Annotated in this window: 55 protein-coding genes, 3 tRNA genes, 1 pseudogene and 1 riboswitch (1 of these 60 running past the window's edge); of the genes and pseudogenes, 40 read left to right on the top strand and 19 right to left on the bottom strand. The window is 37.8% G+C overall.

The annotated features are described in order from the left end of the window. The 8 genes from mfd to HT696_RS05380 form a co-directional block, all read right to left on the bottom strand. Positions 1–1,611 carry the beginning of a transcription-repair coupling factor gene (gene mfd, locus HT696_RS05415; protein WP_173218737.1) on the bottom strand. Its footprint begins 1,899 nt before the window's first position, so 1,611 of the gene's 3,510 nt are visible here — the first part of the coding sequence; the start codon lies at positions 1,609–1,611; the stop codon falls past the left edge of the window. Beyond that, complete coding sequence (pth, locus tag HT696_RS05410; RefSeq protein ID WP_173218739.1) at positions 1,612–2,181, bottom strand: aminoacyl-tRNA hydrolase; 570 nt, start codon at positions 2,179–2,181, stop codon at positions 1,612–1,614. Positions 2,182–2,252: 71 nt separating this feature from the next. Beyond that, positions 2,253–3,368 carry a redox-regulated ATPase YchF gene (gene ychF, locus HT696_RS05405; protein ID WP_001218700.1) on the bottom strand — a complete coding sequence of 372 codons (1,116 nt, stop codon included), beginning with the start codon at positions 3,366–3,368 and terminating at the stop codon, positions 2,253–2,255. A gap of 84 nt (positions 3,369–3,452) precedes the next feature. Further along, a complete protein-coding gene (locus tag HT696_RS05400; protein ID WP_000285186.1) occupies positions 3,453–3,647 on the bottom strand; it encodes a DUF951 family protein in 195 nt (64 codons plus the stop codon). Between the two features lie 64 nt (positions 3,648–3,711). Then, positions 3,712–4,848 carry a DNA polymerase III subunit beta gene (gene dnaN, locus HT696_RS05395; RefSeq protein WP_112445407.1) on the bottom strand — a complete coding sequence of 379 codons (1,137 nt, stop codon included), beginning with the start codon at positions 4,846–4,848 and terminating at the stop codon, positions 3,712–3,714. 158 nt (positions 4,849–5,006) lie between these two features. Continuing rightward, positions 5,007–6,368, bottom strand: coding sequence for a chromosomal replication initiator protein DnaA (dnaA, locus tag HT696_RS05390; protein WP_112445409.1), 1,362 nt, complete (start codon positions 6,366–6,368; stop codon positions 5,007–5,009). A 212-nt stretch (positions 6,369–6,580) separates the two neighbouring features. Then, positions 6,581–7,339: a ParB/RepB/Spo0J family partition protein gene (locus HT696_RS05385; protein ID WP_112445411.1), complete on the bottom strand. Its 759-nt coding sequence runs from the start codon at positions 7,337–7,339 to the stop codon at positions 6,581–6,583. 57 nt (positions 7,340–7,396) lie between these two features. Beyond that, the gene (locus tag HT696_RS05380; protein ID WP_112445413.1) at positions 7,397–8,578 is read right to left on the bottom strand and encodes a S1C family serine protease; all 1,182 of its coding nucleotides are present in this window, start codon (positions 8,576–8,578) and stop codon (positions 7,397–7,399) included. A gap of 183 nt (positions 8,579–8,761) precedes the next feature. On the opposite strand from HT696_RS05380, the gene rlmH reads away from it, so the two are divergent. The 7 genes from rlmH (at position 8,762) to HT696_RS05345 (ending at position 11,946) form a co-directional block, all read left to right on the top strand. Further along, positions 8,762–9,241, top strand: a complete 480-nt coding sequence (gene rlmH / locus HT696_RS05375) for a 23S rRNA (pseudouridine(1915)-N(3))-methyltransferase RlmH (protein ID WP_112445415.1) — start codon at positions 8,762–8,764, stop codon at positions 9,239–9,241. A gap of 43 nt (positions 9,242–9,284) precedes the next feature. Then, positions 9,285–9,358 (top strand) — tRNA-Arg (locus HT696_RS05370). Between the two features lie 165 nt (positions 9,359–9,523). Next, the gene (comC, locus tag HT696_RS05365) at positions 9,524–9,649 is read left to right on the top strand and encodes a competence-stimulating peptide ComC (RefSeq protein ID WP_112445417.1); all 126 of its coding nucleotides are present in this window, start codon (positions 9,524–9,526) and stop codon (positions 9,647–9,649) included. A gap of 20 nt (positions 9,650–9,669) precedes the next feature. After that, the gene (gene comD, locus HT696_RS05360; RefSeq protein WP_164226121.1) at positions 9,670–10,995 is read left to right on the top strand and encodes a competence system sensor histidine kinase ComD; all 1,326 of its coding nucleotides are present in this window, start codon (positions 9,670–9,672) and stop codon (positions 10,993–10,995) included. Further along, complete coding sequence (comE, locus tag HT696_RS05355; protein WP_000866064.1) at positions 10,992–11,744, top strand: competence system response regulator transcription factor ComE; 753 nt, start codon at positions 10,992–10,994, stop codon at positions 11,742–11,744. The genes comD and comE overlap by 4 nt, the downstream gene beginning before the upstream one ends. 51 nt (positions 11,745–11,795) lie before the next feature. Further along, positions 11,796–11,867 (top strand) — tRNA-Glu (locus HT696_RS05350). Between the two features lie 5 nt (positions 11,868–11,872). Then, a tRNA-Asn gene (locus HT696_RS05345) sits at positions 11,873–11,946 on the top strand. A 40-nt stretch (positions 11,947–11,986) separates the two neighbouring features. On the opposite strand, the gene HT696_RS05340 is transcribed toward HT696_RS05345, so the two are convergent. Then, complete coding sequence (locus HT696_RS05340; protein ID WP_119941849.1) at positions 11,987–12,529, bottom strand: TetR-like C-terminal domain-containing protein; 543 nt, start codon at positions 12,527–12,529, stop codon at positions 11,987–11,989. A gap of 127 nt (positions 12,530–12,656) precedes the next feature. Between HT696_RS05340 and HT696_RS05335 the strand changes: the two genes are divergently transcribed. Next, complete coding sequence (locus HT696_RS05335; RefSeq protein ID WP_173234348.1) at positions 12,657–15,299, top strand: YhgE/Pip domain-containing protein; 2,643 nt, start codon at positions 12,657–12,659, stop codon at positions 15,297–15,299. Positions 15,300–15,325: 26 nt separating this feature from the next. Here the strand turns inward: HT696_RS05335 and HT696_RS05330 are convergent, their stop codons facing one another. Together HT696_RS05330 and HT696_RS05325 are read right to left on the bottom strand one after the other, a co-directional pair. Beyond that, positions 15,326–17,869, bottom strand: coding sequence for a YfhO family protein (locus HT696_RS05330; RefSeq protein WP_173283416.1), 2,544 nt, complete (start codon positions 17,867–17,869; stop codon positions 15,326–15,328). A 59-nt stretch (positions 17,870–17,928) separates the two neighbouring features. Then, positions 17,929–19,551: an ATP-binding cassette domain-containing protein gene (locus HT696_RS05325; RefSeq protein WP_173283415.1), complete on the bottom strand. Its 1,623-nt coding sequence runs from the start codon at positions 19,549–19,551 to the stop codon at positions 17,929–17,931. A gap of 205 nt (positions 19,552–19,756) precedes the next feature. On the opposite strand from HT696_RS05325, the gene trpS reads away from it, so the two are divergent. Further along, positions 19,757–20,782 carry a tryptophan--tRNA ligase gene (gene trpS, locus HT696_RS05320; protein ID WP_138704651.1) on the top strand — a complete coding sequence of 342 codons (1,026 nt, stop codon included), beginning with the start codon at positions 19,757–19,759 and terminating at the stop codon, positions 20,780–20,782. A gap of 151 nt (positions 20,783–20,933) precedes the next feature. After that, positions 20,934–22,412, top strand: a complete 1,479-nt coding sequence (gene guaB, locus HT696_RS05315) for an IMP dehydrogenase (RefSeq protein ID WP_138704650.1) — start codon at positions 20,934–20,936, stop codon at positions 22,410–22,412. Between the two features lie 55 nt (positions 22,413–22,467). Here guaB and recF read toward each other — a convergent pair whose 3' ends face one another. Next, positions 22,468–23,559, bottom strand: a complete 1,092-nt coding sequence (gene recF / locus HT696_RS05310; protein WP_173283414.1) for a DNA replication/repair protein RecF — start codon at positions 23,557–23,559, stop codon at positions 22,468–22,470. 2 nt (positions 23,560–23,561) lie between these two features. Then, positions 23,562–23,930, bottom strand: a complete 369-nt coding sequence (gene yaaA, locus HT696_RS05305) for a S4 domain-containing protein YaaA (RefSeq protein WP_000455897.1) — start codon at positions 23,928–23,930, stop codon at positions 23,562–23,564. A gap of 158 nt (positions 23,931–24,088) precedes the next feature. On the opposite strand from yaaA, the gene HT696_RS05300 reads away from it, so the two are divergent. From HT696_RS05300 to tsf, 12 genes are all read left to right on the top strand, one after another. Next, positions 24,089–25,339, top strand: coding sequence for a pitrilysin family protein (locus HT696_RS05300; protein ID WP_138704648.1), 1,251 nt, complete (start codon positions 24,089–24,091; stop codon positions 25,337–25,339). Then, entirely contained in the window at positions 25,336–26,619 is a 1,284-nt protein-coding gene (locus HT696_RS05295) for a pitrilysin family protein (RefSeq protein WP_173283413.1), read from the top strand. Before HT696_RS05300 ends, HT696_RS05295 begins: the two co-directional genes overlap by 4 nt. 41 nt (positions 26,620–26,660) lie before the next feature. Further along, the gene (rodZ, locus tag HT696_RS05290; RefSeq protein WP_171035932.1) at positions 26,661–27,503 is read left to right on the top strand and encodes a cytoskeleton protein RodZ; all 843 of its coding nucleotides are present in this window, start codon (positions 26,661–26,663) and stop codon (positions 27,501–27,503) included. A gap of 10 nt (positions 27,504–27,513) precedes the next feature. Then, positions 27,514–28,059, top strand: coding sequence for a CDP-diacylglycerol--glycerol-3-phosphate 3-phosphatidyltransferase (gene pgsA, locus HT696_RS05285; protein ID WP_000712127.1), 546 nt, complete (start codon positions 27,514–27,516; stop codon positions 28,057–28,059). Then, complete coding sequence (locus HT696_RS05280; RefSeq protein WP_173283412.1) at positions 28,056–28,883, top strand: energy-coupling factor ABC transporter ATP-binding protein; 828 nt, start codon at positions 28,056–28,058, stop codon at positions 28,881–28,883. Before pgsA ends, HT696_RS05280 begins: the two co-directional genes overlap by 4 nt. After that, on the top strand, positions 28,868–29,707 hold the full coding sequence (locus tag HT696_RS05275) for an energy-coupling factor transporter ATPase (RefSeq protein ID WP_023940630.1): 840 nt from the start codon (positions 28,868–28,870) through the stop codon (positions 29,705–29,707). Before HT696_RS05280 ends, HT696_RS05275 begins: the two co-directional genes overlap by 16 nt. After that, entirely contained in the window at positions 29,700–30,494 is a 795-nt protein-coding gene (locus HT696_RS05270) for an energy-coupling factor transporter transmembrane protein EcfT (RefSeq protein WP_057488315.1), read from the top strand. The genes HT696_RS05275 and HT696_RS05270 overlap by 8 nt, the downstream gene beginning before the upstream one ends. Positions 30,495–30,553: 59 nt before the next feature. Further along, positions 30,554–31,372, top strand: coding sequence for a rod shape-determining protein MreC (gene mreC, locus HT696_RS05265; protein ID WP_173283411.1), 819 nt, complete (start codon positions 30,554–30,556; stop codon positions 31,370–31,372). After that, positions 31,372–31,866 carry a rod shape-determining protein MreD gene (gene mreD, locus HT696_RS05260; RefSeq protein ID WP_173283410.1) on the top strand — a complete coding sequence of 165 codons (495 nt, stop codon included), beginning with the start codon at positions 31,372–31,374 and terminating at the stop codon, positions 31,864–31,866. Before mreC ends, mreD begins: the two co-directional genes overlap by 1 nt. 93 nt (positions 31,867–31,959) lie before the next feature. Further along, complete coding sequence (locus HT696_RS05255) at positions 31,960–33,138, top strand: CHAP domain-containing protein (RefSeq protein WP_081530007.1); 1,179 nt, start codon at positions 31,960–31,962, stop codon at positions 33,136–33,138. A gap of 226 nt (positions 33,139–33,364) precedes the next feature. Then, positions 33,365–34,144, top strand: coding sequence for a 30S ribosomal protein S2 (gene rpsB / locus HT696_RS05250; RefSeq protein WP_000268466.1), 780 nt, complete (start codon positions 33,365–33,367; stop codon positions 34,142–34,144). Between the two features lie 79 nt (positions 34,145–34,223). Next, positions 34,224–35,264, top strand: coding sequence for a translation elongation factor Ts (gene tsf, locus HT696_RS05245; RefSeq protein ID WP_173283409.1), 1,041 nt, complete (start codon positions 34,224–34,226; stop codon positions 35,262–35,264). Between the two features lie 121 nt (positions 35,265–35,385). On the opposite strand, the gene cysK is transcribed toward tsf, so the two are convergent. From cysK to HT696_RS05235, 3 genes and pseudogenes are all read right to left on the bottom strand, one after another. Further along, complete coding sequence (cysK, locus tag HT696_RS05240) at positions 35,386–36,312, bottom strand: cysteine synthase A (RefSeq protein ID WP_000029881.1); 927 nt, start codon at positions 36,310–36,312, stop codon at positions 35,386–35,388. Positions 36,313–36,408: 96 nt separating this feature from the next. Continuing rightward, a pseudogene (locus HT696_RS10740) lies at positions 36,409–36,522 on the bottom strand (PH domain-containing protein); the annotation flags it as partial. A gap of 75 nt (positions 36,523–36,597) precedes the next feature. Beyond that, positions 36,598–37,233 (bottom strand): YigZ family protein, encoded by a 636-nt coding sequence (locus HT696_RS05235; protein ID WP_173283408.1) that lies wholly within the window; start codon positions 37,231–37,233, stop codon positions 36,598–36,600. Between the two features lie 56 nt (positions 37,234–37,289). Between HT696_RS05235 and HT696_RS05230 the strand changes: the two genes are divergently transcribed. The 17 genes from HT696_RS05230 to HT696_RS05150 all read left to right on the top strand — a co-directional run bounded on the left by HT696_RS05230 (position 37,290) and on the right by HT696_RS05150 (position 54,228). Further along, a complete protein-coding gene (locus HT696_RS05230) occupies positions 37,290–38,588 on the top strand; it encodes a DEAD/DEAH box helicase (protein WP_173283407.1) in 1,299 nt (432 codons plus the stop codon). Further along, on the top strand, positions 38,585–39,247 hold the full coding sequence (locus HT696_RS05225) for a ComF family protein (RefSeq protein ID WP_173283406.1): 663 nt from the start codon (positions 38,585–38,587) through the stop codon (positions 39,245–39,247). Before HT696_RS05230 ends, HT696_RS05225 begins: the two co-directional genes overlap by 4 nt. Positions 39,248–39,326: 79 nt before the next feature. After that, positions 39,327–39,875: a ribosome-associated translation inhibitor RaiA gene (gene raiA / locus HT696_RS05220; protein ID WP_050073478.1), complete on the top strand. Its 549-nt coding sequence runs from the start codon at positions 39,327–39,329 to the stop codon at positions 39,873–39,875. 135 nt (positions 39,876–40,010) lie between these two features. Continuing rightward, positions 40,011–41,984 carry a DHH family phosphoesterase gene (locus tag HT696_RS05215; protein ID WP_173283405.1) on the top strand — a complete coding sequence of 658 codons (1,974 nt, stop codon included), beginning with the start codon at positions 40,011–40,013 and terminating at the stop codon, positions 41,982–41,984. Continuing rightward, entirely contained in the window at positions 41,981–42,433 is a 453-nt protein-coding gene (rplI, locus tag HT696_RS05210) for a 50S ribosomal protein L9 (protein ID WP_000864214.1), read from the top strand. Before HT696_RS05215 ends, rplI begins: the two co-directional genes overlap by 4 nt. Before the next feature lie 43 nt (positions 42,434–42,476). Further along, entirely contained in the window at positions 42,477–43,829 is a 1,353-nt protein-coding gene (gene dnaB, locus HT696_RS05205) for a replicative DNA helicase (RefSeq protein ID WP_004263550.1), read from the top strand. A gap of 1 nt (position 43,830) precedes the next feature. Then, a complete protein-coding gene (locus tag HT696_RS05200; protein WP_001278169.1) occupies positions 43,831–44,097 on the top strand; it encodes a Veg family protein in 267 nt (88 codons plus the stop codon). A 192-nt stretch (positions 44,098–44,289) separates the two neighbouring features. Then, positions 44,290–45,408, top strand: a complete 1,119-nt coding sequence (cbpD, locus tag HT696_RS05195; RefSeq protein ID WP_173283404.1) for a choline binding-anchored murein hydrolase CbpD — start codon at positions 44,290–44,292, stop codon at positions 45,406–45,408. Positions 45,409–45,490: 82 nt separating this feature from the next. After that, positions 45,491–45,593, top strand: a riboswitch (TPP riboswitch). Positions 45,594–45,661: 68 nt separating this feature from the next. Continuing rightward, the gene (locus HT696_RS05190) at positions 45,662–45,952 is read left to right on the top strand and encodes a thiamine-binding protein (protein ID WP_000647665.1); all 291 of its coding nucleotides are present in this window, start codon (positions 45,662–45,664) and stop codon (positions 45,950–45,952) included. Continuing rightward, positions 45,915–46,673, top strand: a complete 759-nt coding sequence (locus HT696_RS05185; RefSeq protein WP_173283403.1) for an ABC transporter permease — start codon at positions 45,915–45,917, stop codon at positions 46,671–46,673. Before HT696_RS05190 ends, HT696_RS05185 begins: the two co-directional genes overlap by 38 nt. Before the next feature lie 38 nt (positions 46,674–46,711). Next, the gene (locus HT696_RS05180) at positions 46,712–47,719 is read left to right on the top strand and encodes an ABC transporter substrate-binding protein (protein ID WP_050391232.1); all 1,008 of its coding nucleotides are present in this window, start codon (positions 46,712–46,714) and stop codon (positions 47,717–47,719) included. Continuing rightward, positions 47,719–48,447, top strand: a complete 729-nt coding sequence (locus HT696_RS05175; protein WP_173283402.1) for an ABC transporter ATP-binding protein — start codon at positions 47,719–47,721, stop codon at positions 48,445–48,447. Before HT696_RS05180 ends, HT696_RS05175 begins: the two co-directional genes overlap by 1 nt. A 118-nt stretch (positions 48,448–48,565) precedes the next feature. Beyond that, complete coding sequence (locus tag HT696_RS05170; RefSeq protein ID WP_004261972.1) at positions 48,566–49,024, top strand: CtsR family transcriptional regulator; 459 nt, start codon at positions 48,566–48,568, stop codon at positions 49,022–49,024. A gap of 1 nt (position 49,025) precedes the next feature. Further along, entirely contained in the window at positions 49,026–51,458 is a 2,433-nt protein-coding gene (locus tag HT696_RS05165; protein WP_173283401.1) for an ATP-dependent Clp protease ATP-binding subunit, read from the top strand. A 147-nt stretch (positions 51,459–51,605) separates the two neighbouring features. After that, complete coding sequence (locus HT696_RS05160; protein WP_173283400.1) at positions 51,606–52,664, top strand: AAA family ATPase; 1,059 nt, start codon at positions 51,606–51,608, stop codon at positions 52,662–52,664. Between the two features lie 9 nt (positions 52,665–52,673). Beyond that, entirely contained in the window at positions 52,674–53,453 is a 780-nt protein-coding gene (gene pnuC / locus HT696_RS05155) for a nicotinamide riboside transporter PnuC (protein ID WP_173283399.1), read from the top strand. Position 53,454: 1 nt separating this feature from the next. Then, positions 53,455–54,228, top strand: coding sequence for an NUDIX hydrolase (locus HT696_RS05150; protein WP_173283398.1), 774 nt, complete (start codon positions 53,455–53,457; stop codon positions 54,226–54,228). 43 nt (positions 54,229–54,271) lie between these two features. On the opposite strand, the gene HT696_RS05145 is transcribed toward HT696_RS05150, so the two are convergent. Genes HT696_RS05145 through hslO form a run of 3 tightly spaced genes read right to left on the bottom strand, consistent with a single transcriptional unit; the run spans position 54,272 to position 56,658 of the window. Then, complete coding sequence (locus HT696_RS05145) at positions 54,272–54,817, bottom strand: cysteine hydrolase family protein (RefSeq protein ID WP_173283397.1); 546 nt, start codon at positions 54,815–54,817, stop codon at positions 54,272–54,274. A gap of 1 nt (position 54,818) precedes the next feature. Then, the gene (gene dusB, locus HT696_RS05140; protein ID WP_173234318.1) at positions 54,819–55,799 is read right to left on the bottom strand and encodes a tRNA dihydrouridine synthase DusB; all 981 of its coding nucleotides are present in this window, start codon (positions 55,797–55,799) and stop codon (positions 54,819–54,821) included. Further along, the gene (gene hslO, locus HT696_RS05135) at positions 55,786–56,658 is read right to left on the bottom strand and encodes an Hsp33 family molecular chaperone HslO (RefSeq protein WP_173283396.1); all 873 of its coding nucleotides are present in this window, start codon (positions 56,656–56,658) and stop codon (positions 55,786–55,788) included. The genes dusB and hslO overlap by 14 nt, the downstream gene beginning before the upstream one ends. Positions 56,659–56,842: 184 nt before the next feature. Between hslO and HT696_RS05130 the strand changes: the two genes are divergently transcribed. Then, a partial coding sequence (locus HT696_RS05130; protein ID WP_173283395.1) for a helix-turn-helix domain-containing protein occupies positions 56,843–57,671 on the top strand: 829 nt, incomplete at its 3' end.

The following is a 57,671-nucleotide window of genomic DNA, read 5'->3' as shown; positions in this document are numbered from 1 at the left end:
CTGTTCCACTGGGATAGAGATTTGATCCCCGTTTTGGTATTGAACACTAACATAATCACGGTGAATCCCTTTGATTTCAATTGTTTCAATCCCTAGATATTGACCAATTCCATGAATGTGGTGAACAACGTAATCTCCTTTTTCAAGTTCATTGTAATCTTTTAATCTCTCTGCGTTTGAAACATGTTGTCTTCGAAAACGACGTTTCAATTTCTTTTGAAAAATCTCATGTTCAGTTATCAATAAAATCTTTTCATCTACAAAATGAAAACCATGTCTGAGATTGCCCTCGATTAAGTTTACAGATTCTTTACAGATACTTGACTTATCTCTGGAATCCAATTTAATCTGGTATTCCTCTAACATATCCTCCAATGCCTTACTTCCCATTGAATTGCTAGATTGCAAGATAATAGTATAATTCATTTTTTTGTATCGTTCAATTTCTTCTTTTAGAAAAGAAAACTGATTGAAAAATTCCTGCATAGGATATTGATTGAATTGATAAATTTTGTCAAACTTGAGATTTCCTAACCCCTTTTGTAGATTAGAGAAAAAGGTAACCGGACTCTGTTTTTTATAGATTTGTTCTGTATCTGCAAAATACTGCATCTCAGAAAATGCTTTACCATTCTGTAATTCTTCTGTAAAGTATTGCGCTAGCTCCCTTTCAAAGACTTCATACTGATTCATCAATTTTTGATAATCATCAAAGAATATTGGAGTATCTTTTTCAATATAATCAAAGACAGTCCATGTCTTATCATAGCACAAAGATAAAAACTTCCGAGAATCAGAATGAATTTGTTTTTTGTGAAAACTTGAAAGAATTTCTTCTAAGTATGATTTTAAAATAGGTGATAAAGTCTTTGAAATTTGTTTTTCTAAAGCTGACTGACCTCTTTGATAATCATTTTCTCTCAAAAGTATGTCGCTAGCTGGAAAGATTGTGAGTTCTGTCTTATTTTCTTTCGATAATTGTGTTTCTACTTCAAATGACCTGATACCATCAATTTCATCACCAAAAAACTCAATTCGGCAAGGTTCTAACTGGGATATTTCAAAAATATCTAAAATATCTCCTCGTATACTAAACTCTCCCTGAGTTTGTACTTGTGTAACTTTTCGATAGCCTATTTCCTTTAACTGATGGATAAACGCATGTTGATCATATTCTTCACCAACTGAGATTTTTACAATACTATCTTTGAATACATTGGGAGACGGTAAAATTAATCGACTTGCTGCGATATTACATACTAAAATCCCTTTCTTAGACGGATCAGTCAAAAAACGCAAGGCTTCAACCCGTGAAATAATTTTTTCTTGTGAAGACATCAAAAACTCGACCATAGGGGAGTCATCTACCAAAAATGGATAGACAAGTTCCTCACCCAAGATAGAGATAAGATCACTAATAAGACCTTCTGCTTCTCCATAAGTTGATAGCAATAGAACAATCTTATCTTCTTTCTTCAAACTACTAGCGATTGCTAAAGCTTTTGTAGAAGTTGACAAACCTAACATTAATTGTCTTTTCTTATCTGTCAGATTTTGATGCCATTTTTGGATCTGATCATTTTCTGAGAATAAATCTAATAAGGTCGCCATTTATCCGTTATACCTCTGCATCGTTTTCTCAAAGTTTTTCTCTTGTAAATAGTAATTTACAGAATCGTCAACTTTGTCAATAGACTGTAAAATACCGATATAATCATCCTTGTCAAAGGTACTCAAAACATGGTTAACAACTGACATGCCATTTTTAGGTCTTCCGATTCCAATCTTAACACGGTTAAAGACCTGAGTTCCAATATGTTGAATAATAGACTTGATACCATTATGACCACCTGCTGAGCCTTTTGCTCTTAAACGAATCTTTCCAACTTCCATATCAAGATCATCGTAAATGATGAGTAAATCTTCAATATCTAAACCATAGTAAGTCAATAAAGCATGAACTGCTTTTCCACTTTCATTCATAAATGTCGTTGGTTTGACGAGATAAATTTTTTCTCCATTGAAGAAAAAAGATGCTAGATCAGCTTGAAATATCTTATCGTGTGTAAAAGTGACATTCTGCTTCTTCGCTAGTTGATCAATCAACATAAAACCAACATTGTGTTTTGTTTCAAAATATTTATCCCCTGGATTTCCCAAGCCTACAAGTAATTTGGTCATTTATTTTTCCTTTCAAAAGCCAAAAGGGTTGGAATTTTTTTCCAACCTAATTGACACTATTTATTAATTTTTTAGACATTAAAGCGGAATTCCATGATATCGCCGTCTTGGACGATATATTCTTTTCCTTCTTCACGCAAGCGTCCAGCTTCTTTTACGGCCTTTTCAGATCCATATTTCACTAAATCCTCATATGACATAGTTACTGCACGAATAAAACCTTTTTCAAAGTCTGAGTGGATAATACCAGCTGCTTGAGGAGCCTTCATACCACGTTTGAAAGTCCAAGCACGAACTTCTTTTTCACCAGCTGTGAAGTAAGTTCCAAGTCCAAGTAAGTGGTAAGCTGCACGAGTCAACTTGTCAACGCCTGATTCTGTCAACCCAAGAGCTTCAAGAAACTCTTGCTTGTCTTCATCGTCTAACTCAGAAATTTCTTCCTCAGCACGCGCAGAAATCACTACTACCTCTGCATTTTCTGTCGCTGCAAATTCGCGAATTTGTTTGACATAGTCGATAGAATCTGGATCTGAAACTACATCCTCATCTACATTAGCAACATAAAGAACTGGTTTAGTTGTCAAAAGGAAGAGACCTTTGACAACTTTTTGTTCTTCATCTGTAAATTCAATAGTTCGAGCTGATTTTCCATCTTCAAGAACTGGTTTAATCTTTTGAAGAACATTGAATTCTGCTACTGATTCTTTATCTTTTTGCGTACGTGCCATCTTTTCTACACGCGCATAGCGCTTATTAACTGATTCTAAGTCAGCAAGAATCAACTCCAAGTTAATGGTATCAATATCTGCAAGTGGATCCACAAAGGCATCTTCACGTCCTTGCTCGCGCATCACATTTTCATCATCAAAAGCACGAACTACATGAACAATCGCATCTACTTCACGGATATTAGCCAAGAATTTATTCCCTAGCCCTTCTCCTTTTGAAGCTCCTTTTACAATCCCTGCAATATCTGTAAATTCAAATGTTGTTGGAACTGTCTTTTTAGGAGTGATCATTTCAGTCAATTTTTGTAGACGTTCATCTGGAACTTCCACCATTCCAACGTTTGGATCAATAGTCGCAAATGGGTAGTTCGCTGCCTCTGCTCCTGCTTTTGTAATTGCATTAAATAGTGTTGATTTACCAACGTTTGGCAAACCAACGATACCTGCTGTTAAAGCCATATTTTCTCATTCTCCGTTTTCATTTCAATCCCTAATATTATAACACAAAAAGGGAAAACTTGCTAACCCTCTAACTAAGGCTTCCTAGTCAATAATTTTATTCATTTTTCGATCAAAATCATAGCGTCCCATCATGACAACATGGTCACAATTGCTACATTTGATTTTGATATCTGCTCCTACACGCGTAATTTCCCAACGATTAGCCTTTTTACCTGTTGACTTGATGGTGCAAGCGTGTGGTTTTTTCATTTCAACAAAATTTCCAACTTGATACATACTACTCTCCTTTTCTTTTTCGATTATATCATAAAAGAGGCGAGCTAAGCTCAACCTCTTTAACTTAATTTGTACGGACTGGGGTGATAAGCTGCATAAAGTCCTCATCAGTGTCTGCTGGCACAAGAGTAAATGGACGAACAGCTGAGATAAAGCTAATGGTCACCTTTTCGCTATTTAAAGCCTTGAGTGAATCAATCAAGTAAGTTGGGTTGAAACTAATAGTCAAATCTTCACCAGTAACCTGATCAGTATCGATTTCTTCGTTTACTTTACCAACTTCTGGAGAATGAACATGGGCGCTAACAACCCCATCTTTAATTTCAAGTTTCACAGTACCATTTTGAGTCGCACTTGATAAAAGACGAGCACGTTCCATTGACTGGCGTAAGTTTAGCACATCAAAAGTAATAGTAGTGTTAAAGTCTGTTGGAATCAAGCGATCTGTATCAGGATAGTTTCCTTCTAGGAGACGAGTATAGAAGCTAATATTTTCGCTTCTAAAGAGAATTTGGTTATTGGCAAAGAAAATCTCTACAGTTTCAATATCATCTGTAAATACCGCTGAAAATTCGCGTAGAGAACGGCTAGGAATGACAACATCAAAATCATCACTATTTTTCTCAAGCGTTAATTTTTTCTGGCTTAGACGATGAGAGTCTGTTGCAACTGTTTTTAACTCTTTGTGTTGACTCAATACAAAATGAACACCTGTCAAAATTGGACGACTCTCTTGTGTACTTGCAGCAAAAGCTGTTTCATTGATAATTTTCTTGAGTAATTTTGTTTCAAGAACCAAAGGAGTGCTTACTGAAATTTCTTGGATTCGTGGGTACTGTTCGCTATCTTTTCCTTTTAGGGTAATTTCTGATTTTCCACTGGTTAAAACAATTTGATTTTGTTCAATTTCTTTAAAATCAAGAGTCACATCAGGTAGACTAGATACTACATTGATAAAGAAAGAAGCTTCAAGAAGAATCGAACCTAAAGAAGTAATTAACAAACCAGCATCTTCATTTTTTTGAGAAATAAAATTTTCAATTGAAATCTGACCATTTGAACCAATTAAAGTAACACCTTCATTGGTCACGTCAATTTTTACGGTTGATAAAATAGGAATGGCATTTTTAGAACTAATAGCTCTCTTAGTAGTATTTAATGCTTGTAGAAATAAATTTTTATTAATTGAAAAATGAATCATGGATTCTCCTTTATTTATTTTTAGTATTAGAAGGATAATAGTAATAATAGAGTCTGTGAAATCTGTGGAAAACAGACTTTAAACAAGTCATATCAAGTTTTTTGGCTTGTTTAAAAAATGTGGATAAAAAAGATAATAAAGTAAAAGTTATCCACAACTTATTTGATTTTCTTTTTGATTGATTCAATTTCTAAGCGTAAATTATCGTCTTCATCAATCAAAGATTTAATTTTAGCATGGGCATGAATAACTGTTGTATGATCTTTTCCACCAAATTCCTTCCCAATTTTTGGAAGACTATTATCTGTTAGTTCTCTAGATAAATACATGGCTACTTGACGGGCTAACACAATGTTTTGAAGGCGTCTGCTTCCCTTCATTTCTTTGACACTAACTCCATAGAAGTTACCAACTTCATTTTGGATTTTGTCAATTGGGATGACGAGCATTTGGCTAACATCTTGTTTTCGAGCTCTAATAGCTTCTGCAGCAATATCAATAGTGATATCCTTGATGTTTTTTACTCTGGCAATTAAAGTGATGTCGTTGATAGCTCCCTCAAGATCTCGAACATTTGAATCAAATTGCCCAGCTAGGTATTCTAGAGTATCACTTTGGAAATTGTAGCCTAAATGTTCCGTTTTACTTTGTAAAATGGCAATGCGTGTTTCAAAGTCAGGGGGTGTGATAGTTTGTGTCAACCCCCAACTAAAGCGCGTGACAAGCCTCTCCTCGAGTCCTTCTAGATGTTTTGGACTACGATCACTGGTTAGGACAATCTGTTTTTGCTTGTCATGAAGGGCGTTAAAGGTATTGAAAAATTCTTCCTGAGTTGCGACTTTTTTTCCGCTGAGTGACTGGATATCATCGATTAACAAAAGATCAAGACTACGATAGGTTTTTTTAAATTTTTCCATTTCCCCAAGCCTTAAGTGATCAAGAAAGTCATTAATAAAGCTTTCAGCAGGTATGTATTTGACACGCGCATTTGGAATATTTTTTAGAATTTCATTTCCAATAGCGTTTAACAGGTGAGTCTTACCAAGCCCAGGTCCTCCATAGATAAAAAGAGGGTTATAGGTCAGAGCCAAATCTTCAGAGACAGCCAAAGCGGCTGATACTGCCCAAACATTTCCATCCCCTTGAATAAAATTATCAAAGGTATACTTTTCTTTTAACCCAGTATCCGAATACGGAATAGATGCTAACTTTGGACTATAGTCATAAAGAGTTGAATTTGTAGATTCTTCAACTTGTGAGATAGCCGTATCTTGAGGTTTGGTGAAAATATAGTGGGGAGTTATTTCAGCATCATAAATTTCAAATCCAGCTACTACAATAATATCTTTTAGTTGTTTTTCCCAGACCATTTCCATTTCAGATCGTGGTAAAAATATAGTGGCAACATTTTCTTCTACCTTGACGAGTTCAGCTTGAATAGCATAGAAATCATACATGGATCGAGTCAGTCTTTCTTGAGCAAATTCTAAGATACGATTCCAAAATTGTTTTTCTTTCAATCCTTTCTCCTCCTTTACTATTTAAAAGTTTAATACTAGACCTATTTTACCATAGATAGTAAGAATTTTCCACAAGCTGTGAAAAATAATCCACAATGTTATCAAGTTTTATCCACAGGTTGGGGATAAAGTTAGAAACTATTGATTTATTAAGCTTTTTATTGAAAAATATAGTGGATAACCTTGTGAGATAAAAAAATAAAAGAACAGCCTTATTTCAGGCTGTTGATAATTCTACTGTATTCTTCTTGATTTGAAAAAGCAATAATGATTTTTCCACTATCTTTTTTAGAAAGTTTGATTTCTACATCTAATCCGAGTAGTTTTCTTAACTGTTCTTCTTCATTCTGTATGAAATGATTCGTTTTTTGCTGTCTCTTTTGTTTTTTCTCTGTCAGAAGAGCTTCTAACTTCCTTACAGAAATATCTTCTTCTATAATCCGTTGAAAGAAATAGTCTTGTTGTTCCTTATTCAACCCAACTAGCGAACGAGCATGTGCTTGTGATAGTTTGCCATTTTCTACTTCTGAGAGAATCTGTTCTGGCAAGTAAAGCAAACGAATGGAGTTGCTGATATATGGACGAGACTTGCCCATTTTATCTGCAATTTCAGCATGGGTAAATCCTTTCTCTACGAGAGATTCATAGGCGCGTGCTTCTTCTATAGGATTTAAATTTTCTCTCTGCAAATTTTCAATAATGGACTGGATCATCATCTCTTGGTCTGAAAGCTGTTTAATAACAGCTGGGATAGACCTTAGACCAGCTAAAAGTGAAGCCCGATAGCGTCTCTCTCCTGCAAGGATTTCATAACCAATCACAGGAGATTGACGAACAATAATCGGTTGAATGAGTCCATTTTCTTTGATAGACTGTGCTAGTTCATCTAGTTTTTCTCCATCAAATTCTTTTCGAGGTTGATAGGGATTTTTTTGTATATCCGTGATAGAAATCATTTCAAATTTTTCCATGATTCTACACTAACATATCTTTTCTCTTATGTAAAGCTTTCTTTACATAGATGTCAATTAAGATTCTAAATCACCTGAACTCTTGTCAAGTTTAATAGATGTAGTTTCTTCTTTACCGTTACGATAGTAAGTGATCTTAATGGTGTCTCCGATAGAATGATTGTAAAGAGCACTTTGTAAGTCTGTTGATGAAGCAATCTCTTTGTCATCTACTTTTGTAATCACATCGTATTTTTCAAGGTGACCATTGGCAGGCATATTACTTTGTACAGAACGAACAACTACACCAGATGTAACATTACTTGGAATATTGAGTCTTCTGATGTCGCTTGTACTTATATTAGATAAATTAACCATCTGGATTCCCAAAGCTGGGCGTGTCACTTTTCCGTTCTTTTCTAACTGTTCAATAATATTGATAGCATCATTTGCAGGAATTGCAAAACCAAGGCCCTCTACAGATGTTCCTCCATTTGTGGCAATTTTACTTGAGGTAATTCCGATAACCTGTCCTTGAATATTGATCAGTGGGCCACCAGAGTTACCTGGGTTAATAGCAGTATCAGTTTGGATGGCTTTTGTAGAAATGGCTTGTCCATCTTCAGATTTTAAAGATACATTTCGATTAAGACTAGATACGATACCTTGAGTGACAGTATTTGCATATTCAGAACCTAACGGGCTACCAATGGCAATAGCAGTTTCTCCTACGGTTAACTTGCTAGAATCACCAAACTCAGCTACTGTTGTCACTTTTTCTGAAGAGATTTTGACGACAGCAATATCAGAGAAAGTGTCCGCTCCGACAATTTCTCCAGGTACTTTAGTCCCATCTGACAAACGAATATCTACTTTGCTGGCACCATTTATAACGTGATTATTGGTGACGATGTAAGCTTCTTTATCATTCTTTTTATAAATAACCCCAGATCCTTCACTAGAGATTTGTTGAGAATCTGTATCAGTCTCATCATTGCCAAATACGCTATTTTGTCTATTTGCTGAATAAGTAATAACGGATACAACGGCATCTTTTACTTTATTAACAGCCTGCGTTGTTGAATTTTCGTTTTTATAGGCAGTCTGTGTGATAGTGCTATTGTTGTTCGAGCTACTTACACCACTTTTTTGAGTTAGTTGAGCTATTGAAAAACTACCCAAGGCTCCACTAAAAAAGCTAATGACGATAACGACTAATAATTGAAACCCTTTTTTGTAAAATGTTTTTAAATGTTTCATATTTGCCTCCATATTTTTGAATTACTGAAAGTATAAACTGACTAGCTTAATTATAACTTAAACACAAAAAGTTTTACACAAACTGTGGATAACTCTTTTAAAACTGTGATTTTCTCAATTGAAATCTATTTTTTATTTTGTGAATAAGATGTGAAAAAATAGAGAATATGTTAGAATAGAGTCATGAAAATTAAAGTTGTAACAGTTGGGAAACTGAAAGAAAAGTATTTAAAAGATGGTATTGCAGAGTATTCAAAACGAATTTCTCGATTTGCTAAACTTGAAATGATTGAGTTAGCAGATGAAAAAACACCAGATAGGGCCAGTGAATCAGAAAATCAAAAGATTTTAGAAATAGAAGGTCAGAGAATTTTATCAAAAGTTGGTGACCGTGATTTTGTTATTGTGTTAGCCATTGAAGGGAAAACTTTCTCCTCGGAAGAATTTAGTAAGAATTTAGAAGAAGCTTCTATAAAAGGATTTTCTACTCTTACCTTTATCATTGGAGGGAGTTTAGGATTATCATCAGCTGTAAAAAAGAGAGCCAATCTTTCTGTCAGCTTTGGCCGTTTAACCTTGCCCCATCAGTTAATGAGACTAGTTCTTGTTGAACAAATCTATCGCGCTTTTACGATTCAGCAGGGATCACCCTATCATAAATAGAGAATTGACTTTTAATTGAATTTTTGGTAGAATAATTGTGTTAGGTCTCATAGCTCAGCTGGATAGAGCATTCGCCTTCTAAGCGAACGGTCGCAGGTTCGAATCCTGCTGGGATCAATATAGTAGCAAAGCTGGGAATTTTCCCGGCTTTTTTCTTAAAAAAGTACACTTGGGGAGAAAAAAATGACAGTTGAGAGAATTTTATCTAAAATGAAATTCCATTTTGTATAATGGTTTTTGTAAGTTAGCTTACAAGAAAAAAACATTTTAGGAGATTTTATTATGAAAAACACAGTTAAATTGGAACAGTTTGTAGCCTTGAAGGAAAAAGACTTGCAGGAGATTCGAGGTGGGGAAAGTAGGGTTTCAAGAATCATCCTTGATTTTCTTTTCCTACGAAAAAAGTAATAAAATAAGGAGAAAGAGTAATGGATTTACTTGGATTTGGGACAGTTATTGTTCATTTTTTAATTATTAGTCACAGTTACCGTTTAATTTGTAAAGGTCAAATAAATAGAAAAGAACTATATGTTTTTGGTATCTATACATTACTAGTAGAAGCAGTACTTGAACTTTCCTTTTATCTTCCATATTTAGATAAAATAGGGATTGAAAGATTTTTATTTCCTTTGGGCTTATATTCCTATTTTCGATGGATGAAACAGTATGAGAGGGATAGAGGACTATTCCTAAGTTTACTACTATCTCTTTTATATGAGAGCACTCATAACTTTCTGTCCGTAACTTTCTCCTCTATAACAGGAGACAATTTTGTTTCACAATATCATTTCCCATTCTTTTTCGTTGTAACGGTGTTGACTTATGTTGTTATATTAAAAATCATTCATTATTTCCACTTAGAACTAACCTATTTTGACAAGGACTACCTTTATCCTTTCTTGAAAAAAGTATTTTTTGCTTTACTATTGTTACATCTTTTATCTTTCGTTTCAGATATAGTAAGTACGATTAAACATTTGAATAGTTTTGGAAGTATCTTGTCATCTATTGTCTTTATTTCTCTCCTTTTGACCTTCTTTGCAATGAATTCGCATAAAGAACAAATGGAAAAAGAGATTGCTTTGAAGCAGAAGAAATTTGAACAGAAACATTTACAGAATTATACAGATGAAATTGTCGGACTGTATAATGAAATCCGTGGTTTTCGACATGACTATGCTGGAATGCTTGTCAGTATGCAGATGGCAATTGACAGTGGTGATTTACAGGAAATTGACAGAGTTTACAATGAAGTTTTGGTCAAAGCAAATCATAAATTGCGTTCAGATAAGTACACTTACTTTGATTTGAACAACATAGAAGATTCAGCTTTACGAAGTTTGGTTGCTCAGTCTATTGTCTATGCTCGAAATAATGGTGTAGAGTTTACACTGGAAGTAAAAGATACGATTACCAAGCTCCCAATTGAACTATTGGATTTGGTTCGTATCATGAGCGTTTTATTGAACAATGCTGTCGAAGGATCGGCTGATAGCTATAAAAAGCAGATGGAAGTAGCAGTTATTAAGATGGAAACTGAAACAGTTATTGTGATTCAGAATTCATGTAAAATGACGATGACTCCTTCAGGAGATCTATTTGCTTTAGGATTCTCCACTAAGGGAAGAAATCGCGGGGTAGGATTAAATAATGTGAAAGAACTACTAGATAAGTACAACAATATTATTTTAGAAACAGAGATGGAAGGCAGTACATTTAGACAAATTATTAGATTTAAGAGGGAATTTGAATGAAAGTTTTAATTTTAGAAGATGTTATTGAACATCAAGTGAGACTAGAGAGAATATTGGATGAAATTTCGAAAGAATCGAATATTCCAATATCATACAAGACAACAGGAAAAGTCCGTGAATTTGAAGAATACATTGAAAACGATGAAGTAAATCAGCTTTATTTCCTAGATATTGATATTCATGGAATTGAGAAAAAGGGATTTGAAGTGGCTCAGCTCATTCGTCATTACAATCCTTACGCTATTATCGTCTTTATCACCAGTCGATCAGAGTTTGCGACTCTAACCTATAAATACCAGGTATCAGCCCTAGATTTTGTTGATAAGGATATCAACGATGAGATGTTTAAGAAGAGAATTGAGCAAAATATCTTTTACACGAAGAGTATGTTACTTGAAAATGAAGATGTGGTGGATTATTTTGACTACAATTACAAGGGAAATGATTTAAAAATCCCTTACCATGATATTTTGTATATTGAAACGACAGGAGTCTCTCATAAATTACGTATTATTGGTAAGAATTTTGCCAAAGAGTTTTACGGTACCATGACAGATATTCAGGAAAAGGACAAACATACTCAGCGATTTTATTCTCCTCATAAGTCATTTTTGGTAAATATAGGCAATATTAGAGAGATTGATCGAAAAAACCTAGAAATTGTTTTCTATGAAGATCATCGTTGTCCTATTTCAAGATTAAAAATTAGAAAATTAAAAGATATTTTAGAGAAAAAATCTAAAAAGTGATTGACAATTAGTAAGAAATTGATATAATGGTTATATCTGCTACAGATAGAAGGTCCGTTGGTCAAGGGGTTAAGACACCGCCTTTTCACGGCGGTAACACGGGTTCGAATCCCGTACGGACTATTTTATCCGCCATAGCTCAGTTGGTAGTAGCGCATGACTGTTAATCATGATGTCGTAGGTTCGAGTCCTACTGGCGGAGTATAGATAAAAAGGAACACAACTGTGTTCCTCTTTTTGTATCAATTTGTATCACCAAGCATCTTCATAAGGAAATCTGTTATTTCTTGAGGACTTTCTTTTTTTCCATGTGCAATCCAAGTTTGACAGACACCAAAAAGTGCATGAGTTAGATAGATGCTACTGTATTCTAATTCAGTTGTATTGAGATTCAGTTGCATAAATCGCTTTTGTAAATCTGTACTGAGCATGATATGAAGTTTATTTCGTAAGAAATTTTGGATTTCTTTGGTTCCATTTTCAGAAAGAAGGGCAGCCAGAAGTGGTTCTGATTCCAAATATTCAAAGACTTCTAAAATAGCGTCTCTTTTGTGATGAGCATGTTTTTGAAAAATATATTCAAATGTATGAAATAGCTTGCTTTGATAATGCTCAATCATATCATACTTATCCTTATAGTGAGTATAGAAGCTGGAACGACTAATTCTGGCTTTTTCTGCTAACTTTACAGTAGAAATTTGATCAAATGGCTGTTCCATCAGTAATTGTACCATAGCATTTTCAATAGTTCGCTTTGTTTTTAAGCGTTTGTTACTTTCTTGCATATTTTCTCCTTATAAACAAATTAGACTATATGTCTAAAAATAGATTTTTTATCTTATAATTTAGATTTTTTAATGTATAATCTATTATATCAAAATTTTAGACAATATGTGTAAAAAAGGAGAAACTATGTTTAAAGAATGGAAAGCAATTTTTAAAAAACCAACCTTTATTATTGTCATGATAGGGATTTCTCTTATTCCAGCTCTGTACAATATTATATTTTTGTCCTCAATGTGGGATCCGTATGGTCAATTGTCTGACTTACCTGTGGCAGTTGTCAATAATGATAAAGAGGCTTCCTATAATGGTAATACTATGGCAATAGGAAAAGACATGGTGTCCAATTTAAAAGAAAATAAAACCTTGGATTTTCATTTCGTGGATGAAGATGAAGGAAAGAAGGGATTGGAAGATGGAGATTACTATATGGTAGTGACTTTACCCAGTGATTTATCTGAAAAAGCAGCTTCTATTTTAACGGATCATCCAGAGCAAATGCAAATTGATTATCAGACTTCAAGTGGTCATAGCTTTATTGCCAGCAAGATGAGCGATTCTGCGATGACACAATTGAAGCAGAATGTTTCTACAAATGTAACTGAGACCTATACTAAAGCCTTATTTAACAAAATGATTGATTTAAAGGATGGCATGAGTCAAGCAGCTTCTGGTAGTGAAAAATTAACTGATGGAGCGAATCAGTTAGTGACAGGAAGTCAAACATTAACTACTAACCTACACTCTTTAGCAGCTTCAAGTTTAACCTTTTCAAATGGAACGGAGCAGTTTACTAAAGGATTATCTGCTTATGTTTCTGGTGTCGAACAACTTCATCTTGGCTTAGGGAATTTTAATAGTGGTTTAGTTACATATACTGGTGCAGTGAGTCAATTAGATAGCGGATTAGGTCAATTATCTTCTAAAAGTCCTGAATTAGTAAGAGGAATCAATCAGTTATATACTGGTGTAGAATCCTATACTGGCGGTGTTTCTCAGCTTAATGCTGGTCTTAATCAATTTTCATCTGGTGTTAGTGCCTATACAAATGGTGTGGGAAATCTTGCAACAGGTGCTAATCAGTTATCTAATCAATCAGCTACACTTCGAATGGGTGTGGAGCAATTAAGTGAAGGAATTCAACAACTTTCTAGCAAGTTAGATGCTTCGTCTGAGCAAAAAGATCAAATTAATCAATTATCTTCTGGTTTGAATCAGTTAAATCAAGCTATTCAAAATATTGATGTTGGAGATACAAAACAATTAGATTCTGTTTTATCAAGTATAGTATCTCTTTCTAATCAAATGTTAGCACGTGCTCAGTCTGATAAAGCGACTACATTAGCTAATATTCAATCGACAGCAGCTTATCAATCATTGACAAGTGAGCAACAAGCTGAGATAAGTGCTTCTGTATCTCAAAATTCAACTGATAGTATTCAATCTGCTCAGTCAATTGTAACTTTAGTACAAGGTTTACAGGGAAGTTTAGAAAACTTACAAAATCAATCTTCTAATCTTTCGACTTTAAAAAATCAAGCTAATCAAGTATTACCGCTTGCTTCTACTTCTTTGACAGGATTGTCAAGTGGATTAACAGAGATACAAGGAGCTGTTACTAGTAAATTAGTTCCTGCTAGTCAGTCGATTGCATCAGGTGTAAATACATATACTACAGGTGTTGATAAAGTTTCTCAGGGCGCAAGTCAACTAAGTGAAAAAAATGCCACCTTGACAGGTAGTTTGGATCAACTAGTTTCAGGCTCAAACACCTTGACACAAAAATCTTCTAACTTGACAGCAGGAGTTGGTCAATTAGTTGAAAAAACTCCAGAATTAGTGTCTGGGATTGAAAAATTATCAACTGGCTCTAACCAATTGAATCAAAAGAGTCAAGAATTGATAGCAGGAGTTGATAAATTGCAGTCAGGCTCTAGCCAACTAGTTGACAAATCCAGTCAGTTACTTTCAGGTGCTTCTCAATTAGAAAGTGGAGCTAATAAATTGGCAGATGGAGCTGGGAAACTAGCAGAAGGTGGAACAAAGTTAACTTCTGGATTGGAAGGTTTACAGATAGGAGTTGCTTCTTTGGGACAAGGATTAGGTAATGCTAGTGATCAACTCAAGTCAGCATCAACAGAATCTAAAAATGCAGAGATTTTGTCAAATCCTCTCAGTCTATCCAAAACTGACAATGACCAAGTTCCTGTAAATGGAATTGCAATGGCTCCTTATATGATATCAGTTGCTCTCTTTGTTGCAGCAATATCAACGAATATGATCTTTGCGAAGTTGCCTTCAGGACGTCATCCAGAGAGCCGTTGGGCTTGGTTGAAATCTCGAGCAGAAATAAATGGTATTATAGCTGTTTTAGCAGGAATTTTGGTATATGGAGGAGTTCATCTTATTGGTTTAACTGCAAATCATGAGATGAGAACATTTATTCTCATTATCCTAACAAGTTTAGTATTCATGTCCATGGTGACCGCTTTAACAACATGGAATAGTCGTATAGGAGCTTTCTTTTCTCTTATCTTGCTTTTATTACAGTTAGCATCAAGTGCAGGTACTTATCCACTTGCCTTGACAAATGATTTCTTTAGAGCTATTAATCCCTGGTTACCAATGAGTTATTCAGTTTCGGGATTACGACAAACAATCTCTATGACAGGAAATATTCATCATCAAGTTATTTTCCTTGCCGTTATATTAGTACTATTTATTTGTTTAGGTATGCTAGCCTATCAACCTAAGAAAATGGAAGAAGATTAAAAAAATCGACCAACTGGTCGATTTTTTTATGTCTTAGATGATTTTCGTTTGTGATTATAGATTCCAAATAGTAAAAGAGAAGTAAAGGAACAGATTGCTCCAGTAATAAAACCATTGGGAATAAAGGAAAGTGTAATAGTTCCTTTTCCCTTAGGAACGTCAACTTTCATAAAGCCAGTTTGAGCTTGTTTCATTTCTATTTTCTTATCATCTTGGTAGGCAGACCAACCTTTGTCATAAGGAATAGTGAAAAAAATAGATGTATCTTGTTGGACATCATATGTAGCAAAAACATTGTTTTTAGAAGTTGATACTGTGACAGGTTGTTCTTTAATTTTTTGAATTGCCTCAGTTAAAGTTTGGGTATCTAAACGGTAGAAGGTAGGAGATTCAAATGATACTTGTGAATTTCCAGGGAAACTAACATGAATATTAAAAGTTTTTGTATCTTTTGTATAGCCTAGATTAAAGAAGGAGAAGACATTATCAGTTGTAAAAGTTTTCTTTTCTCCATTTACAAGAATGTCAACCTTTTTTTGTTTGTCATTAGAAAAGTGAAGGTTTGTGAAAGAAAGATAAACTTGACTGTTTTCGGGAACCTCAATTTGATACTGGATTGCTGCATCCTCATTTGAAGAACTTGTAACACTAATCAAATCATTAGTATTTTCTGTTTTGTCATAAGGAATTGGAGAAAAATAATCAAAATTGACGTTGGCAAGTTGATTTAAAAACGAGGCTTGATTATCCAAAGTGTGTTCATTGAACTTGACATCATTGTAAACAGACTGACTAGCAAAGGCAATCGGAAGAGAGAATTGATTTTCATATAGGGTAAGATTATCTTTTTGATAGATATCTTTAAAACCATACTTATCAATAGGACTGTCTGAGATATTATACTGGATACCAAATAAACTATCAGCCAAAATACTATTATTTGCATAGCGGAGATTGAGATTAGTCCCAGAGGATTTAAACCCAAGTTTATCCAAAGTAGAGCTTGCTGAACGATTTCGAACAGATGAAAATTGAGAGATTCCATTGTAGTTGAATTTCATACTGTCATTTCCTGTCTGAGTCTCTAGTTTCTCAGTACGAGTAAATTGATTTCCAATATATGTTGAGAAAGATTCCATAGCTGGGATATCTCGATTATATGCACTTCGAGAAGCAAATCCCCATTCCTTAGCAATTCCGTCTATTTGAGATGAAGCATTTAAACTTATTTCAACCATTATAAATAAAGAGATTAGAATGGCAAATAGATTTACAGAGATAAACTTTTTGATAACTGCAAGGAGTAAAAGAGAATAGACAACCAAAAATTCAAGAGTCAGTAGAATATTCAAATCTGTTAAAAAAGAATAATGTGATTTTAGATAGATGGTAGCTAAAAATCCTGTTACTATAAGAAAAAGCGAAACTAAAAAATTCCAGATTTTAATTTCTTTCAGACGATTTAAGACTTCCGCTGCTGTGTAAATTAACAAGGTAGAGAAAATCCAAGCATAGCGATGTAAAAACATGTTTGGAGTATGCATGCCTTGCCAAAATAAATCAAGAGATTCAATATAAAAGCTTGCAATTAGACATGCAAAGAAGATTGCATAGATAAGTTTCACGTGAAACTTAATGGATTTCAGCGTAAAAAATAAAATAGTCAAAATAAAGGGAAGTAGTCCAACAAAAATCATTGGAATAGCCCCATACTTGGTTGTATCAAAGGAACCGATGAATTGCTTAGCAAAGAGATCAAGATACCAGCTACTTTCAGTTTGAAACTTTGTAACTTCAGTCAATTTTTCCCCATGTGTCTGTAAATCAAACAGAGTAGGAAGAGTCAGAATCAAACTAGCCATACCAGCTAAAAAGGAGGTCACAACAAAATCAAGAACAGATGATTTTCGAGTTTTAAAGTCCCAAGAAATTTGACAGAGATACCAGAAAATAAGAAACAATACTGTCATATAGCCAAAATAATAATTTTGAATAAACAAAATTGACAGACTTGTAAAGTACAATAGGAATTTCTTTTCAGTGATAAGTAGCTGTAAACCAGTTATAATTAAAGGAATCAAGATAAAAACATCTATCCAGGTTTTTATCTCTAGTTGACTAACTGTGAAACTCATCAGAGCATAGGAACTAGATAAAGCTAGTTTTAAAGGCTTAGGAATCGATTGAAATAATTTATTTAAACTAAAGTAAGTTGACAGTCCAATCAATCCAAATTTTAAGAGAGTTGTCAGATAGACAGCATCTGGCATATTAGTTAGATCAAAAAAGTAAACTAGTGGTGAAAGGAAACTACCTAAGTAATAACTAGATAGGGCATAGAAATTCAATCCGAGGCCACTTGTAAAGGTGTAGAACAAACTACCATTTCCATGTAGGATATTTCTTAGAGCTATATCAAAAATAACGTATTGATGAAACCCATCTCCTAATAGTGGAGATGTATCGCTATTCCAGTAGATACCTTGAGATAGATACACTCCTATCATAATGATTATGGGAATGATGAAAGAAACAAAATAGGTCCAATATGTTTTAAAAAATAATTTCATGTTACCTCATAAAATGTTAGAAAACTCAGCTGGTTAACCCAACTGAGTTTTGAATTTTTTTAGTCTTTCCAAAGTTCTTTAACTTTTGCTTGTACTTCTTCATTTTCTAGGAATTCATCATAGGTTTCATCGATACGGTCAATGACGCCATTTTTAGACAAGACAATGATATGGTTAGCTAGAGTTTGAATAAACTCGTGGTCATGGCTGGCAAAGATGATTGATTCTTTAAAGTTTTTCAATCCATCGTTCAAGCTTGAGATAGATTCTAAGTCCAAGTGATTGGTTGGATCATCGAGGACAAGAACATTTGATTTTAAGAGCATGAGTTTTGAAAGCATGACACGAACTTTTTCCCCCCCTGACAAGACGTTGACAGGTTTGTTAACCTCATCTCCAGAGAAGAGCATACGGCCGAGGAAGCCACGTAGGAAAGTATTGTCATCATCTTCTTTACTTGCGAATTGACGCAACCAGTCAAGGATTGACTCTCCTCCTGCAAAATCTGCCGAGTTATCTTTTGGCAGGTAAGATTGACTAGTGGTCACTCCCCACTTGACAGTTCCTTCATAGTCAATGTCTCCCATGATTGCACGAATTAATGCAGTCGTTTGGATGTCATTTTGTCCAATAAGCGCTGTCTTATCACCTGGACGCAAGATAAAGCTGATATTATCTAAAATAGTCTCACCATCAATCTTTACAGTTAGATTTTCTACTGTCAAGAGATCATTACCAATCTCACGTTCCGCTTTAAAGTTGATAAATGGATATTTACGACTAGATGGTACAATTTCTTCAAGTTCAATCTTATCAAGCATTTTCTTACGTGATGTTGCCTGTCTTGATTTAGAAGCATTAGCAGAGAAACGAGCTACGAATTCTTGCAATTGCTTAATTTTTTCTTCTGCTTTGGCATTACGGTCTGCTAGCAATTTAGCAGCGAGTTCAGAAGATTCCTTCCAGAAGTCGTAGTTTCCGACATAGAGTTTGATTTTTCCAAAGTCAAGGTCGGCCATGTGAGTACATACTTTGTTTAAGAAGTGACGGTCGTGGGATACTACGATAACTGTGTTATCAAAGTCAATCAAGAAGTCTTCTAACCAAGTAATAGATTGGATGTCTAAACCGTTGGTAGGCTCGTCCAAGAGAAGAACATCTGGTTTACCAAAAAGTGCTTTGGCTAGGAGAACTTTTACTTTTTCACCGTTGGCCAATTCGCTCATGTTTTGATAGTGCAATTCTTCTGGAATGTTTAGGTTTTGAAGTAGTTGAGAGGCTTCACTTTCTGCTTCCCAGCCTCCAAGCTCGGCAAACTCTCCTTCAAGTTCGGCAGCACGCACTCCATCTTCGTCTGAGAAATCTTCCTTCATGTAGATGGCATCTTTCTCTTTCATGATGCTATAAAGTTTTTCATTTCCCATGATAACAACATCAATAGCACGTTCATCTTCATAGTCAAAGTGATTTTGACGAAGAACAGAGAGACGTTCATCTGGACCAAGAGAGATGTGACCAGTAGTAGGTTCGATATCTCCGGCTAAAATTTTTAAAAAGGTTGATTTTCCGGCACCATTAGCACCAATTAATCCATAAGTATTTCCTTCTGTAAATTTGATATTGACATCATCAAAAAGTTTGCGATCACTAAAACGTAGTGAAACATCAGATACTGTAAGCAATGTTTTTCTCCTATATGTGTAATATATTTATTCTACTAGAAAATACGGAAATATTCAAATTTTTATCTGTCAATTTTGTGTAAATTAAATTTACAGCATACTTTACGCAAATCCGTAAATAGCAAGGTTGATTTATTTTGATAAATTGCGGTTATTTCATTAAAAAAATGCTATAATTGAAGGGACCATATCGAAGGAGAATAAAATGACTAAACCCATTATTTTAACAGGAGACCGTCCAACAGGAAAATTGCATATTGGACATTATGTTGGAAGTCTCAAAAATCGAGTATTATTACAGGAAGAGGATAAGTATGATATGTTTGTGTTCTTGGCTGACCAACAAGCCTTGACAGATCATGCCAAAGATCCTCAAACCATTGTAGAGTCTATCGGAAATGTGGCTTTGGATTACCTTGCAGTTGGATTGGATCCAAGTAAATCAACTATCTTTATTCAAAGCCAGATTCCAGAGTTGGCTGAGTTGTCTATGTATTATATGAATCTGGTTTCATTAGCACGTCTGGAGCGTAATCCAACTGTCAAGACAGAAATTGCTCAGAAAGGATTTGGAGAAAGCATTCCGACAGGATTCTTGGTCTATCCAATAGCTCAAGCAGCTGACATCACAGCTTTCAAGGCTAACTATGTTCCTGTTGGGACAGATCAGAAACCAATGATTGAGCAAACTCGTGAAATTGTTCGTTCTTTTAACAATGCATATAACTGTGATGTCTTGGTAGAGCCGGAAGGTATTTATCCAGAAAATGAGAGAGCAGGGCGTTTGCCTGGTTTAGATGGAAATGCTAAAATGTCTAAATCACTCAATAATGGTATTTATTTAGCTGATGATGCGGATACTTTGCGTAAAAAAGTGATGAGTATGTATACAGATCCAGATCATATTCGGGTGGAAGATCCAGGTAAGATTGAGGGCAATATGGTTTTCCATTATCTAGATGTTTTTGGTCGCCCAGAAGATGCTCAAGAAATTGCTGACATGAAAGAACATTATCAACGAGGTGGTCTTGGTGATGTGAAGACCAAGCGTTATCTACTTGAAATATTAGAACGTGAACTGGGTCCTATTCGTGAGCGTCGTATCGAATTTGCTAAGGATATGGGAGAAGTTTATAATATGCTTCAAAAAGGTAGTGAAAGAGCGCGTAAAGTTGCGGGTCAAACCCTATCTGAGGTTAAAGGGGCAATGGGACTTCATTACTTTAACTAAGTTTATTTTACAAGAAACTATCATTTCTATCTCAAAGAAAAGATAGTTTTTTATTTACCCCTGTAACATTTGACAAATTTTTATAGAATGGTATGATAGATACAATATAAAAAGAGTCAAGCTCAAAAAGAAAGAAAAGAGGAAACTTCGAATGTCTAATTGGGACACTAAATTTTTGAAAAAAGGTTTTACCTTTGATGATGTATTGCTTATTCCAGCTGAAAGTCATGTGTTGCCTAACGATGCAGATTTAACAACTAAATTGGCAGATAATCTGACTTTAAATATCCCAATTATTACCGCTGCCATGGACACAGTTACAGAGAGTCAAATGGCTATTGCTATTGCTCGTGCAGGCGGTCTCGGAGTTATCCATAAAAACATGTCAATTGCTCAACAAGCAGACGAGGTTCGTAAGGTAAAACGTTCTGAAAATGGAGTTATTATTGATCCCTTCTTCTTGACGCCTGAACATACAATTGCTGAAGCAGATGAGCTTATGGGTCGTTACCGTATCAGTGGTGTTCCAGTTGTTGAAACACTTGAAAATCGTAAATTGGTTGGTATTTTGACAAACCGAGATCTTCGTTTTATTTCAGACTATAACCAACCAATCTCAAATCATATGACAAGTGAAAATCTTGTTACTGCTCCTGTGGGTACAGATCTTGCAACAGCTGAGAGTATTCTTCAAGAGCACCGTATTGAAAAACTTCCTTTGGTAGATGAAGAAGGTCGTCTTTCTGGCTTGATTACTATCAAAGATATTGAAAAAGTTATTGAGTTTCCAAATGCCGCTAAAGATGAGTTTGGTCGTCTTCTAGTTGCAGGCGCAGTAGGTGTTACTTCAGATACATTTGAACGTGCAGAGGCTCTTTTTGAGGCAGGAGCGGATGCGATTGTTATTGATACTGCACATGGTCATTCTGCAGGTGTCTTACGTAAAATTGCTGAGATTCGTGCTCACTTCCCAGATCGTACTTTGATTGCTGGAAATATTGCTACTGCTGAAGGTGCACGTGCCCTTTATGAAGCAGGCGTAGACGTTGTCAAGGTTGGTATTGGACCAGGTTCTATCTGTACTACTCGTGTGATTGCAGGTGTTGGTGTTCCACAAGTAACAGCTATCTATGATGCTGCAGCTGTTGCACGTGAATATGGTAAAACGATCATTGCTGACGGTGGAATCAAGTATTCTGGAGATATTGTAAAAGCACTTGCGTCTGGTGGAAATGCTGTTATGCTTGGATCTATGTTTGCTGGAACTGATGAAGCTCCAGGCGAAACTGAAATCTTCCAAGGACGTAAATTCAAGACTTACCGTGGTATGGGATCAATCGCTGCTATGAAGAAAGGTTCAAGCGATCGTTACTTCCAAGGTTCTGTCAATGAAGCAAATAAACTTGTTCCAGAAGGAATTGAAGGTCGTGTTGCTTATAAAGGAGCGGCAGCTGATATTGTTTTCCAAATGATTGGTGGTATTCGCTCTGGTATGGGTTACTGTGGTGCAGCTAACCTTAAAGAGTTGCATGATAATGCTCAATTTATTGAAATGTCTGGTGCTGGTTTGAAAGAAAGCCATCCTCATGATGTACAAATTACTAATGAAGCACCAAATTATTCTATGTAAAAACAATGGAAAGAACTCCCGTGGAAACAGGAGTTCTTTTACAATGTTGTCAATTTTAATTTACAAAAACTTTACCATCCTGAATAGTGAAGATACTTAGATTTTCTGGCAGATTTTGAAGATGATCTAAGCTTGTTGTTGTGATAAAGGTTTGGATTGAATGAGAAATCGTTTCTAATAATTTTAGTTGTCTAGTGTTGTCAAGTTCGCTCATAACATCGTCAAGCAGTAATATTGGAGATTCTGTAGTAATGCTTTCCATTAATTTGATTTCTGCTAATTTTATCGAGAGGACGAGACTACGATGTTGACCTTGACTTCCGAAACTAGCATCCATCCCATTTATATAAAAAGAAATGTCATCTCGATGAGGACCGACACCAGTATTCTTTTTAAATAAATCTCTGGATCTACTTTTTTCTAAAGCAATTTTGAAAGATTCTGATAAGTCTTCTTTGTCAGTTATCTTTACAGAAGATTGATAGGATATTGACAACTCTTCAATCTGATTAGAGAGTTCAAAATGTTTCTTGCGACCAAAATGCTCTAGTTTTTTTATGAAATCTAGGCGGTGATTCATCACACGACATCCATAATCAACTAGCTGATCATCTAGTACTGAAAGGAAGGTTTCATCTATTGTTTGAGCTGATTTTAGATAAGTGTTTCTTTGCTTAAGAATATGGTTATAATTGGTTAAATCTGATAAATAGATTGGCTTAATTTGCCCAAGCTCCATATCAATAAATTTTCGTCGAACCGAAGGTGCTCCCTTAATTAGTTGTAAATCTTCAGGAGCAAATAAGACAACATTCATGTGTCCTACATAATCTGAAAGTCGTGCCTGTTTTAAGTGATTAACTTTTGTCACACGTCCTTTTTGTGTTAGTTCGATTTCGAGGGGAATGGATTCATTTTTTTTCTGAACGAGACCTGAAAGATGAAGTTGTTCCTCATCAAAATGAATGAGATTTTTATCTGTTCGAGTTCGATGGCTACGTGTTAAGGCTAGAAAATAGATAGCCTCTAACATATTTGTTTTTCCTTGTGCATTGCGTCCTAAAAAGATATTTAATTTAGGATTAAAGTCTATTTTCGTCTCTTTGTAGTTACGAAAAGTTTTGAGAGATAGGTGTTGTAGCCACATGATTATCTACCAGGGAATCGTGGAGCTTGTTTGCTTTTGGGTGATGAAGTAGGTTTTGATTTGTCTTTTTTTACTCCTTTATTCATCTCTTTAACAAGTTTAGCGATTCGTTCTTTTTCAACTTTATCAGCTTGGTATTCATCTTGCTCCTCAGAAGTAGGTTGTGTCAACAAGATGTCAATATTCATGTCAGGGATGTCAACTTTATCACCAATACGAAGTTTTTTACCGCGACGACTCTCTAATTCCCCATTAAAGTAAACAGAATGTTCAGAGAGAAATGATTTGATAGCTCCTCCGCTATGTGTAATTCCAAGTTCTTTGAGTAGTGCTTGGAGGGTAATAAATTCTTCAAATAATTTGTATTCCATAATTCACCTCAATCTTTGGTATTATACCATATTTTCCTAAAAATAGTGAGAGAAACAGGGAAAAATGTAAGCGATTTTTATTTCAAAAGTGTTACAGAGAACAAGAAAATTTCAGGTTTTCGTGATATAATAGAAGTCTGTATATAAGGAGGTAAATCATGGAGTTAGTGCATGGAATTTCAACACATTTTATCCAATCAAAAAAGTTTAAAACAAACAAAATTACCGTGCGTTTTACCGCTCCATTATCCCTCGATACGATTGCAGGTCGCATGTTGAGTGCGAGTATGCTAGAGACTGCTAATCTGATGTACCCTACTTCTCAAGCTTTGAGGAGACACTTGGCCGGTCTATACGGTACAGATATGTCAACCAATTGTTTCAGAAGAGGGCAAAGCCACATTATAGAATTGACATTTACCTATGTTCGTGATGAGTTTTTAAGTAGGAAAAATGTGCTAACTTCTCAGGTTTTGGAACTTGTAAAAGAAACTCTTTTTTCACCCGTAGTAGTTGATAATGGGTTTGATCCGGCCTTATTTGAAATTGAGAAAAACCAATTGCTAGCAAGTTTAGCAGCTGATATGGATGATTCTTTTTATTTTTCACATAAAGAATTAGATAAATTATTTTTTCATGATGAACGTCTCCAATTGGAATATAGTGATTTACGAAATCGTATTTTAGCTGAAACTCCACAGAGTTCTTATTCTTGTTTCCAAGAATTTTTGGCCAGTGATCGAATAGATTTCTTTTTCCTAGGTGATTTTAATGAGGTTGAAATTCAAAATGTATTAGAAACATTTGGCTTTAAAGGTCGAAAAGGAGATGTGAAGGTTCAGTATTGTCAACCTTATTCTAATATCCTTCAGGAAGGTATGGTTCGGAAAAATGTGGGACAATCCATTTTGGAATTAGGTTATTATTGCCCTTCTGAATATGGTGATGAGCAACATTTAACCATGATTGTAATGAATGGTTTACTTGGTGGATTTGCTCACTCTAAGCTCTTTACAAATGTCCGTGAAAATGCTGGATTAGCTTATACCATTTTAAGTCAACTCGATTTGTTTAGTGGATTCTTGAGGATGTATGCTGGTATCAATCGAGAAAATCGTAACCAGGCTCGTAAAATGATGAATAATCAACTGCTTGATTTAAAAAAAGGTTATTTTACAGAGCTTGAGTTAGAGCAGACCAAGGAAATGATTCGTCGGTCTTTGTTACTTTCTCAAGATAATCAAGGTTCATTGATTGAACGTGCTTATCAAAATGCCTTACTTGGGAAATCTTCAGCAGACTTTAAAAGTTGGATTGCAAAACTCGAGCAAGTTGACAAAGATGCTATTTGTAGAGCAGCTAATAATGTGAAACTACAGGCGATTTACTTTATGGAAGGAATAGAATGACAAAGGTTGTTTTTGAAGAAAAATACTATCCAGCTGTAAAAGAAATGATTTATCGAACTCGTTTGGCCAACGGATTGACAGTTGCTCTTTTGCCTAAAAAGGAATTTAAAGAGGTTTATGGGAGTGTAACTGTACAATTTGGTTCGGTAGATACGCTTGTCACAGAAGTTGACGGAGATGTAAAAGAATATCCTGCAGGAATTGCTCATTTTCTTGAACATAAATTATTTGAGAGAGAAGATTCTAGCGATTTGATGTCGGCTTTTACGAGTCTAGGTGCAGATAGTAATGCCTTTACAAGCTTTACAAAAACAAGCTATCTTTTTTCAGCAACGGATCATTTTTTAGAAAATTTAGATTTACTTGATGAATTGGTAACATCAGCACATTTTACTGAAGATTCCATTTTAAGAGAGCAGGATATTATTCAGCAAGAACGAGAAATGTATCAAGATGATCCAGATTCGTGTTTATTCTTTTCAACCTTAGCGAATTTGTATCCAGGTACACCTTTAGCGACGGATATAGTTGGAAGTGAGGAGTCCATTTCCCAAATAAATCTAACTAATTTGCAAGAAAATTTTACAAGATTTTACAAACCTGTAAACATGTCTCTGTTTTTAGTTGGTGATTTTGATGTAGAGCAAGTACAGGACCATTTTGAAAGAAAAGAATTGAAAGATTTAGATGTTCAGGAAGTAGCAAGAGAAAAGTTGCTTTTACAAGATGTAAAACCAACAGATAGTATGAGAATGGAAGTATCTTCTCCCAAACTAGCGATTGGAGTTAGAGGTAAGCGAGGAGTTTCTGAGGCGGATTGCTATCGACATCATATTTTATTAAAATTATTGTTTGCAATGATGTTTGGTTGGACTTCGGATCGTTTTCAAAAGTTATATGAATCAGGTAAAATAGATGCGTCCCTATCTCTTGAAATTGAAGTAACAAGTCGCTTTCATTTTGTTATGTTGACAATGGATACGAAAGAGCCAGTTGCTTTATCTCATCAATTTAGGAAGGCCATTCGTAATTTTAAAAAGGATTTAGATATTACAGAGGAACATTTAGATATTATAAAAAGAGAGATGTTTGGAGAATTTTTCAGTAGCATGAACTCTCTTGAATTTATTGCAATGCAATATGATGCTTTTGAAAATGGTGAGACAATTTTTGATTTGCCGAAGATTTTACAGGAAATTACTTTAGAGGATGTCCTTGAAGCGGGGCATCACTTAATAGATGAAGGGGATATAGTTGATTTTACAATATTCCCATCGTAGTAACCTATCATAATAGATACTAGAAAGAAGGGATGACAAGTATGAGGAAAAAAACAATTGGAGAGGTTTTACGATTAGCTAGAATCAATCAGGGATTGAGTTTAGATGAATTGCAGAAAAAAACAGAAATCCAGTTAGATATGTTGGAAGCAATGGAAGCAGACGATTTTGATCAACTTCCAAGTCCTTTTTACACGCGTTCTTTCTTGAGAAAATATGCATGGGCTGTTGAGTTAGATGATCAAATTGTTTTGGATGCTTATGATTCTGGGAGTATGATTACTTATGAGGAAGTAGATGTTGATGAAGACGAGTTGACAGGTCGTAGACGTTCGAGTAAGAAAAAGAAGAAAAAAACATCATTTTTACCTTTATTTTATTTTATACTTTTTGCTTTATCGATTTTAATTTTTGTGACCTATTATGTTTGGAACTATATTCAAACTCAACCAGAGGGGCCTTCTCTTTCTAATTACAGTGTGGTTCAATCAACAAGTTCAATAAGTTCAACTAGCTCTGTTCCCCACTCTTCAAGTAGTAGTTCATCTAGCAGTTCTTCTAGTGTAGAATCAACTATAAGTGTATCAGGCGAAGGAAATCATGTAGAAATCGCTTATAAGACAAGTAAGGAAACAGTTAAATTGCAATTGGCAGTTTCAGATGTTACAAGTTGGGTCAGCGTTTCAGAAAGCGAACTTGAGGGCGGTGTAACCTTATCACCGGATAATAAAAGTGCAGAAGCAACCGTTTCAACTAAAAGTCCTGTAACCATTACGTTAGGTGTTGTAAAAGGTGTTACTTTGACAGTAGATAATCAGACTGTTGATTTATCGAAGTTAACAGCTCAAACTGGACAAATCACTGTAACCTTTACTAAAAATTAAGGAAAAACGAATGAAAAAAGAACAAATTCCCAATCTCTTAACAATAGGTCGAATTCTCTTTATACCTATTTTTATCTTTATTTTAACGATAGGAAATTCGATAGAGAGTCATATAGTGGCAGCTATTATCTTTGCTATTGCCAGTATTACAGATTATTTAGACGGATATTTAGCTCGTAAATGGAATGTAGTCAGTAATTTCGGTAAATTTGCAGATCCTATGGCGGATAAGTTACTAGTTATGTCGGCTTTTATTATGTTGATTGAGTTAGGTATGGCTCCAGCTTGGATTGTTGCAGTAATCATCTGTCGTGAGTTGGCTGTTACAGGTTTAAGACTATTACTGGTTGAAACTGGTGGGACAGTTTTAGCAGCAGCAATGCCTGGAAAAATTAAAACTTTCAGTCAGATGTTTGCCATTATTTTCTTGCTATTACATTGGACTTTGCTTGGTCAAGTTCTACTTTATGTAGCCTTATTTTTCACTATCTACTCTGGCTATGATTATTTCAAGGGTAGTGCCTATGTATTTAAAGGGACATTTGGTTCGAAATGAAATCAATAATTGATGTAAAAAATCTTTCTTTTCGTTATAAGGAAAGTCAAGAATACTATGATGTGAAGGATATTACGTTTCACGTGAAACGTGGAGAATGGCTTTCGATTGTAGGGCATAATGGTAGTGGTAAATCAACGACGGTTCGATTGATTGATGGCTTACTGGAAGCAGAATCTGGCGAGATTGTAATTGATGGTCAAAGGCTGACTGAGGGGAATGTTTGGAGTATACGTCGTCAAATCGGTATGGTTTTTCAAAATCCAGACAATCAATTTGTTGGAGCGACTGTTGAGGATGATGTAGCTTTTGGTTTGGAAAATCAGGGCCTTTCTCGTCAAGAAATGAAAAAGAGAGTGGAGGAAGCTCTGGATTTGGTTGGCATGTTGGACTTTAAAAAGAGAGAACCGGCGCGTCTATCAGGTGGTCAAAAGCAACGTGTGGCCATTGCAGGCGTTGTAGCCCTAAGACCAGCTATTTTAATCTTAGATGAAGCAACGAGTATGTTGGACCCTGAGGGTCGTAGAGAACTTATTGAGACAGTACAGGGAATTCGGAAAGACTATGATATGACGGTCATTTCTATTACCCATGATTTGGAAGAAGTTGCCATGAGTGACCGCGTATTGGTCATGAAAAAAGGGGAAATTGAATCAACTAGTAGCCCAAGAGAACTTTTCTCTCGAAATGATTTAGATCAAATTGGATTAGACGATCCTTTTGCTAATCAATTAAAACACTCTTTGAACCAGAATGGTTATGATTTACCTGAAAATTATTTGACAGAAAGTGAGCTAGAGGATAAACTATGGGAATTGCTCTAGAAAATGTGAGTTTTACATATCAAGAAGGGACTCCCTTAGCTTCAGCAGCTTTGTCGGATGTTTCTTTGACGATTGAAGATGGTTCTTATACAGCTTTAATTGGGCACACAGGTAGCGGTAAATCAACTATTTTACAACTCTTAAATGGTTTATTGGTTCCAAGTCAAGGGAGTGTGCGAGTTTTTGATACCTTAATCACCTCGACTTCTAAAAATAAAGATATTCGTCAAATTAGAAAACAAGTTGGCTTGGTATTTCAGTTTGCTGAAAATCAGATTTTTGAAGAAACGGTTTTGAAGGACGTTGCTTTTGGACCGCAAAATTTTGGAGTTTCTGAAGAAGATGCGGAGAAGATTGCGCGTGAGAAACTGGCTCTGGTTGGAATTGATGAATCACTTTTAAATCGTAGCCCGTTTGAGCTGTCAGGGGGACAAATGAGACGTGTGGCCATTGCAGGCATACTTGCCATGGAGCCAGCTGTATTAGTCTTAGATGAACCCACAGCAGGCCTGGATCCTCTGGGTAGAAAAGAGTTGATGAATTTGTTCAAAAAACTCCACCAGTCAGGGATGACCATTGTCTTGGTAACGCATTTGATGGATGATGTTGCTGAATATGCGAATCAAGTCTATGTGATGGAAAAGGGACGTCTAGTTAAGGGTGGTAAGCCAAGTGATGTCTTTCAAGATGTTGTCTTTATGGAAGAAGTGCAGTTGGGAGTACCTAAAATTACGGCCTTTTGTAAACGATTGGCTGATAGAGGTGTGTCATTTAAACGATTACCGATTAAGATAGAGGAGTTCAAGGAGTCGCTAAATGGATAGTATGATTTTGGGGCGTTATATCCCAGGGGATTCGATTGTTCACCGATTGGATCCACGTAGCAAATTGCTGGCTATGATGCTACTGATTTTAATCGTTTTTTGGGCTAATAATCCCTTGACGAATCTAATTCTTTTTATAGCGACAGGGATATTTATTGCTTTGTCAGGAGTATCTCTTTCATTTTTTATTCAGGGCTTGAAGTCTATGTTTTTCTTGATTGCCTTCACAACTATTTTTCAACTGTTTTTCATTTCTAATGGGAATGTTTTATTTGAATTTTCGTTTGTGAGAATCACGGATTATGCTTTGCAACAAGCTGGAATTATTTTTTGTCGCTTTGTATTGATTATTTTCTTTTCAACTTTGTTAACCTTAACAACCATGCCCTTAAGTTTGGCATCAGCTGTCGAAGCTTTGTTAGCGCCTTTAAAGCGTGTGAAAGTTCCAGTTCATGAAATTGGATTGATGCTGTCTATGAGTCTACGTTTTGTTCCAACCTTGATGGATGATACGACGCGGATTATGAATGCACAGAAAGCGCGTGGAGTGGATTTTGGTGAAGGAAGCATTGTTCAAAAGGTGAAGGCTATGATTCCCATTTTGATTCCTCTTTTTGCGACAAGTTTAAAACGTGCGGATTCCTTGGCTATCGCCATGGAAGCGCGTGGTTATCAGGGAGGAAAAGGTAGAAGTCAATACCGACAATTGAAATGGACGCGAAAGGATACGCTAGCAATTATTGTTATTCTCGTACTTGGTTGTTGTTTATTTTTCTTAAAATCTTAGTAGATTTCAGGAATTGATAAAAAAGTTACTGTAACAGTTTTTGATATAAAGGTAGGGATATGAACCGTTTTAAAAAATCAAAATATGTCATTATTGTTTTTGTCACTGTTCTGCTTGTGTCAGCTCTCTTAGCGACGACTTATTCAAGTACAATTGTGACAAAATTAGGAGATGGAGTTTCATTGGTTGATAGGGTTGTACAAAAACCTTTTCAGTGGTTTGATTCTGTCAAATCAGATTTGGCTCATTTGACACGAACATATAATGAAAATGAAAGTTTGAAGAAACAGCTTTACCAGTTAGAAGTCAAATCAAATGAGGCGGAAAGTTTAAAGACGGAAAATGAGCAACTGCGCCAATTGCTTGATATGAAGTCCAAATTGCAAGCTACACAGACTTTGGCAGCAGATGTTATTATGCGTTCTCCGGTATCTTGGAAACAGGAATTGACCTTAGATGTAGGTAAATCAAAAGGGGTTTCTGAGAACATGTTAGCTATTGCAAATGGTGGCTTGATTGGGAGTGTTTCAAAAGTAGAGGAGAACTCTACTATAGTCAACCTTCTGACAAATACGGAAAATGCAGATAAGATTTCTGTTAAAATTCAACACGGCACTACCACAATTTATGGAATTATTGTTGGCTACGACAAGGAAAATGAAGTTCTTAAAATTAGCCAATTAAATAGTAATAGCGATATTAGTACAGGCGATAAGGTGACAACGGGTGGATTAGGAAACTTTAATGTTGCAGATATTCCTGTTGGTGAAGTGGCTGCCACAACGCATAGTACAGACTATTTGACACGAGAAGTAACTGTTAAATTGAGTGCAGATACTCATAATGTAGATGTGATAGAATTAGTGGGGAATTCATAATGAGACAGTTGAAGTGGGTTGGAGTGTTTTTATTGCTCCCTTTCTTTGTTCTAATTGACGCCCATATTAGCCAGCTTCTGGGCTCATTTTTCCCCCATGTACATTTGGCTAGTCATTTTCTTTTTCTATTTCTCTTATTTGAGACAATAGAAGTATCAGAATATCTCTATCTAGTCTATTGTTTTATGGTGGGCTTGGTTTACGATGTTTACTTTTTCCATCTAATAGGGATTGCAACTCTCTTATTTATCTTATTGGGAGCCTTTCTTCATAAATTGAATAGTGTTATTTTGTTGAATCGTTGGACACGAATGCTCTCTATGATTGTCCTGACCTTCCTGTTTGAAATGGGTAGTTATCTTTTGGCTTTTATGGTAGGGCTGACAGTGGATAACATGTCGATTTTTATAGTCTATAGCTTGGTACCGACGATGATTTTAAATTTTTTATGGATTACTGTTTTTCAATTTATTTTTGAAAAATATTATCTATAAGAACGACATATAAATGTAACAAAGGCGTAATATTTATTGGAGTTTTTTTTGGTATACTAGTATTGTCTTAAACAGAAGGAGTATTTATTAACCATGAAGAAAAAAATCTTAGCCTCGCTTTTATTAAGTACAGTAATGGTTTCCCAGGCAGCAGTATTGACGACTGCTCATGCAGAAACGACTGATGACAAAATTGCTGCTCAAGATAATAAAATTAGTAACTTAACAGCACAACAACAAGAAGCACAAAAACAAGTTGATCAAATTCAGGAGCAAGTATCTGCTATTCAAGCAGAGCAATCTAACTTGCAATCTGAAAATGATAGATTACAAGCAGAATCTAAGAAACTCGAGGGTGAGATTACAGAACTTTCTAAAAACATTGTTTCTCGTAACCAATCTTTGGAAAAACAAGCTCGTAGTGCTCAAACAAATGGAGCCGCAACTAGCTACATCAATACAATCGTAAACTCAAAATCAATTACAGAAGCTATTTCACGTGTTGCTGCAATGAGTGAAATCGTATCTGCGAATAACAAAATGTTAGAACAACAAAAGGCAGATAAAAAAGCTATTTCTGAAAAACAAGTAGCAAATAATGATGCTATCAATACTGTAATTGCTAATCAACAAAAATTAGCTGATGATGCTCAAGCATTGACTACGAAACAGGCAGAACTAAAAGCTGCTGAATTGAGTCTTGCTGCTGAGAAAGCGACAGCTGAAGGGGAAAAGGCAAGTCTATTAGAGCAAAAAGCAGCAGCTGAGGCAGAGGCTCGTGCAGCTGCGGCAGCAGAAGCAGCTTATAAAGAAAAACAAGCTAGCCAACAACAATCAGTACTTGCTTCAGGTAATACAAACCTAACAGCACAGGTACAAGCAGTATCTGAATCTGCAGTAGCACCTGTTCAGGCTAAAGTACGTCCAACATATAACACGGATGCCTCAACTTACCCAATTGGAGAATGTACCTGGGGAGTTAAAACATTAGCACCTTGGGCTGGAGACTATTGGGGTAATGGAGCACAGTGGGCTACAAGTGCAGCTGCAGCAGGATTCCGTACAGGATCGACACCTCAAGTTGGAGCAATTGCATGTTGGAACGATGGTGGATATGGACACGTAGCGGTTGTTACAGCTGTTGAATCAACAACACGTATCCAAGTATCAGAATCAAACTATGCAGGTAATCGTACACTTGGAAATCACCGTGGATGGTTTAATCCAACAACGACTTCTGAAGGTTTTGTAACATATATTTATGCAGACTAATTAGAGAGAGGGACTCGAATAGAGCCCTCTTTTTCAGGTTTTACCAGAGACAATAACTATTAAAAATTATATCAAAATAGCTTGAAAATATTGGAAAAGTATGGTAAAATGAAAATTGTCGTGTGAACGATAATACTCATTCTTGATGAATTGTGAAGCAGTTGCTCTTGGGTCGTTTTGCGAGTTGAAGTCAAGAAGAGGAAAAAAACAAAAAGGAGAAATACTCATGGCAGTAATTTCAATGAAACAACTTCTTGAGGCTGGTGTACACTTTGGTCACCAAACTCGTCGCTGGAACCCTAAGATGGCTAAATACATCTTTACAGAGCGTAACGGAATCCACGTTATCGACTTGCAACAAACTGTAAAATACGCTGACCAAGCATACGACTTCATGCGTGATGCAGCAGCTAACGATGCAGTTGTATTGTTCGTTGGTACTAAGAAACAAGCAGCTGATGCAGTTGCTGAAGAAGCAGTACGTTCAGGTCAATACTTCATCAACCACCGTTGGTTGGGTGGAACTCTTACAAACTGGGGAACAATCCAAAAACGTATCGCTCGTTTGAAAGAAATCAAACGTATGGAAGAAGATGGAACTTTCGAAGTTCTTCCTAAGAAAGAAGTTGCACTTCTTAACAAACAACGTGCACGTCTTGAAAAATTCTTGGGTGGTATCGAAGATATGCCTCGTATCCCAGATGTGATGTACGTAGTTGACCCACATAAAGAGCAAATCGCTGTTAAAGAAGCTAAAAAATTGGGAATCCCAGTTGTAGCGATGGTTGACACAAACACTGATCCAGATGATATCGATGTAATCATCCCAGCTAACGATGATGCTATCCGAGCTGTTAAATTGATCACAGCTAAATTGGCTGACGCTATCATCGAAGGACGTCAAGGTGAGGATGCAGTAGCAGTTGAAGCAGAATTTGCAGCTTCAGAAACTCAAGCAGATTCAATTGAAGAAATCGTTGAAGTTGTAGAAGGCGACAACGCTTAATTCATAATAAATAGTAATTACCTAGGAGGGCGGGGCTTAGCCCGGCTCTCCTATTTTTAAAAAATATAGGAGAATCAAAATGGCAGAAATTACAGCTAAACTTGTTAAAGAGTTGCGTGAAAAATCTGGTGCTGGTGTTATGGACGCTAAAAAAGCATTGGTTGAAGTGGAAGGCGATATCGAAAAAGCGATTGAATTGCTTCGCGAAAAAGGTATGGCAAAAGCAGCTAAGAAAGCTGACCGTGTTGCTGCAGAAGGTTTGACTGGTGTTTATGTTGACGGTAACATTGCAGCAGTTGTTGAAGTAAATGCTGAAACTGACTTCGTTGCGAAAAACGCTCAATTTGTTGAGTTGGTAAACGCAACAGCTAAAGCAATCGTTGAAGGAAAACCAGCTAATAACGAAGAAGCTCTTGCTTTGACAATGCCTTCAGGTGAAACTCTTGAAGCTGCATACGTATCTGCAACAGCGACTATCGGAGAAAAAATCTCATTCCGTCGCTTTGCTTTGATTGAAAAAACAGATGCACAACACTTCGGAGCCTACCAACACAACGGTGGACGTATCGGTGTTATCTCTGTAATCGAAGGTGGAGACGAAGCACTTGCTAAACAATTGTCAATGCACATCGCAGCGATGAAACCAACAGTTCTTTCTTACAAAGAATTAGATGAACAATTCGTTAAAGATGAGTTGGCACAATTGAACCACGTTATCGACCAAGATAACGAAAGCCGTGCAATGGTTAACAAACCAGCTCTTCCACACTTGAAATATGGATCAAAAGCACAATTGAATGATGATGTTATTGCTCAAGCTGAAGCTGACATCAAAGCTGAATTGGCTGCAGAAGGCAAACCAGAAAAAATCTGGGACAAAATCATCCCAGGTAAAATGGATCGCTTCATGCTTGACAATACTAAAGTTGACCAAGCTTACACACTTCTTGCACAAGTTTACATCATGGATGACAGCAAGACAGTTGAAGCATATCTTGAATCAGTTAACGCTTCAGTAGTTGAGTTCGCTCGCTTTGAAGTTGGTGAAGGTATTGAGAAAGCTGCAAACGACTTTGAAGCTGAAGTTGCAGCTACAATGGCAGCAGCCTTGAATAACTAATTATAGAAAGGAAGTAAATTTGCTTCCTTTTTTCTATGCAGTCGATCCCTATAGGGAGAGCTTCCTATTTTCAAGGTAAAAATAAAAAGCCCTATAATAAGGGCTAAGTGCATTTAGGAGACTAAACTTCAAATTCATAGAGTGCTGTAGAGAGATAACGTTCACCGTTATCTGGTGCTAGAGCAAGGACTTTTTTACCTGTACCTAATTTTTTGGCAATCTCGATGGCTCCGTAGATAGCTGCAGCTGAAGAAATCCCTACAAGGAAGCCTTCTTTTCCACCAATTTCACGTCCGAGTGCAAGAGCATCATCTGATGTTACACGAACGATACCATCATAGGCTTTAGTATCAAGTGTATCAGGAATAAATCCAGCTGATATACCTTGAATTTTGTGAGGACCAGGTTTTTCACCAGATAGAATAGCAGATTCATCAGCTTCCACTGCATAAACTTGAATGTTTGAATTTGCTGATTTGAGTGCATGAGAAACACCAGAAATCGTTCCACCGGTACCCACTCCAGCAACAAAGGCATCTAGTCCATCTTTACCGAAAGCAGCTAGTATTTCAGCTCCTGTTGTTCTTTCGTGTACTTCTGGATTAGCTGGATTGTCAAATTGAAGAGGAAGGAAACCATCACGTTCAGCAGCGATTTCTTGAGCCTTAGCAATAGCACCTTTCATTCCTTCGCTACCAGGCGTAAGGACGAGTTCAGCACCATAGGCTTGGATAATCTTACGTCGTTCCACACTCATAGTTTCAGGCATAACGATAACAACTTTATACCCTTTAGCAGCCCCTACCCATGAAAGTCCAATACCAGTGTTTCCACTTGTTGCTTCAACAATAGTAGAACCAGGTTTCAGAATACCGTCTTGTTCAGCTTTTTCAATCATGCTAAGAGCAATACGGTCTTTTACAGAAGAACCAGGGTTAAATGCTTCAAGTTTTACATAGACATCTGCAGCACCTTCTGGAACAATGTTGTTGAGTTTAACAATCGGAGTTTGACCGATTAGTTCAGTAATGTTGTTATAAATAGACATATGAATACCTCTTTGTATAAGATATTTCTAGTATAACGCTAACTATACCATTTGTAAAATATAGAAATCCTATCGGAGCGATAGGATTTTTTTATATCACAGGTCTAAGCCATTAATTTTTAAGCGATTGTGATAAGTTAATTTTAGTAAATAGGTGTAAAGAAGAAAGTTATCAGTTTTCTTTTTGAATTGCTTCATTTTCTAGTAACTCTTGGCAAGAACCTTTTTATGTTGCTAATTAAAGTAGCGGTGAAAATATCAGTGAAACACTGTATTATCTATTGTTTACACTAGGTTTACAGGAACCTCAACTTCGCGTAAACCTTGATCAGTTAAAGTGACTTTTCCATTAAAAAACTCCACCAGTGCAGCTTTAATAGTTTCTTTTTCTTCTTTATCAACATAAATCATCGTATCGACTTGATCTGTAAAATTTGTATCTAGCTCCATGAGATTATGTTCTTTAAGGAAGTTACTGTACTCTTGGTACTGAGCGTAAGATATTTGAATAGCAATGCCAGCTTGTTCCTTTATTTCAATGATGCCAATTTCTTTGACGGCTAAGGCAACACTGCCTGCGTACGCACGAATTAGTCCTCCAGCGCCTAGTTTAATACCACCAAAGTAGCGTGTCACGACCACACAGACATTGGTGAGATTGTGATTTTCTAGTACCCCAAGCATGGGAACACCAGCAGTGCCACTAGGCTCGCCATCATCACTTGTACGTTTGATTTCACTACGTTCCCCAATAATAAATGCAGAGCAGTTATGCGTAGCTTTGTAGTGTTCTTTTTTGATAGCAGTAATGAAGTCACGAGCCTCTTCTTCGCTATAAACACGCTTGGCATGACAGATAAAGCGGGATTTTTTGATTTCTTCTTGGACTTGACAGTCCTCTTTAATTGTTCTAAATTCCATGATTTAATTGTACTAAAAAATCATCTAAAGTGCTAGGCTTTTACGAATAAAGAAGTATGAAAGTAAATCCAAACTATCTCGGTCGTTTGTTTACTGAGAATGAATTAACAGAAGAGGAGCGTCAGTTGGCGGAGAAACTTCCAGCAATGAGAAAGGAGAAGGGGAAACTTTTCTGTCAACGTTGTAATAGTACTATTCTAGAAGAATGGTATTTGCCCATCGGTGCTTACTATTGTCGGGAGTGCTTAATTATGAAGCGAGTCAGGAGTGATCAAGCTTTATACTATTTTCCACAGGAGGATTTTCCGAAGCAAGATGTTCTTAAATGGCGTGGTCAATTAACTCCTTTTCAAGAGAAGGTGTCAGAGGGACTGATTCAAGCAGTAGAGAAGCAAGAGCCAACTTTAGTTCATGCGGTGACAGGGGCTGGAAAGACAGAAATGATTTATCAAGTTGTGGCTAAGGTGATTAATAGGGGTGGTGCAGTGTGTTTGGCCAGTCCTCGCATAGATGTTTGTTTGGAGCTGTATAAACGCCTGCAACAGGATTTTGCTTGCGAGATAGCCCTCCTACATGGAGAATCAAAGCCGTATTTTCGAACACCACTAGTTGTTACGACGACCCATCAGTTATTGAAATTTTATCAAGCTTTTGATTTGCTGATAGTGGATGAAGTAGATGCTTTTCCTTATGTTGACAATTTCACGCTTTACCACGCTGTCAAGAATAGTGTAAAGGAGAATGGATTGAGAATCTTTTTAACAGCGACTTCGACCGATGAGTTGGATAAAAAGGTCCGTTTAGGAGAACTAAAAAGACTGAGTTTACCGAGACGGTTCCATGGAAATCCGTTGATTATTCCTAAGCCAGTTTGGTTATCGGATTTTAATCGCTACTTAGACAAGAATCGTTTGTCACCAAAGTTAAAGTCCTATATTGATAAGCAGAGAAAGACAGCTTATCCGTTACTCATTTTTGCTTCAGAAATTAAGAAAGGGGAGCAGTTAAAAGAAATCTTACAGGAGCAATTTCCAAATGAGAAAATTGGCTTTGTATCTTCTGTAACAGAAAATCGATTAGAGCAGGTGCAAGCATTTAGAGATGGGGTGCTGACTATACTCATCAGCACAACTATTCTAGAGCGTGGTGTGACGTTTCCTCGTGTAGATGTTTTTGTAGTAGAAGCGAATCATCGTCTTTTTACCAAGTCTAGTTTGATTCAGATTGGTGGACGAGTTGGACGAAGCATGGATAGACCGACAGGAGATTTGCTTTTCTTCCATGATGGATTAAATGATTCAATCAAGAGGGCGATTAAGGAAATTCAGATGATGAATAAGGAGGCTGGTCTATGAAGTGCTTGTTATGTGGGCAGACTATGAAGACTGTTTTAACTTTTAGTAGTCTCTTACTTCTGAAGAATGATGCCTCCTGTCTTTGTTTAGATTGTGATTCTACTTTTGAAAGAATTGGGGAAGAGAACTGTCCAAACTGTATGAAAATAGGATTGTCAACAAAGTGTCAAGATTGTCAATTTTGGTGTAAAGAAGGAGTTGAGGTCAGTCATAGAGCGATTTTCACTTACAATCAAGCTATGAAGGATTTTTTTAGTCGATATAAATTTGATGGAGACTTCCTTTTAAGAAAAGTTTTTTCTTCATTTTTAAGTGAGGAGTTGAAAAAGTACAAAGAGTACCAATTTGTAGTCATTCCCCTAAGCCCTGATAGATATGCTGATAGAGGATTTAATCAGGTTGAGGGCTTGGTAGATGCAGCAGGCTTTGCGTATCTGGATTTATTAGAAAAGAGAGAAGAGCGAGCTAGTTCTTCTAAAAGTCGCTCAGAGCGTTTGGAGACAGAATTTCCTTTCTTTATTAAAAGTGGAGTCCGCATTCCTAAGAAAATCCTACTTATAGATGATATTTATACTACAGGAACAACTATAAATCGTGTGAAGAAACTGCTGGAAGAAGCTGGTGCTGAGGATGTAAAAACATTTTCCCTTGTAAGATGAGGAAAAAATTTGCAAAAATAGAATGAAAGCGTTATAATAAAATCATAAAAACAAAAATGTTTAGAAAGAAGGTACTCATATGATTAAATATAGTATCCGTGGTGAAAACCTAGAAGTAACAGAAGCAATTCGTGATTATGTAGTTTCTAAACTCGAAAAGATCGAAAAGTACTTCCAGCCAGAGCAAGAGTTGGATGCCCGAATTAACTTAAAAGTTTATCGTGAAAAAACAGCTAAAGTGGAAGTAACGATTCCGCTTGGATCTATTACTCTCCGCGCAGAAGATGTGTCTCAAGATATGTATGGTTCAATTGACCTTGTAACTGATAAAATTGAACGTCAGATTCGTAAAAATAAAACAAAAATCGAGCGTAAAAATAAAAATAAGGTAGCAACTAGTCAATTATTTACAGATGCTTTGGTGGAAGATTCAAATGTTGTCCAGTCTAAAGTTGTTCGTTCAAAACAAATTGATTTAAAACCAATGGATTTGGAAGAAGCTATTCTACAGATGGATTTGTTGGGACATGATTTCTTTATCTATGTGGATGTTGAAGATCAAACAACTAATGTGATTTATCGTCGTGAGGATGGCGAAATTGGTTTGTTAGAGGTTAAAGAATCTTAATTTCAATATGTGTAAAGGTAGGTTTACTGAATTGTAAACCTCCTTTTTCTTATAATTGATAGAATTACTGATTACACTTTTAAAAAGTCGCTTTTTGAGGGGTATTATGGTATAATGGGTGCCAAGAGGTTTGGAATGAAAAAATTTTATGTAAGTCCAGTCTTTCCTATTCTAGTAGGATTGATTGCGTTTGGAGTCTTATCCACTTTCATTATTTTTGTTAATAATCATCTGTTGACGCTTTTAATTTTGTTTCTTTTTGTAGGAGGCTATGTTTTTTTATTTAAGAAACTGAGAGTGCATTATACAAGGAGTGATGTAGAACAGATACAGTATGTAAATCACCAAGCGGAAGAAAGTTTGACATCTCTATTGGAACAGATGCCTGTAGGTGTTATGAAATTGAATTTATCTTCTGGAGAGGTTGAGTGGTTTAATCCCTATGCTGAATTGATTTTGACCAAGGAAGATGGCGATTTTGATTTGGAAGCTGTTCAAACGATTATCAAGGCTTCAGTAGGAAATCCGTCTACTTATGCCAAGCTGGGTGAGAAGCGTTATGCTGTTCATATGGATGCTTCTTCCGGTGTTTTGTATTTTGTAGATGTATCCAGGGAGCAAGCCATAACAGATGAATTAGTAACGAGTCGACCAGTGATTGGAGTTGTGTCTGTGGATAATTATGATGATTTGGAGGATGCAACTTCTGAGTCAGATATTAGTCAAATCAATAGTTTTGTAGCTAATTTTATATCAGAGTTTTCAGAAAAATACATGATGTTCTCTCGTCGAGTGAGTATGGATCGCTTTTATCTATTTACGGACTACACGGTGCTTGAGGGATTGATGAACGATAAATTTTCTGTTATTGATTCTTTCAGAGAAGAGTCGAAACAGAGACAGTTGCCATTGACCTTAAGTATGGGATTTTCTTATGGTGATGGAAATCATGATGAAATCGGGAAAGTTGCATTGCTCAACTTAAACTTGGCTGAAGTGCGTGGTGGCGACCAGGTGGTTGTCAAGGAGAATGACGAAACGAAAAATCCCGTTTATTTTGGTGGTGGATCTGCGGCGTCAATCAAGCGTACAAGGACACGTACGCGCGCTATGATGACAGCTATTTCAGATAAAATTAGAAGTGTGGATCAGGTTTTTGTAGTTGGTCACAAAAACCTTGATATGGATGCTTTGGGTTCTGCTGTAGGTATGCAGTTATTTGCTAGCAATGTGACTGAAAATAGCTATGCTCTTTATGATGAAGATCAAATGTCTCCGGATATTGAACGTGCTATTTCATTCTTAGAAAAAGAAGGAGTTACGAAGTTGTTGTCTGTTAAGGACGCAATGGGGATGGTGACCAATCGTTCTTTGTTGATTCTTGTAGACCATTCAAAGACAGCTTTAACTTTATCAAAAGATTTTTATGATTTGTTTACACAGACCATCGTTATTGACCACCACAGAAGGGATCAGGATTTTCCAGATAATGCAGTTATTACTTATATCGAAAGTGGTGCAAGCAGTGCCAGTGAGTTAGTAACAGAATTGATTCAGTTTCAGAATTCTAAGAAAAATCGTTTGAGTCGTATGCAAGCAAGTGTTTTAATGGCTGGTATGATGTTGGATACTAAAAATTTCACCTCACGAGTGACTAGTCGGACATTTGATGTTGCTAGCTATCTCAGAACGAGAGGAAGTGATAGTATTGCTATCCAAGAAATTGCTGCGACAGATTTTGAAGAATATCGTGAGGTCAATGAACTGATTTTACAGGGGCGTAAATTAGGTTCAGATGTACTAATAGCAGAGGCTAAGGACTCGAAATGCTATGATATAGTTGTTATTAGTAAGGCAGCAGATGCCATGTTAGCTATGTCGGGTATTGAAGCGAGTTTTGTTCTTGCGAAGAATACACAAGGGTTTATCTCTATCTCAGCTCGCAGTCGTAGTAAACTGAATGTACAACGGATTATGGAAGAACTGGGAGGTGGAGGTCACTTTAATTTGGCAGCAGCTCAAATTAAAGATTTAACCTTGTCAGAAGCAGGTGAAAAACTGACAGAAATTGTATTAAATGAAATAAAGGAAAAGGAGAAAGAAGAATGAAAGTAATCTTTTTAGCAGATGTTAAAGGAAAAGGTAAAAAAGGCGAAATTAAGGAAGTACCAACAGGGTATGCACAAAACTTTCTTATCAAAAAGAATTTAGCAAAAGAAGCAACTGCTCAAGCTGTAGGTGAACTACGTGGTAAACAAAAATCGGAAGAAAAAGCTCATGCTGAGATGATTGCAGAAGCAAAAGCAATTAAAGCCCAACTTGAAGCTGAAGAAACTGTTGTAGAATTTGTTGAAAAAGTTGGTCCAGATGGTCGTACCTTTGGTTCAATTACGAATAAGAAAATTGCAGAAGAATTGCAAAAGCAATTTGGAATTAAGATTGATAAACGTCATATCCAAGTACAAGCTCCGATTCGAGCAGTTGGTTTGATTGATGTACCAGTGAAAATCTATCAAGATATCACAAGTGTAATCAATCTTCGTGTGAAAGAAGGATAAATTTACACCTTCTTGACAAGATTGTAAAAGGAAGGGAAGTCTGATGGCAGAAGTAGAAGAGTTACGAGTACAACCTCAAGATATCTTAGCTGAACAATCCGTTTTAGGGGCTATCTTTATTGATGAGAGTAAGCTTGTTTTTGTACGAGAATATATTGAGTCTCGGGACTTTTTTAAGTATGCCCATCGTTTGATTTTCCAAGCTATGGTCGATTTATCCGATCGTGGCGATGCCATAGATGCAACAACGGTTCGTACTATTCTTGATAATCAAGGTGATTTACAGAATATTGGTGGCTTGTCTTACTTGGTTGAGATTGTCAATTCTGTGCCAACTTCTGCTAATGCGGAGTATTATGCTAAAATCGTTGCAGAAAAAGCTATGTTACGGCGATTAATCTCCAAGTTGACAGAGTCTGTCAATCAAGCTTACGAGGCTTCGCAACCAGCTGATGAAATCATTGCTCAGGCAGAAAAAGGCCTGATTGATGTCAGCGAAAATGCTAATCGAAGTGGATTTAAGAACATTCGAGATGTGTTGAATATCAACTTTGGAAATCTGGAAGCTCGCTCGCAACAAACGACCGATATTACAGGTATTGCGACAGGCTATCGTGACTTGGATCATATGACGACTGGTCTGCATGAGGAGGAGTTGATTATCCTAGCAGCCCGTCCGGCGGTTGGTAAGACAGCCTTTGCCTTGAATATTGCTCAGAATATTGGGACTAAGTTGGACAAAACTGTTGCTATTTTTTCACTCGAAATGGGTGCGGAAAGTCTAGTGGATCGTATGTTGGCGGCAGAAGGTTTGGTAGAATCGCATTCTATCCGTACGGGTCAATTGACTGATGAGGAGTGGCAAAAATATACCATTGCTCAAGGGAATCTAGCTAATGCAAGTATCTATATCGATGATACGCCAGGAATTCGGATTACAGAGATTCGTTCTCGTTCTCGTAAATTGGCTCAAGAAACTGGAAATCTTGGTTTGATTTTGATAGACTATTTGCAGCTTATCACGGGAACTGGTCGAGAAAACCGCCAACAAGAAGTTTCAGAAATTTCACGTCAGTTGAAAATCCTAGCAAAAGAACTGAAGGTTCCAGTAATCGCTCTAAGTCAGCTTTCTCGTGGTGTAGAACAACGTCAGGATAAGAGACCGGTCTTGTCTGATATTCGTGAATCTGGGTCTATTGAGCAGGACGCTGATATCGTAGCCTTTCTTTATCGCGACGATTACTATGAGCGTGGTGGTGAAGAAGAGGAAGGCATACCGAATAATAAGGTAGAAGTTATTATCGAGAAAAACCGTAGTGGAGCTCGTGGAACGGTGGAATTAATTTTCCAAAAAGAATACAATAAATTTTCAAGTATCTCAAAGAGGGAGGCATAAGATGTCAGATGCATTTACAGATGTAGCCAAGATGAAAAAAATCAAAGAAGAAATCAAGGCACATGAGGGACAAGTCGTAGAAATGACTTTGGAGAATGGTCGTAAGCGCCAAAAAAATAGATTGGGTAAGCTAATTGAGGTTTATCCATCCCTATTTATTGTGGAATTTGGGAATGTGGAAGGAGATAAACAAGCTAATGTTTACGTTGAATCCTTTACTTACTCAGATATCCTTACTGAAAAGAATTTGATTCATTATCTGGACTAAAGTGAGAAATTTTCTCACTTTTTCTTTTTTCTCCGAATAGTTTAAGTGAAGGCAATCTTCGATTTATACTCTTCGAAAATCAAATTCAAACCACGTCAGCTTCGCCTTGCCGTACTCAAGTACAGCCTGCGCCTAGCTTCCTAGTTTGCTCTTTGATTTTCATTGAGTACTATACTATTTCAAGGAGGAAGAATGAAAAGTTCATCATTTAAAGTAATAGAGACAGGATTTTCTTTTAGAAAGTCGGTTAAAAAGGTTGTTCCTTTTTTAGTAGTAGGATTGATGCTAGCAGCGGGTGATAGTGTCTATGCCTATTCTGGCGGAAATGGATCGATTGCGCGTGGGGATGATTATCCTGTTTATTATAAAAATGGGAGCCAGGAGATTGATCAGTGGCGCATGTATTCTCGTCAGTGTACTTCTTTTGCAGCCTTTCGTTTGAGTAATGTCAATGGTTTTGAGATTCCAAGGGCTTATGGAAATGCGAATGAATGGGGCTATCGTGCTCGTCGTGAAGGCTATCGTGTAGATAATACACCGACGATTGGATCCATTGCTTGGTCTACTGCAGGAACTTATGGGCATGTTGCCTGGGTGTCAAATGTAATGGGAGATCAGATTGAGATCGAGGAATATAACTATGGTTATACAGAAGCCTATAATAAACGAATTATAAAAGCAAATACGATGACAGGATTTATTCATTTTAAAGATTTGGCTGGTGGCAGTGTTTGGAATAGTCAAACCTCAGTTTCAACAGAAGGAACACATTATTTCAAGTCTAAGTCTGCTATCAAAAATCAGCCATTAGTTAGCGCAACTGCGATTGATTACTATTATCCTGGGGAGAAGGTTCATTATGATCAAATTCTCGAAAAAGATGGATACAAGTGGTTGAGTTATACAGCTTATAACGGAAGTCGTCGTTATATCCAGCTAGAGGGAGTGACTTCTTCACAGAATTATCAGAACCAATCAGGGAATAGCTCTAATTATAGCTCAAATAATGGATCGACTGTCGGTTGGAAGAAAGTAAATAGTAGTTGGTATCATTTCAAATCAAATGGCTCTAAATCAACAGGCTGGTTGAAGGATGGTTCTAGTTGGTATTATTTGAAATCATCTGGTGAAATGCAGACAGGCTGGTTAAAGGAAAATGGCTCGTGGTATTATCTGGATAGTTCAGGGGCAATGAAAACAGGCTGGTATCAAGTTTCTGGTAAGTGGTATTATTCTTACTCTTCAGGTGTCTTAGCTGTTAATACGACGGTGGATGGCTACAGAGTAAACAGTGATGGAGAACGAGTATAGAAAATTGGAGTAGGAAATTTTTCCTGCTCTTTTCTGTAAGCAGTTTCCTTGACATTTTTCTTATTTTGCGCTATCATATATCTATATAATATATGGGAGTCTGTGTACAGTCTGAGAGGAAGTGTTAAACTTCGACCGCACCTGATCTGGGTAATGCCAGCGTAGGGAACGATACTTAGTCTATTCTTGACCTTTTCCATATATGGCAAAGGTTTTTCTTTTTGTCAAAGGAAAACGAGAAGAGGAGGTTTTTATGAAAGCAAGCATTGCCTTGCAAGTTTTACCCCTAGCGCAGGGAATTGATCGGATAGCTGTTATCGATCAGGTCATTGCTTATCTGCAAGTTCAAGAAGTGACCATGGTGGTGACACCATTTGAAACGGTCTTGGAAGGGGAGTTTGATGAGCTTATGCGCATTCTCAAAGAAGCGCTGGAAGTGGCAGGGCAGGAGGCAGATAATGTCTTTGCCAATGTCAAAATAAATGTAGGAGAGATTTTAAGTATTGATGAGAAACTTGAAAAGTATACTGAGACGACACATTAGTCTATTGGGCTTTCTGGGAGTCTTGTCAATCTGGCAGTTAGCAGGTTTTCTTAAACTGCTCCCCAAGTTTATCCTGCCGACACCTCTTGAGATCCTCCAGTCCTTTGTCCGAGATAGAGAATTTCTCTGGCACCATAGCTGGGCCACCTTGAGAGTGGCTTTACTGGGGTTGGTTCTAGGAGTCTTGATTGCCTGTCTCATGGCTGTACTTATGGATAGTTTGACTTGGCTCAATGACCTGATTTACCCTATGATGGTGGTTGTTCAGACCATTCCGACTATTGCCATAGCTCCTATCTTGGTCTTGTGGCTAGGTTATGGGATTTTGCCCAAGATTGTCTTGATTATCTTGACGACAACCTTTCCTATTATCGTCAGCATTTTGGACGGTTTTAGGCATTGTGACAAGGATATGCTGACCTTGTTTAGTCTGATGCGGGCCAACCCTTGGCAAATCCTGTGGCATTTTAAAATCCCAGTCAGCCTACCTTACTTTTATGCAGGTCTGAGGGTCAGTGTCTCCTACGCCTTCATCACAACAGTAGTATCTGAGTGGTTGGGAGGCTTTGAAGGACTAGGTGTCTACATGATTCAGTCCAAGAAACTGTTTCAGTATGATACCATGTTTGCTATTATTATTCTGGTATCGATTATCAGCCTTCTTGGTATGAAATTGGTCGATGTCAGTGAAAAATATGTTATTAAATGGAAACGTTCGTAGAATTAGAATGTTTCTGAAAAAGAAAAGAGGAAATCAAAATGAAAAAAACATGGAAAGTGTTTTTAACTGTTTTAACAGCTCTTGTAGCTGTTGTGCTTGTGGCCTGTGGTCAAGGAACTGCTTCTAAGGATAATAAGGAAGCAGAACTTAAGAAAATCGACTTTATCCTAGACTGGACACCAAATACCAACCACACAGGGCTTTATGTGGCTAAGGAAAAAGGTTATTTCAAAGAAGCTGGAGTGGATGTTGACTTGAAATTACCACCAGAAGAAAGTTCTTCTGACTTGGTTATCAATGGTAAGGCACCATTTGCAGTGTATTTCCAAGACTATATGGCTAAGAAATTGGAAAAAGGGGCAGGAATTACTGCCGTTGCAGCTATCGTAGAGCACAATACATCAGGAATCATCTCTCGTAAATCTGACAATGTAGCTAGTCCAAAGGACTTGGTTGGTAAGAAATACGGGACATGGAATGACCCAACTGAACTTGCTATGTTGAAAACCTTGGTAGAATCTCAAGGTGGAGACTTTGAGAAGGTTGAAAAAGTACCAAATAACGACTCAAACTCGATCACACCGATTGCCAATGGCGTCTTTGACGCTGCTTGGATTTACTACGGTTGGGATGGTATCCTTGCCAAATCTCAAGGTGTAGATGCTAATTTCATGTACTTGAAAGACTACGTTAAAGAATTTGACTACTATTCACCAGTCATCATCGCAAACAACGACTATTTGAAAGATAACAAAGAAGAAGCTCGTAAAGTCATCCAAGCTATCAAAAAAGGCTACCAATATGCTATGGAGCATCCAGAAGAAGCAGCTGATATCCTCATCAAAAATGCACCTGAACTCAAGGAAAAACGTGACTTTGTTATCGAATCTCAAAAATACTTGTCAAAAGAATACGCAAGCGACAAGGAAAAATGGGGTCAATTTGATGCAGCTCGCTGGAATGCCTTCTACAAATGGGATAAAGAAAATGGTATCCTTAAAGAAGACTTGACAGACAAAGGCTTCACCAACGAATTTGTGAAATAATGACAGAAATTAGACTAGAACACGTCAGTTATGCCTATGGTCAAGAGAGGATTTTAGAGGACATCAACCTGCAGATGACTTCAGGCGAAGTGGTTTCCATCCTAGGCCCAAGTGGTGTTGGTAAGACTACGCTTTTCAACTTAATTGCGGGGATTTTAGAAGTTCAGTCAGGGAGAATTGTCCTTGATGGTGAAGAAAATCCCAAGGGGCGCGTGAGTTATATGTTGCAAAAGGATCTGCTCTTGGAGCACAAGACGGTACTTGGTAATATCATTTTGCCCCTCTTGATTCAAAAAGTGGATAAGGCAGAAGCTATTGCCCGAGCGGATGACATTCTTGCGACCTTCCAGTTGACAGCTGTAAGAGATAAATACCCTCATGAACTCAGTGGTGGGATGCGCCAGCGTGTAGCCTTACTCCGGACTTACCTTTTCGGGCACAAGCTCTTTCTCTTAGATGAAGCCTTTAGCGCCTTGGATGAGATGACCAAGATGGAACTACACGCTTGGTATCTTGAGATTCACAAGCAGTTGCAGCTAACAACCCTGATCATCACGCATAGTATCGAGGAGGCCCTCAATCTCAGCGACCGCATCTATATCTTGAAAAATCGCCCTGGGCAAATTGTTTCAGAAATTAAACTAGATTGGTCTGAAGATGAGGACAAGGAAGTCCAAAAGATTGCCTACAAACGTCAAATTTTGGCAGAATTAGGCTTAGATAAATAGAAAAATAGGGAGTTGGTGAAGATTATCCTTTACCAGCGCCCTTTTTCTTTTAAAAATGAGAAAATTTCGGTATAATAGTCAAAGATAGTCAAGGTTCAAAGAGAGAGGTGGGTTTGTAATGAGATTTAAAAATACATCGGATCATATTGAGGCCTACATCAAGGCGATTTTAGATCAATCTGGTATCGTGGAGTTGCAACGTAGTCAGTTGGCCGATACTTTTCAGGTTGTTCCTAGTCAGATTAACTATGTGATCAAGACACGCTTTACGGAAAGTAGAGGCTACTTGGTTGAAAGTAAGCGTGGTGGCGGAGGCTACATTCGTATAGGACGGATTGAGTTTTCTAGTCATCATGAAATGCTCAGGGAGCTGCTTTACTCGATTGGTGAGCGGGTCAGTCAAGAAATTTATGAGGATATTCTACAGCTTTTGGTTGAGCAGGAATTGATGACCAAGCAGGAGATGAATTTGCTGGTGGCAGTAGCTTTGGATCGCGTTCTAGGAGAAGAAGCTCCAGTTGTTCGTGCTAATATGCTACGACAGGTCATACAAGAGGTAGATAGAAAAGGGAAGTAAGATGAACTATTCAAAAGCATTGAATGAATGTATCGAAAGTGCCTACATGGTGGCTGGCCATTTTGGAGCTCATTATCTAGAGTCTTGGCACTTGTTGATTGCCATGTCCAATCACAGTTATAGTGTGGCAGGGGCGACTTTAAATGATTATCCATATGAGATGGACCGTTTAGAAGAGGTCGCTTTGGAACTGACTGAAACGGACTATAGCCAGGATGAAACCTTTACGGAATTGCCGTTTTCTCATCGTTTGCAGGTTCTTTTTGACGAAGCAGAGTATGTAGCGTCAGTGGTCCATGCTAAGGTGCTAGGGACAGAGCACCTCCTTTATGCGATTTTGCATGATGGCAATGCCTTGGCGACTCGTATCTTGGAGAGGGCTGGTTTTTCATATGAAGACAAGAAAGATCAGGTCAAGATTGCTGCCCTTCGTCGAAATTTAGAAGAACGGGCAGGTTGGACTCGTGAAGATCTCAAGGCTTTACGCCAACGTCATCGTACAGTAGCTGACAAGCAAAATTCTATGGCTAATATGATGGGGATGCCCCAGACTCCGAGCGGTGGTCTTGAGGACTATACGCATGATTTGACAGAGCAAGCGCGTTCTGGCAAGTTGGAGCCAGTCATCGGTCGGGACAAGGAAATCTCGCGTATGATTCAAATCTTGAGTCGGAAGACAAAGAATAATCCTGTCTTGGTTGGAGATGCTGGTGTCGGGAAAACAGCTCTGGCGCTTGGTCTTGCCCAGCGTATTGCCAGTGGTGATGTACCTGCGGAAATGGCTAAGATGCGCGTGTTAGAGCTTGATTTGATGAATGTCGTTGCAGGGACACGTTTCCGTGGTGACTTTGAAGAACGTATGAATAATATCATCAAGGATATTGAGGAAGATGGCCAAGTTATCCTCTTTATCGATGAACTTCATACCATCATGGGTTCTGGGAGCGGGATTGACTCAACTCTAGATGCGGCCAATATCTTGAAGCCAGCCTTGGCGCGTGGAACTTTGAGAACAGTTGGTGCCACCACTCAGGAAGAATACCAAAAACACATCGAAAAAGATGCGGCCCTTTCTCGTCGTTTCGCCAAAGTGACGATTGAAGAGCCAAGTGTAGCCGACAGCATGACCATTTTGCAAGGTTTGAAGGCGACTTATGAGAAACATCATCGTGTGCAAATCACAGATGAAGCGGTTGAAACAGCCGTCAAGATGGCTCATCGTTACTTGACTAGTCGCCATTTGCCAGACTCTGCTATCGATCTCTTGGACGAAGCGGCAGCAACAGTGCAAAATAAGGCTAAGCATGTGAAACCAGACGATTCTGGCTTGAGTCCAGCTGACAAGGCCTTGATGGATGGCAAGTGGAAACAGGCAGCTCAGCTAATTGCAAAGGAAGAGGAAGTGCCTGTTTACAAAGACTTGGTGACAGAGGCTGATATTTTGACCACCTTGAGTCGTTTGTCAGGTATCCCTGTTCAAAAACTGACTCAGACTGATGCTAAGAAATACCTGAATCTGGAAGCTGAACTGCACAAACGTGTCATCGGTCAAGATCAAGCTGTTTCAAGTATTAGTCGTGCGATTCGCCGCAACCAGTCAGGGATTCGCAGTCACAAGCGTCCGATTGGTTCCTTTATGTTCCTAGGGCCTACAGGTGTCGGTAAGACCGAATTGGCCAAGGCTCTGGCAGAAGTTCTTTTTGACGACGAATCAGCCCTTATCCGCTTTGATATGAGTGAGTATATGGAGAAATTCGCAGCCAGCCGTCTCAATGGAGCTCCTCCGGGCTATGTAGGTTATGAAGAAGGTGGGGAGTTGACAGAGAAGGTTCGCAACAAACCCTATTCCGTTCTCCTCTTTGATGAGGTAGAAAAAGCCCACCCAGATATCTTTAATGTTCTCTTACAGGTTTTGGATGATGGTGTCTTGACCGATAGCAAGGGTCGCAAGGTTGACTTTTCAAATACCATTATCATCATGACGTCAAACCTTGGTGCGACAGCCCTTCGGGATGACAAGACTGTCGGATTTGGGGCTAAGGACATTCGTTTTGACCAGGAAAATATGGAAAAACGCATGTTTGAAGAGCTGAAAAAAGCTTATAGACCTGAGTTTATCAACCGTATTGATGAAAAAGTGGTCTTCCATAGCCTTTCTAGCGACCATATGCAGGAAGTAGTGAAGATTATGGTCAAACCTTTAGTGGCAAGTTTGGCTGAAAAAGGTATTGACTTGAAATTACAAACTTCCGCACTGAAATTGTTGGCCAATCAAGGATATGACCCAGAGATGGGAGCTCGTCCACTTCGCAGAACCCTACAAACAGAAGTGGAAGACAAGTTGGCAGAACTTCTTCTCAAGGGAGAATTGGTGGCAGGCAGTACACTTAAGATTGGTGTCAAAGCAGGCCAGTTAAAATTTGATATTGTATAAAAATGGAGAATCAGGAGCAATCTTGATTCTCTTTTTTGCTACTTTTTTATAAAAAACAATAAAAAACTATTGACAAAACAAAAATATAGTTTATAATAAAAACATATATAACAAAAATATCAAAAACTATAAAAAGGTAATGCGTTTATGAAAAAGAAAGCAGCAGTGGTATTTGGAACATTTGCTCCACTTCATCAAGGACATATCGATCTGATCCAGCGAGCGAAGCGGCAGTGTGACCAGGTCTGGGTTGTCGTTTCAGGCTATGAGGGAGACAGAGGGGAACAGGTAGGCTTAACGCTTCAAAAAAGATTCCGCTATATCCGAGAGGCCTTTGGTGATGACGAGTTGACCTCTGTCTGCAAGTTAGATGAAACCAATCTTCCTCGTTACCCTATGGGCTGGCAGGAGTGGTTGGACCAAATGTTAGCGGAGATTTCCTATGATGAAACCCAGCAAGAACTAATTTTCTTTGTGGGAGAGGCAGACTACCAGCAAGAATTATCAAATCGTGGCTTTGAGACTGTTTTGCAAGAAAGAAAATTTGGTATCTCAGCGACTATGATTCGAGAAAATCCAAGCAAATATTGGAAATATATCGCTCAACCCTTCCGACGTCAGTTTACAAAGAAAGTGTTGATTATGGGAAGTGCTAGCAATGGAAAGACCACTTTAGCCAAGGACTTGGCAAGGTATTACGATGCACCTGTCAGCTTGGAATACGCACGTGAGTACCAGATCAAAAACAATGTCCGCGATGATGAATTGACCCCAAAGGATTATTATTATCTCCTTTTGGGGCAGTATGACCAGACCTCTAAGTTAATTGACAGCAATGCCAATAGGGGACTGGTGATAGCAGACACCAACTCCTTAGTAACCAAGGGCTACTATGATTATTATATGGAGACTGAGGATCAAGGGGACTTATCGGGAGAGACTTTTGACAATCTTTTTGTCTCGATCTTGGCTAAGGAAAAATGGGACTTGATTCTCTTTGTGCAACCTGTCGGCTCCTATGTCAATGACGGATTTAGAGATATGACTATGGCAGAAGACCATATTCGTCATAGTTTTTCCCAGCATTTGGACCAGATGAGAGAGCGATATTTAACCACCATTCCACTAGTTTATCTAGCTGAGGATTACCTAGGCAATTATGAAGCAGCCAAGGCGGCTATTGATGCCATTTACCAAGCAGATTAGGAGAAAATTATGAAAAAACTAACTGAAAAAATCACACAATTTATCGAAAACTTTAAAAATGTCCATGCAGAAGCTCGTAAGATCGGTTTTGCAGGGATTATCCGCCTGCTCTGGAAAGATCTCTTTGTCGGCCGTAGCCTCTTCCAGTGGTTGTATCTCATCGTCCTGTCAAGTGTTCCCTTGATCTTGGAATTCACTCAAAATATAGATAGTCATGACTGGATGAGCTTGTTTGCGTCTTGGACTGGGATTGTCTGTGTTATCTTGGTAGCAGAAGGGCGTGCAAGTAATTATCTCTTTGGGGCTATTAACTCAGCTATCTATTTGATTTTGGCTATGAATGCGACTTTTTATGGCGAAGTCTTGACAACTGTTTACTTCTTTGTCATGCAGCCGATTGGCCTCTATGCTTGGCTGTCCAACCGTATTAATGACCAAGGAAAAGCAGAAGAATCTCATTTTGAAGCTAAGAAATTATCTGTGCTTGACTGGCTCAAGTACTTGGCTTTGACTGCTATCATTTGGATTGGTATGGGCTTGGCCTACCAAAGTATCCATAGTGCTCGCCCTTTCCGTGATAGTGTTACCGATGCGACCAATGGTGTCGGTCAGCTCTTGATGACACGTCTCTACCGTGAGCAATGGATTTTCTGGATTGCAACCAATCTCTTTAGTATCTATCTCTGGTGGGGTGAAAATATCCATATCCAAGGGATGTACTGGGTTTACACACTCAATAGTCTAGTAGGTTGGTACCAATGGACCAAGGCAGTTCGTAAGGAGGCATAAAATGACGGACACGATGATTCCAGCAGGGATGACAGAGAGAGAATATTTTGAAATTCATGCAAGTCAGGAGGAGTTTTTGGATTGGTACTACAAGCAGGAACTCCCTCAATACGAAAAACCAAGTGTGACGGTGGATATGGTAGCCTACTGCTTTGTCGAAGGAAAGATCAAGCTCTTATTAATTCGCCGCAAGGCTCACCCTTATCAAAACTGTTTGGCCTTAGTTGGAGGATTTATGGACAAGGGCGAAGACGCTGCGCATGCCTGTCAGCGTGAGGTGAGAGAAGAAGTCAATCTCGATCTTCCTTTGGAAAAAATCGAGCAATTGATGACCGTATCGACCCCAGGCCGTGATCCACGGGGCTGGACAGTGACCATTGCCCACTTGGTTTATCTGCCTAGTCGTGCATTAGAACTTGTTCAAGCAGGAGACGATGCCAAGGATGTCGTTTTCGTAGATGTCGATTTTCAGACAGGCAAATGCTACCTAGAGGGAGTGGAGTTGGAGGAGCAAGCCTTCGCTTTTGACCATTATGCCATTATCCAAGAGTCTATCAAACGGATCCAAGGTCGTCTCGACTGGAATCCGACCTTCCTTTATCTGCTGGAGGAGGAGTTCACTGTCTACGAAGGAACTGAACTGGTCAATCTTATCAACCCCGGTCGTCCAATCGTCAGCAATAACTTTCTTGTAAAATATGGAGAATATGTAGAAGAAGTTGGACTCAAACGAGTGCCTAAAAAGAAACCAAGAAAAACCTATCGATTGAGATAAAAAATCCGTCAGCTCAAATAAGAGTTGACGGATTCTTTTATACTTATACTTGGGTTAAAAATTCTTCTGTAGTAAGAATTTGAGCAAACTCATCTTGTAGAGAAAGGAGATTAATCTCATGGATAGTCTCAGGAGAGATGGCCTGACCATTTTTGTTAGATAGGGTAAAACTGGCAGTAGCATCTGCTAGTAAAGTGACTTCAAAATCAAGATTTGCTGCCATTCGTGTCGTAGTAGATACACAATGAGGCAGGGTCAAACCAACAAGGACTAAATGACAAATCTGATTTTTTCGTAAATATGTTTCAAGATTTGTTCCAATAAAGGCGCTATTAACCGTTTTTTGAAAGACAGGTTCTGCAGTAACTGGCTCAAATCCACTTTTAAACTCCTGATTTTGTTTGTTATGAAATTGCGACTGGGGATTATCAGATATGTGTTGAATGTGTAAGACTGGAAGACCGTGTTTACGAAAGTATGCTAGTACCCTCAATGCTTGATATTCAGCTTGAGGGTTATTTCGTTCTCCCCAGATAGGGCTATTAAATGCTTTTTGCATATCGATAACCAGTAGAGCAGTATGAACCATTTTAAGCCTTATCTAACTGCAAGAGAGCCTCAATCTCTGCCAGAGTGCTAGCTTGTGAAATAGCTCCACGAAGTTTGGCAGCGCCAGATGTTCCACGGAGGTAGTGAGGAGCGAGGCCACGGAATTCACGAACTGCGACATTTTCTCCTTTGAGGTTAATCAAGCGTTTCAAATGTTCGTAGGCGATTTTCATCTTGTCTTCAAAGGTCAAATCAGGTAGGATTTCTCCTGTTTCAAAGTAATGGTTGATTTGGTTGAAGAGGTAAGGATTTCCCATGGCAGCGCGGCCAATCATGACTGCATCAGCACCAACTTCTTCGATGCGTTGTTTGGCTTCTTGGACCGTACGAATGTCACCGTTGGCGATAAATGGAATCTTGGTCAAAGCTTGAGCGACCTTGTGAAGGGTCTCAAGGTCTGCGTGACCTGTATACATTTGTTCACGGGTACGGCCATGCATGGCGAGGGCAGAAACACCTGCTGCTTCAGCAGCGAGGGCATTTTCAACTGCCAGAGATGGATCGGCCCAGCCGGTACGCATTTTGACAGTAAGGGGGATATCAAGGACAGACTGGACCTTGTTGATGATAGAGTAAATCTTGTCTGGATCCTTGAGCCACATAGCGCCAGCTTCGTTCTTCACGATTTTATTAACTGGGCAACCCATGTTGATATCCACGATATCGGTTTTGGTGTTTTCTTGGATGAATTCTGCTGCGCGTGCTAGGCTGTCTTCATCACTACCAAAAAGTTGGATAGAGACAGGGTTTTCGCCCTCATCGATATGAAGCATGTGCAGGGTTTTTTCGTTGTTGTATTGGATTCCCTTGTCAGAGACCATTTCCATGACAACGAGTCCCGCTCCGAGCTCTTTTGCGATAGTACGAAAGGCTGAGTTGGTGACACCTGCCATAGGCGCTAAAACGGTACGATTGGGAATCTCAACATTGCCAATCATAAAAGATGTATTAAGATTTGTCACGAATGAGTTCCTCCAGGTCGTTTTCATCAAAGTTGTAAGTCGTTTGGCAGAATTGACAAGTGATTTCTGCCCCGTGGTCTTCCTCTTTCATTTCCTGTAAGTCTGAGCTTGGAAGGCTGGCAAGAGCGTTCATAAAGCGCTCATGGCTACAGTCACATTGGAAACGGATTTCTTCTTCAGAAAGACGCTTGTAGGCCTCGTCACCGTAGATAGCCTTGAGGAGGGCTTCGATATGGTCGTCACTCTCTAGAAGAGTTGAGATAGCTGGCATCTCTTGGATGCGTTTTTCAAAGCGAGCAATCTCTTCTTCCTTGGCTCCTGGCAAGACTTGAACTAGGAAACCACCAGCAACCTTGACCTTGTCTTCCTCGTCCAAAAGGACATTGAGACCGACTGCAGAAGGGGTTTGTTGGCTTTCTGTTAGGTAGAAAGCAAGGTCTTCACCAATCTCTCCAGAGATGAGTGGGGTCAAGGAAGTATAAGGATTTCCAATGCCGTAGTCTGTGATAACGAGAAATTGACCATTTCCAACAAAAGGTCCGACTAGAACTTCACCAGTTGCAGTCTTTTTGATGTCAACACCAGGATTTTGAACGTAGCCTTTGACGTTCCCCTTGGTATCAGCAACGGTGATAATGGCTCCTAGAGAGCTAGTTCCCAGTACCTTCACTGTTAGTTTGGTATTTCCTTTTTCATTGGCTGCGAGAATCTGGCTAGCGATAAGAGTTCGACCAAGCGCTACAGTTGAGCTAGCTTGGGTTTTGTGTTTTTCTTGAGCAGTGCGGACGGTTTCTGTGCTATCAAGGACAAAAGCACGAAAGGCTCCGCTTTCTGATATTGTTTTAATAATTTTATCCATAGCTACTATTTTAGCATAAAAATGCCCAAAGGGGGAGCCGTGTGTTTGCTGATTTTCAGGATAATGGACCAGGCTAACTTCTCAAAGTAACTTCCACTTGCCTAACCGAAGTGGAAATTAGTCTAAAACGGATTTTTATGGTGGAATTAAGTGTGAGACGTTTAAGTTAGAAATGAGGTCTACTATGACAAAACATAAACACCTTACCCTTTCAGACCGTAACGATATACAATTAGGCTTAGAGCGCGGTGAAACCTTCAAAGCTATTGGCCAACTTATTCTAAAAGACCCGACTACTGTTTCCAAAGAAGTCAAACGAAACAGACAAGTCCGAGAGTCTACATGCGATAAGCTTCCTTGTCCTTTACTCGACAAAGCTCCCTTTGTCTGTAACGGCTGCCCTAAAAAAAGACAAAATTGTGGCTATAAGAAGATTTTATACCTCGCTAAACAAGCTCAAAAACAGTACGAACAAACTCTTGTTGAATCTCGTGAAGGAACTCCCCTCAATTCCAAGACCTTCTGGGAAATGGACAAAGTCATTTCTGATGGTGTTAAAAAGGGACAACACATCTATCATATCCTCAAAACTCACAACCTCGATGTCAGCTCCTCAACTGTCTATCGACACATCCGAAAAGGATACCTATCTATCGCTCCTATTGACCTAACCAGAGCCGTTAAATTCAAAGAAAGACGGAAAAGTAAGCTACCTTCCATCCCTAAAGAAGCTAAGAAAGGCCGCTCCTATGAGGATTTCCTAAATTATTTAGCTCTTAAGCAACTAGACTCTTGGTTGGAAATGGATACAGTTATGGGCAGAATGGGAGGTAAAGTCCTACTCACCTTCAATCTATCTTTCTGTAACTTTATCTTCGCTAGACTGCTGGATAATAAAACTGCCCTTGAGGTTACCAAACACCTCTATGACATCAAGAACACTCTTCACCAAGCTGACAAAGATTTCTTCCAACTCTTTCCTGTCATTCTTACCGATAATGGAGGAGAGTTTG

The sequence above is a fragment of the Streptococcus sp. 9903 genome, assembly GCF_013276625.1.
Classification (GTDB): domain Bacteria; phylum Bacillota; class Bacilli; order Lactobacillales; family Streptococcaceae; genus Streptococcus.
The sequence above is the reverse complement of the archived record's forward strand: the minus strand, read 5'-3'. Positions and strand labels throughout refer to the sequence as shown.

Bases quoted from the DNA above. Each gene is read 5' to 3' on its own strand.
- rplI (WP_000864214.1), top strand. From the start codon at position 41,981: ATGAAAGTAATCTTTTTAGCAGATGTTAAAGGAAAAGGTAAAAAAGGC.
- HT696_RS05215 (WP_173283405.1), top strand. From the start codon at position 40,011: ATGAAAAAATTTTATGTAAGTCCAGTCTTTCCTATTCTAGTAGGATTG.
- cysK (WP_000029881.1), bottom strand. From the start codon at position 36,312: ATGTCTATTTATAACAACATTACTGAACTAATCGGTCAAACTCCGATT.
- rpsB (WP_000268466.1), top strand. From the start codon at position 33,365: ATGGCAGTAATTTCAATGAAACAACTTCTTGAGGCTGGTGTACACTTT.
- HT696_RS05235 (WP_173283408.1), bottom strand. From the start codon at position 37,233: ATGGAATTTAGAACAATTAAAGAGGACTGTCAAGTCCAAGAAGAAATC.
- comC (WP_112445417.1), top strand. From the start codon at position 9,524: ATGAAAAACACAGTTAAATTGGAACAGTTTGTAGCCTTGAAGGAAAAA.
- rlmH (WP_112445415.1), top strand. From the start codon at position 8,762: ATGAAAATTAAAGTTGTAACAGTTGGGAAACTGAAAGAAAAGTATTTA.
- HT696_RS05275 (WP_023940630.1), top strand. From the start codon at position 28,868: ATGGGAATTGCTCTAGAAAATGTGAGTTTTACATATCAAGAAGGGACT.
- HT696_RS05330 (WP_173283416.1), bottom strand. From the start codon at position 17,869: ATGAAATTATTTTTTAAAACATATTGGACCTATTTTGTTTCTTTCATC.
- HT696_RS05190 (WP_000647665.1), top strand. From the start codon at position 45,662: ATGAAAGCAAGCATTGCCTTGCAAGTTTTACCCCTAGCGCAGGGAATT.
- pnuC (WP_173283399.1), top strand. From the start codon at position 52,674: ATGAAAAAACTAACTGAAAAAATCACACAATTTATCGAAAACTTTAAA.
- dnaN (WP_112445407.1), bottom strand. From the start codon at position 4,848: ATGATTCATTTTTCAATTAATAAAAATTTATTTCTACAAGCATTAAAT.
- HT696_RS05295 (WP_173283413.1), top strand. From the start codon at position 25,336: ATGACAAAGGTTGTTTTTGAAGAAAAATACTATCCAGCTGTAAAAGAA.
- HT696_RS05300 (WP_138704648.1), top strand. From the start codon at position 24,089: ATGGAGTTAGTGCATGGAATTTCAACACATTTTATCCAATCAAAAAAG.
- HT696_RS05150 (WP_173283398.1), top strand. From the start codon at position 53,455: ATGACGGACACGATGATTCCAGCAGGGATGACAGAGAGAGAATATTTT.
- HT696_RS05175 (WP_173283402.1), top strand. From the start codon at position 47,719: ATGACAGAAATTAGACTAGAACACGTCAGTTATGCCTATGGTCAAGAG.
- hslO (WP_173283396.1), bottom strand. From the start codon at position 56,658: ATGGATAAAATTATTAAAACAATATCAGAAAGCGGAGCCTTTCGTGCT.
- dnaB (WP_004263550.1), top strand. From the start codon at position 42,477: ATGGCAGAAGTAGAAGAGTTACGAGTACAACCTCAAGATATCTTAGCT.
- yaaA (WP_000455897.1), bottom strand. From the start codon at position 23,930: ATGGAATACAAATTATTTGAAGAATTTATTACCCTCCAAGCACTACTC.
- comD (WP_164226121.1), top strand. From the start codon at position 9,670: ATGGATTTACTTGGATTTGGGACAGTTATTGTTCATTTTTTAATTATT.
- rodZ (WP_171035932.1), top strand. From the start codon at position 26,661: ATGAGGAAAAAAACAATTGGAGAGGTTTTACGATTAGCTAGAATCAAT.
- HT696_RS05270 (WP_057488315.1), top strand. From the start codon at position 29,700: ATGGATAGTATGATTTTGGGGCGTTATATCCCAGGGGATTCGATTGTT.
- HT696_RS05340 (WP_119941849.1), bottom strand. From the start codon at position 12,529: ATGCAAGAAAGTAACAAACGCTTAAAAACAAAGCGAACTATTGAAAAT.
- HT696_RS05400 (WP_000285186.1), bottom strand. From the start codon at position 3,647: ATGTATCAAGTTGGAAATTTTGTTGAAATGAAAAAACCACACGCTTGC.
- HT696_RS05200 (WP_001278169.1), top strand. From the start codon at position 43,831: ATGTCAGATGCATTTACAGATGTAGCCAAGATGAAAAAAATCAAAGAA.
- tsf (WP_173283409.1), top strand. From the start codon at position 34,224: ATGGCAGAAATTACAGCTAAACTTGTTAAAGAGTTGCGTGAAAAATCT.
- mreC (WP_173283411.1), top strand. From the start codon at position 30,554: ATGAACCGTTTTAAAAAATCAAAATATGTCATTATTGTTTTTGTCACT.
- HT696_RS05170 (WP_004261972.1), top strand. From the start codon at position 48,566: ATGAGATTTAAAAATACATCGGATCATATTGAGGCCTACATCAAGGCG.
- HT696_RS05230 (WP_173283407.1), top strand. From the start codon at position 37,290: ATGAAAGTAAATCCAAACTATCTCGGTCGTTTGTTTACTGAGAATGAA.
- mreD (WP_173283410.1), top strand. From the start codon at position 31,372: ATGAGACAGTTGAAGTGGGTTGGAGTGTTTTTATTGCTCCCTTTCTTT.
- ychF (WP_001218700.1), bottom strand. From the start codon at position 3,368: ATGGCTTTAACAGCAGGTATCGTTGGTTTGCCAAACGTTGGTAAATCA.
- raiA (WP_050073478.1), top strand. From the start codon at position 39,327: ATGATTAAATATAGTATCCGTGGTGAAAACCTAGAAGTAACAGAAGCA.
- HT696_RS05380 (WP_112445413.1), bottom strand. From the start codon at position 8,578: ATGAAACATTTAAAAACATTTTACAAAAAAGGGTTTCAATTATTAGTC.
- HT696_RS05165 (WP_173283401.1), top strand. From the start codon at position 49,026: ATGAACTATTCAAAAGCATTGAATGAATGTATCGAAAGTGCCTACATG.
- recF (WP_173283414.1), bottom strand. From the start codon at position 23,559: ATGTGGCTACAACACCTATCTCTCAAAACTTTTCGTAACTACAAAGAG.
- HT696_RS05185 (WP_173283403.1), top strand. From the start codon at position 45,915: ATGAGAAACTTGAAAAGTATACTGAGACGACACATTAGTCTATTGGGC.
- HT696_RS05160 (WP_173283400.1), top strand. From the start codon at position 51,606: ATGAAAAAGAAAGCAGCAGTGGTATTTGGAACATTTGCTCCACTTCAT.
- trpS (WP_138704651.1), top strand. From the start codon at position 19,757: ATGACTAAACCCATTATTTTAACAGGAGACCGTCCAACAGGAAAATTG.
- HT696_RS05335 (WP_173234348.1), top strand. From the start codon at position 12,657: ATGTTTAAAGAATGGAAAGCAATTTTTAAAAAACCAACCTTTATTATT.
- pth (WP_173218739.1), bottom strand. From the start codon at position 2,181: ATGACCAAATTACTTGTAGGCTTGGGAAATCCAGGGGATAAATATTTT.
- comE (WP_000866064.1), top strand. From the start codon at position 10,992: ATGAAAGTTTTAATTTTAGAAGATGTTATTGAACATCAAGTGAGACTA.
- HT696_RS05180 (WP_050391232.1), top strand. From the start codon at position 46,712: ATGAAAAAAACATGGAAAGTGTTTTTAACTGTTTTAACAGCTCTTGTA.
- HT696_RS05145 (WP_173283397.1), bottom strand. From the start codon at position 54,817: ATGGTTCATACTGCTCTACTGGTTATCGATATGCAAAAAGCATTTAAT.
- pgsA (WP_000712127.1), top strand. From the start codon at position 27,514: ATGAAAAAAGAACAAATTCCCAATCTCTTAACAATAGGTCGAATTCTC.
- cbpD (WP_173283404.1), top strand. From the start codon at position 44,290: ATGAAAAGTTCATCATTTAAAGTAATAGAGACAGGATTTTCTTTTAGA.
- HT696_RS05385 (WP_112445411.1), bottom strand. From the start codon at position 7,339: ATGGAAAAATTTGAAATGATTTCTATCACGGATATACAAAAAAATCCC.
- HT696_RS05280 (WP_173283412.1), top strand. From the start codon at position 28,056: ATGAAATCAATAATTGATGTAAAAAATCTTTCTTTTCGTTATAAGGAA.
- HT696_RS05225 (WP_173283406.1), top strand. From the start codon at position 38,585: ATGAAGTGCTTGTTATGTGGGCAGACTATGAAGACTGTTTTAACTTTT.
- HT696_RS05255 (WP_081530007.1), top strand. From the start codon at position 31,960: ATGAAGAAAAAAATCTTAGCCTCGCTTTTATTAAGTACAGTAATGGTT.
- guaB (WP_138704650.1), top strand. From the start codon at position 20,934: ATGTCTAATTGGGACACTAAATTTTTGAAAAAAGGTTTTACCTTTGAT.